Source organism: Streptomyces sp. NPDC088732 (assembly GCF_044751205.1).
Lineage (GTDB): Bacteria > Actinomycetota > Actinomycetes > Streptomycetales > Streptomycetaceae > Actinacidiphila.
Window position 1 is genome coordinate 244641 of the sequence record NZ_JBIVLI010000009.1, and the last position, 55421, is coordinate 300061.

The 55421-nt window shown below is 72.6% G+C and carries 55 protein-coding genes, 1 tRNA gene and 1 pseudogene (2 of these 57 cut by a window edge); 34 read left to right on the forward strand and 23 right to left on the reverse strand.

Annotated features, from left to right (window positions below):
* From ACIP9H_RS17725 to ACIP9H_RS17760, 8 genes are all read left to right on the forward strand, one after another.
* Positions 1-1138 carry the 3' end of a DNA polymerase III subunit gamma and tau gene (locus ACIP9H_RS17725; RefSeq protein WP_401959699.1) on the forward strand. It extends 1148 nt beyond the left edge of the window, so only the last 1138 of its 2286 coding nucleotides appear in the window; its start codon lies beyond the left edge, outside the window; its stop codon occupies positions 1136-1138.
* 229 nt (positions 1139-1367) lie between these two features.
* Positions 1368-1703, forward strand: coding sequence for a YbaB/EbfC family nucleoid-associated protein (locus ACIP9H_RS17730; protein WP_360913155.1), 336 nt, complete (start codon positions 1368-1370; stop codon positions 1701-1703).
* 46 nt (positions 1704-1749) lie between these two features.
* Positions 1750-2349: a recombination mediator RecR gene (gene recR, locus ACIP9H_RS17735; protein ID WP_360913157.1), complete on the forward strand. Its 600-nt coding sequence runs from the start codon at positions 1750-1752 to the stop codon at positions 2347-2349.
* Positions 2342-2986, forward strand: coding sequence for a DUF5063 domain-containing protein (locus ACIP9H_RS17740; protein WP_401591632.1), 645 nt, complete (start codon positions 2342-2344; stop codon positions 2984-2986). The genes recR and ACIP9H_RS17740 overlap by 8 nt, the downstream gene beginning before the upstream one ends.
* A gap of 219 nt (positions 2987-3205) precedes the next feature.
* Positions 3206-4480 (forward strand): aspartate kinase, encoded by a 1275-nt coding sequence (locus ACIP9H_RS17745; protein WP_401591630.1) that lies wholly within the window; start codon positions 3206-3208, stop codon positions 4478-4480.
* Positions 4481-4911: 431 nt separating this feature from the next.
* Positions 4912-5580 (forward strand): SigE family RNA polymerase sigma factor, encoded by a 669-nt coding sequence (locus ACIP9H_RS17750; RefSeq protein ID WP_401591628.1) that lies wholly within the window; start codon positions 4912-4914, stop codon positions 5578-5580.
* Positions 5577-6773, forward strand: a complete 1197-nt coding sequence (locus tag ACIP9H_RS17755; protein WP_401591626.1) for a hypothetical protein — start codon at positions 5577-5579, stop codon at positions 6771-6773. The genes ACIP9H_RS17750 and ACIP9H_RS17755 overlap by 4 nt, the downstream gene beginning before the upstream one ends.
* Before the next feature lie 64 nt (positions 6774-6837).
* Positions 6838-7707, forward strand: a complete 870-nt coding sequence (locus tag ACIP9H_RS17760; RefSeq protein WP_401959702.1) for an SURF1 family protein — start codon at positions 6838-6840, stop codon at positions 7705-7707.
* On the opposite strand, the gene ACIP9H_RS17765 is transcribed toward ACIP9H_RS17760, so the two are convergent.
* The 3 genes from ACIP9H_RS17765 to ACIP9H_RS17775 form a co-directional block, all read right to left on the reverse strand.
* The gene (locus tag ACIP9H_RS17765; protein ID WP_401959704.1) at positions 7663-9453 is read right to left on the reverse strand and encodes a prolyl oligopeptidase family serine peptidase; all 1791 of its coding nucleotides are present in this window, start codon (positions 9451-9453) and stop codon (positions 7663-7665) included. The genes ACIP9H_RS17760 and ACIP9H_RS17765 overlap by 45 nt on opposite strands.
* Positions 9454-9575: 122 nt before the next feature.
* Positions 9576-10127, reverse strand: coding sequence for a DoxX family protein (locus tag ACIP9H_RS17770; RefSeq protein ID WP_401591620.1), 552 nt, complete (start codon positions 10125-10127; stop codon positions 9576-9578).
* 168 nt (positions 10128-10295) lie between these two features.
* On the reverse strand, positions 10296-11054 hold the full coding sequence (locus ACIP9H_RS17775; RefSeq protein ID WP_401591618.1) for a DeoR/GlpR family DNA-binding transcription regulator: 759 nt from the start codon (positions 11052-11054) through the stop codon (positions 10296-10298).
* Positions 11055-11126: 72 nt separating this feature from the next.
* Between ACIP9H_RS17775 and ACIP9H_RS17780 the strand changes: the two genes are divergently transcribed.
* On the forward strand, positions 11127-12323 hold the full coding sequence (locus tag ACIP9H_RS17780) for an MFS transporter (RefSeq protein ID WP_401959706.1): 1197 nt from the start codon (positions 11127-11129) through the stop codon (positions 12321-12323).
* 61 nt (positions 12324-12384) lie between these two features.
* On the opposite strand, the gene ACIP9H_RS17785 is transcribed toward ACIP9H_RS17780, so the two are convergent.
* Together ACIP9H_RS17785 and ACIP9H_RS17790 are read right to left on the reverse strand one after the other, a co-directional pair.
* Entirely contained in the window at positions 12385-12753 is a 369-nt protein-coding gene (locus ACIP9H_RS17785; protein WP_401591614.1) for a YciI family protein, read from the reverse strand.
* A gap of 109 nt (positions 12754-12862) precedes the next feature.
* Complete coding sequence (locus ACIP9H_RS17790) at positions 12863-13333, reverse strand: hypothetical protein (RefSeq protein WP_401959708.1); 471 nt, start codon at positions 13331-13333, stop codon at positions 12863-12865.
* A gap of 271 nt (positions 13334-13604) precedes the next feature.
* On the opposite strand from ACIP9H_RS17790, the gene ACIP9H_RS17795 reads away from it, so the two are divergent.
* Positions 13605-13856 (forward strand): hypothetical protein, encoded by a 252-nt coding sequence (locus ACIP9H_RS17795; protein WP_401959710.1) that lies wholly within the window; start codon positions 13605-13607, stop codon positions 13854-13856.
* Positions 13857-13947: 91 nt separating this feature from the next.
* On the opposite strand, the gene ACIP9H_RS17800 is transcribed toward ACIP9H_RS17795, so the two are convergent.
* The 3 genes from ACIP9H_RS17800 to ACIP9H_RS17810 all read right to left on the reverse strand — a co-directional run bounded on the left by ACIP9H_RS17800 (position 13948) and on the right by ACIP9H_RS17810 (position 15443).
* A complete protein-coding gene (locus ACIP9H_RS17800; RefSeq protein ID WP_401591608.1) occupies positions 13948-14271 on the reverse strand; it encodes a hypothetical protein in 324 nt (107 codons plus the stop codon).
* 76 nt (positions 14272-14347) lie between these two features.
* Positions 14348-14421: transfer RNA gene (locus ACIP9H_RS17805), tRNA-Pro, on the reverse strand.
* Positions 14422-14510: 89 nt separating this feature from the next.
* Positions 14511-15443 (reverse strand): metallophosphoesterase, encoded by a 933-nt coding sequence (locus ACIP9H_RS17810; protein WP_401591606.1) that lies wholly within the window; start codon positions 15441-15443, stop codon positions 14511-14513.
* Positions 15444-15518: 75 nt separating this feature from the next.
* Here ACIP9H_RS17810 and ACIP9H_RS17815 point away from each other — a divergent pair, with 75 nt between their 5' ends.
* Entirely contained in the window at positions 15519-15980 is a 462-nt protein-coding gene (locus tag ACIP9H_RS17815) for a GatB/YqeY domain-containing protein (RefSeq protein WP_401591604.1), read from the forward strand.
* A gap of 115 nt (positions 15981-16095) precedes the next feature.
* On the opposite strand, the gene ACIP9H_RS17820 is transcribed toward ACIP9H_RS17815, so the two are convergent.
* Positions 16096-18426 (reverse strand): transglycosylase domain-containing protein, encoded by a 2331-nt coding sequence (locus tag ACIP9H_RS17820; RefSeq protein ID WP_401591602.1) that lies wholly within the window; start codon positions 18424-18426, stop codon positions 16096-16098.
* A 397-nt stretch (positions 18427-18823) separates the two neighbouring features.
* Between ACIP9H_RS17820 and ACIP9H_RS17825 the strand changes: the two genes are divergently transcribed.
* The gene (locus ACIP9H_RS17825) at positions 18824-19171 is read left to right on the forward strand and encodes a WhiB family transcriptional regulator (protein ID WP_319665424.1); all 348 of its coding nucleotides are present in this window, start codon (positions 18824-18826) and stop codon (positions 19169-19171) included.
* On the opposite strand, the gene ACIP9H_RS17830 is transcribed toward ACIP9H_RS17825, so the two are convergent.
* Together ACIP9H_RS17830 and ACIP9H_RS17835 are read right to left on the reverse strand one after the other, a co-directional pair.
* The gene (locus ACIP9H_RS17830) at positions 19153-20559 is read right to left on the reverse strand and encodes an ArsA family ATPase (RefSeq protein ID WP_401591600.1); all 1407 of its coding nucleotides are present in this window, start codon (positions 20557-20559) and stop codon (positions 19153-19155) included. The two genes, ACIP9H_RS17825 and ACIP9H_RS17830, sit on opposite strands and share 19 nt — an antisense overlap.
* A complete protein-coding gene (locus ACIP9H_RS17835) occupies positions 20556-21536 on the reverse strand; it encodes an ArsA-related P-loop ATPase (RefSeq protein ID WP_401591598.1) in 981 nt (326 codons plus the stop codon). Before ACIP9H_RS17835 ends, ACIP9H_RS17830 begins: the two co-directional genes overlap by 4 nt.
* 71 nt (positions 21537-21607) lie before the next feature.
* Here ACIP9H_RS17835 and ACIP9H_RS17840 point away from each other — a divergent pair, with 71 nt between their 5' ends.
* From ACIP9H_RS17840 to ACIP9H_RS17855, 4 genes are all read left to right on the forward strand, one after another.
* Entirely contained in the window at positions 21608-21769 is a 162-nt protein-coding gene (locus tag ACIP9H_RS17840) for a DUF4177 domain-containing protein (protein WP_106965770.1), read from the forward strand.
* Complete coding sequence (locus ACIP9H_RS17845; RefSeq protein ID WP_360913191.1) at positions 21766-22236, forward strand: RidA family protein; 471 nt, start codon at positions 21766-21768, stop codon at positions 22234-22236. The genes ACIP9H_RS17840 and ACIP9H_RS17845 overlap by 4 nt, the downstream gene beginning before the upstream one ends.
* A gap of 102 nt (positions 22237-22338) precedes the next feature.
* Positions 22339-23211 carry an NUDIX hydrolase gene (locus tag ACIP9H_RS17850; RefSeq protein WP_401591596.1) on the forward strand — a complete coding sequence of 291 codons (873 nt, stop codon included), beginning with the start codon at positions 22339-22341 and terminating at the stop codon, positions 23209-23211.
* A complete protein-coding gene (locus ACIP9H_RS17855; protein WP_360913195.1) occupies positions 23208-24032 on the forward strand; it encodes an MBL fold metallo-hydrolase in 825 nt (274 codons plus the stop codon). The genes ACIP9H_RS17850 and ACIP9H_RS17855 overlap by 4 nt, the downstream gene beginning before the upstream one ends.
* A gap of 73 nt (positions 24033-24105) precedes the next feature.
* On the opposite strand, the gene ACIP9H_RS17860 is transcribed toward ACIP9H_RS17855, so the two are convergent.
* Positions 24106-24780: a Crp/Fnr family transcriptional regulator gene (locus ACIP9H_RS17860; protein ID WP_319665417.1), complete on the reverse strand. Its 675-nt coding sequence runs from the start codon at positions 24778-24780 to the stop codon at positions 24106-24108.
* A 254-nt stretch (positions 24781-25034) separates the two neighbouring features.
* On the opposite strand from ACIP9H_RS17860, the gene nth reads away from it, so the two are divergent.
* From nth to ACIP9H_RS17875, 3 genes are read left to right on the forward strand one after another with little or no spacing between them, the layout of a single operon-like run.
* A complete protein-coding gene (nth, locus tag ACIP9H_RS17865; RefSeq protein WP_401591810.1) occupies positions 25035-25856 on the forward strand; it encodes an endonuclease III in 822 nt (273 codons plus the stop codon).
* A gap of 26 nt (positions 25857-25882) precedes the next feature.
* Positions 25883-26581: an NUDIX hydrolase gene (locus tag ACIP9H_RS17870; RefSeq protein WP_401591808.1), complete on the forward strand. Its 699-nt coding sequence runs from the start codon at positions 25883-25885 to the stop codon at positions 26579-26581.
* 22 nt (positions 26582-26603) lie between these two features.
* Complete coding sequence (locus ACIP9H_RS17875; protein ID WP_401591593.1) at positions 26604-27806, forward strand: MarP family serine protease; 1203 nt, start codon at positions 26604-26606, stop codon at positions 27804-27806.
* 336 nt (positions 27807-28142) lie between these two features.
* Here ACIP9H_RS17875 and ACIP9H_RS17880 read toward each other — a convergent pair whose 3' ends face one another.
* The 6 genes from ACIP9H_RS17880 to ACIP9H_RS17905 all read right to left on the reverse strand — a co-directional run bounded on the left by ACIP9H_RS17880 (position 28143) and on the right by ACIP9H_RS17905 (position 36962).
* A complete protein-coding gene (locus ACIP9H_RS17880) occupies positions 28143-29066 on the reverse strand; it encodes an alpha/beta fold hydrolase (RefSeq protein ID WP_401591591.1) in 924 nt (307 codons plus the stop codon).
* 12 nt (positions 29067-29078) lie between these two features.
* A complete protein-coding gene (locus ACIP9H_RS17885) occupies positions 29079-29552 on the reverse strand; it encodes a phage holin family protein (RefSeq protein ID WP_401591589.1) in 474 nt (157 codons plus the stop codon).
* Positions 29553-29610: 58 nt separating this feature from the next.
* Positions 29611-31020, reverse strand: coding sequence for a Na+/H+ antiporter NhaA (gene nhaA, locus ACIP9H_RS17890; protein WP_401591587.1), 1410 nt, complete (start codon positions 31018-31020; stop codon positions 29611-29613).
* A 227-nt stretch (positions 31021-31247) separates the two neighbouring features.
* Positions 31248-33209: an acetate--CoA ligase gene (acs, locus tag ACIP9H_RS17895; protein ID WP_360913207.1), complete on the reverse strand. Its 1962-nt coding sequence runs from the start codon at positions 33207-33209 to the stop codon at positions 31248-31250.
* Between the two features lie 202 nt (positions 33210-33411).
* On the reverse strand, positions 33412-35763 hold the full coding sequence (locus ACIP9H_RS17900) for a SulP family inorganic anion transporter (protein WP_401591585.1): 2352 nt from the start codon (positions 35761-35763) through the stop codon (positions 33412-33414).
* A 218-nt stretch (positions 35764-35981) separates the two neighbouring features.
* Positions 35982-36962, reverse strand: coding sequence for an ATP-binding protein (locus ACIP9H_RS17905; protein WP_401959715.1), 981 nt, complete (start codon positions 36960-36962; stop codon positions 35982-35984).
* A gap of 260 nt (positions 36963-37222) precedes the next feature.
* Between ACIP9H_RS17905 and ACIP9H_RS17910 the strand changes: the two genes are divergently transcribed.
* Positions 37223-38053 carry an oxidoreductase gene (locus tag ACIP9H_RS17910; RefSeq protein WP_401591581.1) on the forward strand — a complete coding sequence of 277 codons (831 nt, stop codon included), beginning with the start codon at positions 37223-37225 and terminating at the stop codon, positions 38051-38053.
* A 403-nt stretch (positions 38054-38456) separates the two neighbouring features.
* Here ACIP9H_RS17910 and ACIP9H_RS17915 read toward each other — a convergent pair whose 3' ends face one another.
* Positions 38457-39281, reverse strand: a complete 825-nt coding sequence (locus ACIP9H_RS17915) for an HAD family hydrolase (RefSeq protein ID WP_401591579.1) — start codon at positions 39279-39281, stop codon at positions 38457-38459.
* A 579-nt stretch (positions 39282-39860) separates the two neighbouring features.
* Between ACIP9H_RS17915 and ssd the strand changes: the two genes are divergently transcribed.
* From ssd to ACIP9H_RS17950, 7 genes and pseudogenes are all read left to right on the forward strand, one after another.
* The gene (gene ssd / locus ACIP9H_RS17920; RefSeq protein WP_401959717.1) at positions 39861-41054 is read left to right on the forward strand and encodes a septum site-determining protein Ssd; all 1194 of its coding nucleotides are present in this window, start codon (positions 39861-39863) and stop codon (positions 41052-41054) included.
* A complete protein-coding gene (locus ACIP9H_RS17925; protein ID WP_401959718.1) occupies positions 41051-42205 on the forward strand; it encodes a TadA family conjugal transfer-associated ATPase in 1155 nt (384 codons plus the stop codon). The genes ssd and ACIP9H_RS17925 overlap by 4 nt, the downstream gene beginning before the upstream one ends.
* Positions 42202-43107, forward strand: coding sequence for a type II secretion system F family protein (locus ACIP9H_RS17930; RefSeq protein WP_401959719.1), 906 nt, complete (start codon positions 42202-42204; stop codon positions 43105-43107). Before ACIP9H_RS17925 ends, ACIP9H_RS17930 begins: the two co-directional genes overlap by 4 nt.
* A complete protein-coding gene (locus ACIP9H_RS17935) occupies positions 43104-43880 on the forward strand; it encodes a type II secretion system F family protein (RefSeq protein WP_401959721.1) in 777 nt (258 codons plus the stop codon). The genes ACIP9H_RS17930 and ACIP9H_RS17935 overlap by 4 nt, the downstream gene beginning before the upstream one ends.
* Positions 43881-43889: 9 nt before the next feature.
* The gene (locus ACIP9H_RS17940; RefSeq protein ID WP_360913224.1) at positions 43890-44078 is read left to right on the forward strand and encodes a DUF4244 domain-containing protein; all 189 of its coding nucleotides are present in this window, start codon (positions 43890-43892) and stop codon (positions 44076-44078) included.
* Positions 44065-44442 (forward strand): TadE family type IV pilus minor pilin, encoded by a 378-nt coding sequence (locus tag ACIP9H_RS17945; RefSeq protein WP_401591569.1) that lies wholly within the window; start codon positions 44065-44067, stop codon positions 44440-44442. Before ACIP9H_RS17940 ends, ACIP9H_RS17945 begins: the two co-directional genes overlap by 14 nt.
* A pseudogene (locus ACIP9H_RS17950) lies at positions 44439-44690 on the forward strand (Rv3654c family TadE-like protein); the annotation flags it as partial. The gene ACIP9H_RS17945 and the pseudogene ACIP9H_RS17950, both read left to right, overlap by 4 nt.
* A 62-nt stretch (positions 44691-44752) precedes the next feature.
* On the opposite strand, the gene ACIP9H_RS17955 reads toward ACIP9H_RS17950, so the two are convergent.
* On the reverse strand, positions 44753-47158 hold the full coding sequence (locus ACIP9H_RS17955; RefSeq protein ID WP_401959723.1) for a DEAD/DEAH box helicase: 2406 nt from the start codon (positions 47156-47158) through the stop codon (positions 44753-44755).
* Between the two features lie 135 nt (positions 47159-47293).
* Here ACIP9H_RS17955 and bldG point away from each other — a divergent pair, with 135 nt between their 5' ends.
* From bldG to ACIP9H_RS17980, 5 genes are all read left to right on the forward strand, one after another.
* Entirely contained in the window at positions 47294-47635 is a 342-nt protein-coding gene (gene bldG / locus ACIP9H_RS17960) for an anti-sigma factor antagonist BldG (RefSeq protein WP_018562186.1), read from the forward strand.
* A gap of 84 nt (positions 47636-47719) precedes the next feature.
* On the forward strand, positions 47720-48247 hold the full coding sequence (locus ACIP9H_RS17965) for an ATP-binding protein (RefSeq protein WP_401591565.1): 528 nt from the start codon (positions 47720-47722) through the stop codon (positions 48245-48247).
* Positions 48248-48642: 395 nt separating this feature from the next.
* On the forward strand, positions 48643-51063 hold the full coding sequence (locus ACIP9H_RS17970; protein WP_401959726.1) for a sodium-translocating pyrophosphatase: 2421 nt from the start codon (positions 48643-48645) through the stop codon (positions 51061-51063).
* 185 nt (positions 51064-51248) lie between these two features.
* Positions 51249-51815, forward strand: coding sequence for a small secreted protein (locus tag ACIP9H_RS17975; protein ID WP_401959727.1), 567 nt, complete (start codon positions 51249-51251; stop codon positions 51813-51815).
* Positions 51816-51861: 46 nt separating this feature from the next.
* On the forward strand, positions 51862-53388 hold the full coding sequence (locus ACIP9H_RS17980) for a methyltransferase (protein ID WP_401959729.1): 1527 nt from the start codon (positions 51862-51864) through the stop codon (positions 53386-53388).
* A gap of 62 nt (positions 53389-53450) precedes the next feature.
* On the opposite strand, the gene ACIP9H_RS17985 is transcribed toward ACIP9H_RS17980, so the two are convergent.
* The 3 genes from ACIP9H_RS17985 to ACIP9H_RS17995 all read right to left on the reverse strand — a co-directional run bounded on the left by ACIP9H_RS17985 (position 53451) and on the right by ACIP9H_RS17995 (position 54714).
* Entirely contained in the window at positions 53451-53714 is a 264-nt protein-coding gene (locus tag ACIP9H_RS17985; RefSeq protein ID WP_401591557.1) for a TM2 domain-containing protein, read from the reverse strand.
* Between the two features lie 152 nt (positions 53715-53866).
* Positions 53867-54277 (reverse strand): DUF2752 domain-containing protein, encoded by a 411-nt coding sequence (locus ACIP9H_RS17990; RefSeq protein WP_401591555.1) that lies wholly within the window; start codon positions 54275-54277, stop codon positions 53867-53869.
* Positions 54278-54285: 8 nt separating this feature from the next.
* On the reverse strand, positions 54286-54714 hold the full coding sequence (locus ACIP9H_RS17995; RefSeq protein WP_401591553.1) for an NINE protein: 429 nt from the start codon (positions 54712-54714) through the stop codon (positions 54286-54288).
* Between the two features lie 256 nt (positions 54715-54970).
* Here ACIP9H_RS17995 and ACIP9H_RS18000 point away from each other — a divergent pair, with 256 nt between their 5' ends.
* Together ACIP9H_RS18000 and topA are read left to right on the forward strand one after the other, a co-directional pair.
* Positions 54971-55171, forward strand: a complete 201-nt coding sequence (locus ACIP9H_RS18000; protein ID WP_401591551.1) for a hypothetical protein — start codon at positions 54971-54973, stop codon at positions 55169-55171.
* Between the two features lie 161 nt (positions 55172-55332).
* Positions 55333-55421: the start of a type I DNA topoisomerase gene (gene topA / locus ACIP9H_RS18005; protein ID WP_401591549.1), read on the forward strand. It continues 2764 nt past the right edge of the window; only the first 89 of its 2853 coding nucleotides appear in the window; its start codon is at positions 55333-55335; its stop codon lies beyond the right edge, outside the window.

A 55421-nucleotide genomic window follows, 5' to 3' on the forward strand; every position in this document is an offset into this window, starting at 1 on the left:
CGACGACGAACGGTCCGTGCAGGCCCGGCTGGACCGGCTGGAGCGGCGCGCCTCCGCGGGCGGTTTCGCGGCGCCCGCGGGCGGCCCGGCCGGCGGCCCCGCGGCTCCGGTCGTGGAGTTCGGCGAGCCGTTGCCCCCGGGCGGCGGCCGTGCGGCGGCCCGCGCGGCGATGAACGCCCCGGCACGTCCCGCCGACGAGCCCGCCGCCGCGCCACCCGCCCCTCCCGCCCCTGCCCCCGTACAGGCGCCCGCCCCCGCGGAGACCGCCCCCAGTCCGGTCGCAGCCCCCCGCCCCGGTGCCTGGCCGAGCGCCGCCGCCCCCGGGAGCGGCCAGCGCCCCGGTGCCTGGCCGGCCGCGGCCTCACCGGCGGCCCCGCCGCCCCCCGCTCCCGCCGAAGCGGCCCCCGTCGTCCCCGCCGTTCCCGCCGCCCCCGCGTCCGGGGCGCCTGTCGGCGACCCCTCCCGGGTCCGCCAGATGTGGCCGGACATCCTGGAGGCCGTCAAGAACCGTCGCCGGGTCACCTGGATGCTGCTGGAGCAGAACGGCCGCCTCGTCGGGTTCGACGGCTCCACGCTGCAGATCGGCTTCGACAACCCGGGCGCCCGCGACAGCTTCGTCAACCGCGGCCACGAGGACGTCCTCCAGCAGGCGATCACCGACGCCCTGGGCGTCCAGTGGCGCATCGAGGCGATCGTCAGCCCCGGCGGGCCGGGCGGCGGTTCCGGGGGCGGCTTCGGCGGCGGTTCCCGGCCCGGCCCGGGACACCCCCAGGGCCCGGCTCCCGCCGCGCCGCCGCAGCCCCAGCCGTCTCAGCAGCCGCACCAACCGCAGCAGGCTCAACCCCAACAGCCCCATCAGCAGCCCCAGTCGGCCGCTCCCGCCACGCCGGCCCCGCAGGCCGCGCCGCCCGCCACGGGCAGGGCCGCCGCCGCACGCGCCGCGGTGGGGGCGCCCTCCGCGGTGTCCGGTGGCGTGTCCGCCGCCGCGCACGCGCCGGTCGCCGAGGAGCCGCCCCCGGTCGAGTACGACATGCCCGAGGACGACGACCCGGACCTGGTCGAGTCCGCGCTGAGCGGCCACGACCTGATCGTGCGGGAACTGGGCGCCACCGTGATCGAGGAGATCGCCAACGACTGACCGGCGACCGCCGGTGACCGCCGGCCGGCTTCCGGCGGACCTGCGGGCAACCGCCGGGCAAGCGGCCGGCGACCGGCCAACGACCGGCCCTGTCCGGTCCTTCCGGCCGGAACGGGCGGAACGGGCGACGCGTGTCGGTCGTTCCTGGCTACGGGTAGCGCGAGCGGGCGTCCGAGCACGTAGGCTCGCCCTACCCGCACAACCGTCGTCGTGAGGCAGGAGCGAGACCGTGATCCCCGGTGGTGGTCAGCCGAACATGCAGCAGCTGCTCAAGCAGGCCCAGCAGATGCAGGAGAACCTCGCGGCAGCCCAGCAGGAGCTCGCCGAGACCGAGGTCGAGGGCACCGCGGGCGGCGGCCTGGTGAAGGCGACGGTGACCGGTGCCGGCGAGCTCCGGGGTCTGGTCATCGACCCGAAGGCGGTCGATCCTGAGGACACGGAGACGCTGGCCGACCTGGTCGTCGCCGCCGTGCAGAACGCGAACGCGAGCGCGCAGGAGCTGCAGCAGCGCAAGCTCGGCCCGCTCGCCCAGGGGCTCGGGGGCATCCCCGGCCTTCCTTTCTGACGGCCCCGGGTCTTCCGGACCGTCCGAGCGACGAAGAGGGCACAGCGTGTACGAGGGCGTGGTTCAGGACCTGATCGACGAGCTGGGCAGACTGCCCGGCGTGGGTCCGAAGAGCGCGCAGCGGATCGCCTTCCACATCCTTCAGGCCGATCCCGCCGACGTCCGCCGGCTCGCGCACGCCCTGAGCGAGGTCAAGGCGAAGGTGCGGTTCTGCGTGGTCTGCGGCAATGTCGCCGAGGCCGACCAGTGCCGGGTCTGCCGAGACCCGCGCCGCGACACCACGGTCATCTGCGTGGTCGAGGAGCCCAAGGACGTGGTCGCCATCGAGCGCACCCGCGAGTTCCGGGGCCGGTACCACGTGCTGGGCGGCGCGATCAGCCCGATCGAGGGCGTCGGCCCCGACGACCTGCGGATCAGGGAGCTGCTGGCGCGCCTCGCGGACGGCACCGTCACGGAGCTGATCCTCGCGACCGACCCCAACCTCGAGGGCGAGGCCACGGCCACGTATCTCGCGCGCATGGTCAAACCGATGGGACTGAAGGTCACCCGTCTCGCCAGCGGCCTGCCGGTCGGGGGCGACTTGGAATACGCCGACGAGGTCACGCTCGGCCGAGCCTTTGAAGGAAGGCGGCTCCTTGATGTCTGACAACGCCCTCGACCCCGACGACTTTGCGTCCTCGATCGTGGATCAGATCGAGAGCTTCATCCTCTCGGTGCGGGAGGTCGCCAAGGGCGACGACCCGGACAGCGCGGTGCCCTATCTCCTGCTGGAGGTCTCGCAGTTGCTGCTGGCCGGTGGCCGGCTGGGGGCGCACGAGGACATCGTCCCGGAGGAGCGGTACGAGCCGGACCTCGGGCCGGAGCCGGACACCGACGAGCTGCGCGAGCGGCTCGCGGTGCTGCTGGAGCCGATCGACGTCTACTCCGAGGTCTTCGACCCGTACGTGCCGCGCAGCACGCCGGTCGCCTGCCGGATCTCCGACGACCTCGCGGACGTGGTGACCGACCTCACCCACGGTCTGGCGCACTTCCGGTCCGGCCGGATCACCGAGGCGCTGTGGTGGTGGCAGTTCTCGTACCTGTCCAACTGGGGTCCGACGGCCTCGGCGTCGCTGCGCGCCCTGCAGTCGCTGGTGGCGCACGTCCGGCTGGACAGCCCGCTGGACGCGCTGGACGGCCTGGACACGGACGCGGGCGCGGACGACGACCGGCTCGCGGACGAGGCGGGCCGTGTGATGGCCGCCGAGATCGCCAAACCGCTGGGGCTGGGCCCGGCGAAGTGACGTTCCGCCGGCGGGACCGCCCGGCGTCGGCCTCCGTTCACGAGGGCGTACGCCGGGCGCAGTGACATGGAGCACGGCGTGCGGCGCGATTACCGCGGCGGGGCCGTGGGCAGGTGGTCCGCTGAGTGAGCCGGGCGTCTCAGCATGTGGTGGTATGGGGTCGATCCGGGCCTGCTCGATAAACTGAGCCGAACGCAGTACCAGATTTGAGGAGCGCACGTGGGCCTTGTCGTGCAGAAGTACGGCGGCTCCTCCGTTGCGGATGCCGACGGCATCAAGCGCGTCGCCAAGCGGATCGTCGATGCCAAGAAGACCGGCCACCAAGTGGTCGTCGTGGTCTCGGCGATGGGTGACACGACGGACGAGTTGATCGAGCTCGCCGAACGGGTATCTCCGATGCCCGCCGGCCGCGAGTTCGACATGCTGCTGACCGCCGGAGAGCGGATCTCCATGGCGCTGCTGGCGATGGCGATCAAAAACCTCGGGCACGAGGCGCAGTCCTTCACCGGCAGCCAGGCGGGTGTCATCACCGACTCCGTCCACAACAAGGCCCGCATCATCGACGTCACGCCGGGCCGCATCCGCACCGCCCTCGACCAGGGCAACATCGCCATCGTCGCCGGCTTCCAAGGCGTGTCCCAGGACAGCAAGGACATCACGACGCTGGGCCGCGGCGGCTCCGACACCACGGCCGTCGCGCTGGCGGCCGCCCTCTACGCCGAGGTCTGCGAGATCTACACCGACGTGGACGGGGTGTTCACCGCCGATCCGCGCGTGGTGAAGAAGGCCCGGAAGATCGACTGGATCTCCTCCGAGGACATGCTGGAACTCGCCAGTTCCGGCTCCAAGGTGCTGCTCCACCGCTGTGTGGAGTACGCCCGCCGATACAACATCCCGATCCATGTCCGGTCGTCGTTCTCCGGCCTCCAGGGCACCTGGGTCAGCAACGAGCCGCGAGAGGACGCCAAGGGCATGGAGCACGCGATCATCTCCGGTGTCGCGCACGACACTTCCGAGGCCAAGGTGACGGTCGTCGGTGTGCCCGACAAGCCGGGCGAGGCTGCGGTGATCTTCCGTTCGATCGCGGACGCCGAGATCAACATCGACATGGTGGTGCAGAACGTGTCGGCGGCCTCCACCGGCCTGACCGACATCTCCTTCACCTTGCCCAAGAGCGACGGCCCGCGGGCGATCGAGGCGCTGAAGCGCACGCAGGCGGGCATCGGCTTCGAGGCGCTGCGCTACGACGACCAGATCGCCAAGATCTCGCTCGTCGGCGCGGGCATGAAGACCAACCCCGGCGTCACGGCGCAGTTCTTCGAGGCGCTGTCCAACGCGGGGGTCAACATCGAGCTGATCTCGACGTCCGAGATCCGCATCTCGGTGGTCACGCGTGCCGACGACGTCAACGAGGCCGTGCGCGCGGTGCACACCGCTTTCGGCCTGGACACCGAGAGCGACGAGGCGGTCGTCTACGGCGGCACCGGCCGCTGAGGCGCCCGGGGCCGCTTTCCGTCCCCGCACTGTCCGTTCACCCGTACCACCTGCTGTGTTCCACGACCGCCGGTCGGCCCGTTCACGGGTCGGCCGGCGGTCTGGTGTTACCAGCTGTAACCGCCCCGGGTCGCCGCCCCGTTGTACCGGCGAGTATCGATCATGTGATCAAAACGTGGTCCGGATCCCTTGAAGGAAGCCTGTAAGCACCAGACAATTTGAGCTCTCTGTGTTCCGCAACCGGGCGGTGCGCGGGGCGCGTCCTTGTGTCAGCGCACGGGCCTAATGTGCTGCACGCCGGACACGGTGCAACGGCGCCGGGTTAAAAGGGGCATTGAGGAATAGTTGGTACGCATGGGGATATGCGCGGCGCCATCAAAAACGGTGCCCCGACTGCACAACCCTGACGGGGGCACGTGTGTCCAACAGTCGTGGCAGAGGCAATCGGCATCGAAACAGCGCTCCTCGGGCGCGTCGCGGCTCCGGCGCGACCATACGCGCGGCGGCCGTCCGGCGTGGTCGGCGGCATGCCGGTGATCGCGCCCTGGCCTGTCGTGCAGTCCCCCTCGGGCCGTGACCGCAGCGACGCCGACGACGCGACGTCGGCCGGCACCACCGTCGACCACCTCACCGAGACCTACCGGGCGCACTACCGCTCGCTGCTCGGTCTCGCCGCGCTCCTGCTGGACGACACCGCCTCGTGCGAGGACGTCGTCCAGGAGGCCTTCATCCGCGTCCACTCCGCCCGCAAGCGGGTCCGTGAGCCGGAGAAGACCCTCGCCTACCTGCGCCAGACCGTCGTCAACCTCTCGCGCTCCGCGCTGCGCCGCCGCATCCTGGGCCTCCGGCTGCTCTCCAAGCCCATGCCCGACATGGCGAGCGCCGAGGAGGGCGCGTACGCCATCCTGGAGCGCGACGAGCTGAAGGCGGCCCTGCGCACGCTCCAGCGCCGCCAGCGCGAGGTTCTCGTACTACGCTATTTCGCCGATATGACCGAAGCCCAGGTGGCCGAGACCCTCGGTATCTCCATAGGGTCCGTGAAGGCGTACGGCTCGCGCGGCATCGCGGCGCTCCGCGTCGCGATGGAGGCCACGGCATGACCGAACCGACCACCCCAGAGGGCATGGACCCGAAGCATCCCGAGAACGTGAAGAACCGCGAGAACCCCGACGCCCCCGGGAACGCCGTGCGCCCGGAGAAGACCGCGGGTCCGGGGAAGCCGACGGCCGGCACCGCACCCGAGCAACCCGCGGTGCCCGACGTGACCCCCGGGCCGGGCGAGATCCCGCGCGCGGAGGCCTCGTCGGACCTGAGCCCGGACGAACTCGCGCTCCGCAAGCTGCTGCGCGACGCCGTGCAGGACATCCAGCCCGGCCCCGAGACCCTGGCACACCTGCGCAGGGCGGTGCCGGCGCGGCGCGCCCACCGGCGCCAACTCCTCGTCGGCACAGCGGCCGCGGGCCTGCTCGCGGTGGCGGCCGTGCCCGCCGTGCTGCACGCCACGAACACCGCCGGCTGGGACGACCCGAACCCCGTGGCCGCCGCCGGCACCCCCTCGCCCGGTGCCACCGCGGACGACCCCTCCACCGGCGGCACCAAGGGGGGCAAACCGACCGGCCCCGCCACCGGCGTGGTGGTCGACCCCACGGCGGGGGGCGGCGGCAAGCACCAGACCCCGGACACCCCCGGCGGGCACCCGACCACGAAGACCACGTCGTCCTCGGGGGACATGGCCGTCTCGTCGCCGGCGTGCACCGCCGCCGACCTCGGCAACCCCGCGGGCTGGGCCGGGGCGGCCGATGCCGCCGGCCGGATCAGCGGCTACTTCCGGGTGGCCAACGTCTCCGCGAACTCCTGCACCGTCGACGGCGGCGTGGTCAACGCCACCGCCGAGGGCTCCGCCGACCCGTCGCGGATCAGCGTGCTCGACCACGTGGCGGGCGACGGCAGCGGCCTGCCCGACGCCGGGGCGGAACCGATCGTCCTGAAGGCCGGCGCGAGCTACGAGATCCAGTTCGCCTGGGTCCCGGCCGCCGGCGGGGACATCAGCGGCTGCGCCGCCCCGCCGTCCTCGCCGCCACCCACGCCCACCGGCACGGGGGCCCCCACGTCGGGCAGCGACGCGTCGGGCGAGACGGTCACGACCCTGGACTCCGCGCCCTCCGACGGCGCCCCCGCCGCGGACGTGCTGCTCAGCCACACACCCGACGCCGGTTCGCCCACCGTGACCGTGACCGTCGCGGGCGCCTGCGCGGGCACCATTTACCACACCGCGCCGATGCCCCTGTCCTGAAAGGGCCCGGCGCGGGAGCGGGGGCGGGTCCGACCCGCCCGCCCGCGCCCCGTACCTTGGTGGGGTGTACCGGTTCCTGCTGACCCCGCGCTGGCTGGGCGGGCTCCTCTTCGTGGTGTGCGCCGTGGTGTTCTGCACCTTCATGGGCAGCTGGCAGCTGAGCCGCTTCGAGGACCGCGTGCAGACGCACCGCGCCGCGCAGGACGCGCCGGCGCGGGACGCCAGGACCGCCCCCGTGCCGCTCGCGGAACTGCTGCCCACCGCCCGCTCGGCGGTCACCGCGGAGACCTCCGGCCGGACCGTCACCGCCACCGGCCGCTACGACGGCGCCCACCAGTTCCTCGTGCCCGGCCGTGAACTCGACGGCCGCACCGGCTACTACGTGCTGACCCCGCTGCGGGTCACCGGCGGCCAGGCACTGCCCGTCGTCCGCGGCTGGCTGCCCGGGGACGCCTCGAAGGCGTCGCCCGCGGCCGTCCCGGCGGCCCCGTCCGGCGAGGTCACCGTCGCGGGCGCCCTCCAGGCCCCGGAGACCGACAGCACCGACGGTGCCGTCACCCGCGGCGGCCTGCCGGTCGGCCAGCTCGGGATGATCAGCGCCGCGTCGCTGGTCAACCTGGTCCCGTACCCCGTGTACGGGGCGTGGATCACGCAGACCGAGGGTGTCACGGCGCCGCTGACCGCCGTGCCGCCCGCCGCGCCCGCCGGTACCGGCCTGGACCTCAAGGCCTTCCAGAACCTGGGCTACACCGGCGAGTGGTTCGTCTTCGCGGGCTTCGTGCTCTTCATGTACGTACGGCTGCTGCGCCGCGAGGCCGAGACACGGCGGGACGCCGCGCTCGGCCTCGTGGAGCAGTCACCCGAGTCACCCGGGGCGCCTGCCGCGGCCTCAGCCGCCCAGGTGCCGGCGGACGAAGTCCAGCTCCAGCCGTAGCTGCTTGATCCGCTCGTCGACCACGAGCGAGCCGTGCCCGGCGTCGTAGCGGTAGACCTCGTGCACCTTGCCCAGGCCCTCCAGCCGCTCGACGTAGGTGTCGATCTGCCGGATCGGGCAGCGCGGGTCGTTCAGGCCCGCCGAGATGTAGACCGGCGCCTTGACCTGGCCGACGTAGGTGATCGGCGAGGACGCCTCGTAGCGCTCCGGCACCTCCTCGGGGGAGCCGCCGAACAGCGTGCGGTCCAGGGCCTTGAGGGCCTCCATCTCGTCCTCGTACGCGGCCACGTAGTCGGCGACCGGCACGGCCGCCAGCCCCGCCGTCCACAGCCCGGGCTGCGTGCCCATCCCCAGCAGGGTGAGGAAGCCGCCCCAGGAGCCGCCGGAGAGCACGACGCGCGCCGGGTCCGCGAAGCCGGACTCCACGGCCCACTGCCGCACCGCGGCGATGTCCTCCAGCTCGATCAGGCCGACGCGGTGCTTGAGCGCGTCCGTCCACTCCCGGCCGTAGCCGGTCGAGCCGCGGTAGTTGATCCGCACCACCGCGTAGCCGTGGTCCAGCCAGGCCGCGGGACCGGCCGCGAAGGAGTCGGAGTCGTGCCAGGCGGGGCCGCCGTGGATCTCGAAGAGGGTCGGGAACGGGCCCTGCCCGGTCGCCGGACGCTGCACGAGCGCGTGCACCCGCCCGCCGGGACCCTCGACCCACACGTCCTCCACCGGTACCGACCCCGGGGCCCGGAAGCCGGGTGCCTCCAGCACCACCGCGCCGGTCGTCGACCGCACCTCGGAGGGTGACTGAGCGGACGACCACAGGAACTCCACCGTGCCGTCCGGGCGCGCGGTGGCCCCGCTCACCGAGCCCGCCGGGGTCTCCAGCCGGGTCAGCTCCCCGCTCTCCAGCCCGTAGCGGAAGATCTCGCTGCGGGCCTGGTACGAGTGCACCACCAGCAGCGCGGAACCGTCCGGGTACCACTCGGCGGCCACGTCGCCCGGCAGGTCGATCGCCAGCGGGGTCTGCGTGCCCGCCGCCACGTCCCAGAGCATCGGCTCCCAGCGGCCGCGCCGCTGGTGCGCCACCAGCAGCCGGGTGTCGCCCAGCACGGGCGCGAAACCCAGGCACTCCAGGCCGAGTTCGCGGGTGCCGCCCTCGCTGTCGTCCAGCTCCGCCACGGCGGTCCCGTCGGTGCGCACGACGCGCAGCGCGGAGTGCATCGCGTCCCCGTGCTCGGTGTGCTCGACGACCACGAGGGTGCCGTCCTCCGACAGCGCGCCGACCCCGCCCGACTCCTCGTGGCGGTAGATCTCGACCGGCTCCGCGCCGGGGCGCGCCACGTGGATCGTCGTGCCCTCCTCGTCGGTGGAACGGCCCACCACCGCCAGGCCGTCCCGGCCCAGCGCCAGGCCCGCCGGGTACGAGGGCTCCAGCCCCGGCACGGCGGTCTCGTCCGCGCCGCCCTCGAAGGGCTGGCGCATCCACACCCCGAACTCGTCGCCGTCCTTGTCGGCGAACCACCACACCCACGCGCCGTCCGGCGTCAGGGTCCCGTCCGACGTCCCGTTCGGCCGGTCGGTGACCTGCCGCTGCGCACCGGTCGTGCGGTCCCACGCGTACAACTCGTACGTGCCGGTCGCATTCGACACGAAGAGGCTGCGGTGCGGTGCGTCCTCGGCCCACTCCGGCAGTCCGACGCGCGGCGCCCGGAAGCGCTTCTCCCAATCCGGCATACCAGCCATGACGTCGCTCATGACCCCATCCAACCGGATGCGGGCCCGCGGCGGACCGTGGGCGTCGTCACCTCCCGGTCACGGACCGGCTTTCCCCGGGGCACGGGCCGAGCGTCGGGCCGTCCCGGGGAGCGCTCACGGGTCTACAGACTGAGCACGATCGCGGAGCCGACACCGGCCAGCCCCAGGGCGAGGCCGGCCTCCGTCCAGCCGCCCTTCCCCCAGCGGAACGGCCGGTCGAGCGAGAGCCTTCCGGGGCCGACGGCGGCGACGGCGAGAGCGACGACCGCGATGGTCATGTTGTACTCCAGGCCGCCCTGCGTGGCCCACAGGCCGTGCGCTGCCGTGACCGTCACCATGGCGTTGATCATCACGGCGATCAGGGCGGCCGCCGCGAGGGGCGTGAACAGCCCGAGCGCGAGGCCCAGGCCGCCGAGGAGCTCCGAGGCTCCGCCGAGGACGGCGAAGACCTTCCCGGGGTGGTAGCCCAGCGCCTCGAACCCCCTGCCCGTCGCGGTGAGGCCGCCCCCGCCGAAGAGCCCGAAGAGTTTCATGCAGCCGTGCCCCGCCATCACCAGGCCGACGGTGATCCGCAGGAGCAGCAGCCCGCAGTCGGCGGCGGTCACCCGATGCGACACCGGAGCGTGGGCGTCGGGCTCGGGAGCGGCACGCAGTTGTTCGGCGATGTTCTTCATGGGGAGCTCTCCTCCGCACCGGGGTCCGGGCGGTACCGGCCGACCACCCGGAGAACCGGCAGAGCGGGATGTTGTCCTACCGCTCCATCATTACTCCAGACCGCGCGGAAAGCGGGCCGGCCGCCGCGGTCGCACCGGGCGGTGAAGCACCCGCCCCGGGGCGCCCGTTCACACCCGGTGAACGGTCACCCCCACCGCGGCCAGCGCCGCGGTCTCCTCCTCCGGGGCCTCCGAGTCCGTCACCACGGTGTGCAGCGCCGTGGCGGGCGCGACGAACGCCAGCGCCGTGCGGTGGAACTTCGCGCCCTCGGCCACCGCGACCACCCGGCGGGCCGAGGCGATGGCCGCCCGCTTCACCGCCGCGTCGTCCAGGTCGTACGCGGTCAGCCCCTCCTTCGCGCCGAGTCCGCAGCAGCCGATCACGGCCGTGTCGAAGCGCAGGGCCGCCAGCGACGCCTCGGTCAGCGGACCGGTCAGCGCCAGTTCCCCGGCCCGGGGCCGGCCGCCGGGCACCAGCAGGGTCAGCTCGGGCGCCCCGGCCAGCGCGTTCACCGCGTGCAGGGAGAGCGGCACCACCGTCAGCCGCCGGTGCTGGAGCGCGCGGGCCACCTCGAGGCAGGTGGTCCCGCTGTCCAGGACCACGGACTCGCCGTCCGTCAGCAGCCCGGCGACCTCCGCGGCGATCCGCCGCTTGATCTCCAGCCCCTCCTGGGTGCGCAGCGCGAAGGGCGGCTCCTCGCCGCGCAGCAGCAGGCTCCGCGCCCCTCCGCGGTAGCGCTCCAGCACGCCCTGGTCGGCCAGGACCTCCAGGTCGCGGCGGATGGTCATCTCGGAGGCGCCGGTCAGCGCGGCCAGTTCCGCGACGCCGACGCTGCCCGCCTCCCGTACGGCCTCGGTGATCCGCCGGAGCCGGTCTGTACTCACCATGGCAGAAGTGAACACCGTGCGCGCTCAGGAATCAATCTTTCGCACATCAGGATTGTTCGTTATGTTCGAAGCATGGAGAGATCCCTGCGGGCCGGACGGCTGGCCACCTTCGTCTACTTCACCCTGAACGGCTTCCTGCTGGGGATGTGGATCGTCCACATCCCCGGCATCGAGCAGCGCGCGGGCATCGGGCACGCCGTGCTCGGCTGGCTGCTGCTCCTGCTCGGCGCGGGCGCCTTCGCCGGCATGCAGGTCGCCGGCCCGCTCACCGACCGCTTCGGGGCCCGCACCGTCGTCCCGCTCGGCGCCGCCCTGTGCAGCGCGGCCCTCCTGCTGCCCGGGCTCGCCACGGACGCCTGGACCCTGGGCGGGGCCCTGCTCGTGCTCGGCATCGGGAACGGCTGCCTGGACGTCTCCATGAACGCCCACGCCGTCCAGGTCGAACGCGGCTACGCGCGGCCCGTGATGTCCGCCTTCCACGCCGCCTTCTCCGTCGGCGGCGTACTGGCCTCCCTCGCCGGCGCCCGCGCGCTCGACCGGGGCTGGAGCCCGGCCGCCACCCTCGGGACGGTCGCCGTCGCCGGCCTGGTCGTCGCCGCCGCGACCGCCCCCGCCCTGCTGCGACCCGACACGGCCCCGTCCCCCGCACCCCGGGACGGCGCGCCCGCCGCCCCCACCCGGCGCGGGACGCCGCAGCGCATCTGGGTGCTGGCCGCACTCGCGTTCATGGTCATGCTCAGCGAGGGCGTCGCCAACGACTGGAGCGTGCTCCACCTGCGCGACGTGCTCGACGCGCCCGCCTCCACCGCCGCCCTGGCCTACGGTGCCTTCGCCACCGCCATGACCGCCGGCCGCTTCCTCACCGACCGCGTCGCCGCCCGCTTCGGCCCGGCCGCCGTCCTCCGGTACGGCGCCGCCGCGGCCGCACTCGGCCTCACCACGGCGGCACTCTCCCCGTCGATCCCCCTCGCACTGCTCGGCTGGACGGTGTTCGGTGCCGGGCTGTCCGGCTGCGTCCCCCAGCTCTTCAGCGCCGCGGGCCACGCCGACCAGGAGGCCGCCGCCACCAACGTCTCCCGCGTCGCCGGCCTCGGCTACCTCGGCATGCTCGCCGGTCCCGCCGTCATCGGCCCGCTGACCCACCTCGTACCGCTCAACGTGACGCTCTTCCTGCCGGTCGCCTTCTGCGTCACCGCGGCGTGCGCGGCCGGCGTCCTGCGGCCCCGGGCGGCGGCCGCCACCCGCACCCCGGAGGCCGAACCGGTATGACGGCGGCGGGGCGGGCCGGATCCGGCCCGCCCCGCCGAGCCCGCCGGGCCCGGCGGCCGGATCAGGCCGGGGGCTCCAGGTCGTCGAACTCCACGACCTGCCGCACCTCGACCTCCACCTCGTCGAACAGCTCGGCGTACTGCCGGGCGAGCGCCACGGCCTCCGCCCGGTCCTTGGCGTTGATCAGCCCGAAGCCGCCGATGACCTCCTTGGCCTCGGTGAAGGGACCGTCGGTCACATGCGTCGCCCCGCCCCGGGGCTTGCGCACCAACGCACCCCGCTCGGACGGATGGACGCCCTCCGCCGTGATCAGGATGCCCTTCTCGGACCAGTCCTGGATGAACGCGCCCATCTTCTCCATGAACTCCTGGCTGGGGTTCCAGGCCTCCGGGGCGCTCTCGTCCAGCCGGTGCATCATCAGAAAACGCATAACCGCTCCCTAGGTGTGTCGGGCCGGGATCCGGTCGCATCCGGACACGCTGACCAGCCCGTCGTCCGTACGTCGAACGGCAGCGCGCAGAATCGACACCGTTCCCGGATCAATTTTCGGGCTGAATCCGTGAGGTGCTCCAGCCGACCGCGACCGCCCAGGTCACCCCGGGGCCGGCGGTCACCCGGACCCGGCCCGCGGTCGTGGTGATCAACTCGGAGGCGTTGACACTCCCGTCGGGTTCCTCGGAGCAGTGCTCCGTGACGGTGCCGTACTGGCCTGCGTCCACCGTGAGCGTGCCGGTGCCCTGGCACTGCGTGGCGACCCAGACCGTTCCCCCACGGGCCTTGGGCAGGCGGGCCTGCCACCCGTCCGTGCGCCGGCCGCTCGACGCCCACACCTTGGTGTCGGACAGCGACTTCGCGGGATCCTCCCAGGCCCTGTGCGTGGGCTCCGCGGACGCCGAACCGCGCACCACCGGCTCCGCAACCGCGGGCCGCTTCTCCTCCGTACAGCCGCTCAGTGCCAGGACCGCCCAGGCGCACCCGAGCAGCACGCATCGCCGTATGCCACGTGTCACAGTGAATCCCCCGTTTTGCCGGTGCCGCCCCCCGGCACCGGTCCGATCATGCTGGCACGGATCAACGCGCCTTCGCAGGGCCAATCCAGATCGCCGGCCCGTGGATCGCCCAACTCTCCTTGTCCGGAGCCCGTTTGGATGGTCTCGCCCACGCGGGTGCGAGTGGGCGCGAGCCGCCCCGGCCCTCCGAGACGGCTGGACGCGAAGGTTCGCCCCCGCCGACTCGACCGTTCGCGTACGGGACTTCGGCCCCCGGTCCTATGCTGACGCGGTGATCGCAGGGATGGTCTTCTTCCTGGCGCTGGGGACGTGCGTGATCGTCGCCCAATGCGTCAAGCGACGGTGGCGCCAAGCCGCCGCCTCAATGCTGGGCCTGCTCGTTGCGACGCTGGCGTTCGCCGCGAATGTCACCGGGCAGCTCTGGCTCGGCGTCGCCGCGACGATCGCGGCACTCGGCGGCCTCGGTTGGGAACTCCTGCGGCGGCACCGCGATCGTACGGACGGCGCGAGCACGACGAAGTGAGGCGGGCCGTCGGTCGGCCGCCGTCGCGGTAGTTCGGGCAGGATGCGATCACGGACCGCCGAAGGCCCCGCGATCCGGAGCCGCAGCATCGTCAGGCCATGGGCGGGGCAGCCGCGGGGGCGGCACCAGGGCCCTCGTACTCGACGGAGTCAGCCGTCCGGGCAAGGGCGGCCATGGCTGCGTTGTGGAATCGCCGTTCTGCGTCCCTGCACGGGGCACTGAAGAAGGCCCGTTGCGCGTCGCCGAGGTCACACCGCATGAGCTCCTTGGTCACGAGCACGGCGTCGACTCCGTGGCAGTCCAGCTCCATCAGGCGTTCTTGCAGCAGATGCGGATCGCGGCTGGTCTCCCAGAACGGACGGACGTGCTCGGTCGTCGCGGCGATACGCGCCAGGCGCGCGGCGTCCAGTCCCATGCAGCTCTCCCCCGGCTTGCCGCACAACGACTCAGGGCTCCTGGGAGAATTTCCCAGGAGCCCTGAACTCACGAAGTCGGGGTGGCGGGATTTGAACCCACGGCCTCTTCGTCCCGAACGAAGCGCGCTACCAAGCTGCGCCACACCCCGGTGTCGCGTCGTGACCCTTCGGCCCGGCGCGACGAGGATTACTCTAGCGGACCGGCCGCTGGAGACGAAATCCGGTTTTCCGGGGTGGCTCAGCCGGCCGGGACGAGGGTGAGGAGGGTGGCCTCCGGGGGGCAGGCGAAACGGACCGGGGTGTAGCGGTTGGTGCCGCAGCCCGCGGAGACGTGCAGGTGGGAGCGGTGTCCGCCGGCCTCGTGGGCGGACAGGCCCTTCACGCGGTCCGGGTCGATGTCGCAGTTGGTGACCAGGGCCCCGTAGAAGGGGATGCAGAGCTGGCCGCCGTGGGTGTGGCCGGCGAGGATCAGCGGGTAGCGGTCGGCGGTGAAGGCGTCGAGGACCCGCAGGTAGGGGGCGTGGACGACGGCGAGGGAGAGGTCGGCGCCGCTGTCGGGGCCGCCGGCGACCTCGGTGTAGCGGTCGCGCCGGATGTGGGGGTCGTCCAGGCCGGTGAAGGCGATCTCGATGCCGTCGTCGAGCTTGAGGCGGCCGCGGGCGTTGTTGACCCCGACCCAGCCGGCCATGTCGAAGGCGTCGCGGACGTCCTCCCACGGGTTGCGGGTGACGCCGATCGCCGGGTCGTTCTTGCCGTTGAGGCCGTGGACCCCGCGGGACCGCTCCAGCAGGTAGCGGGCGGGGTTGCGCAGCTTGGGGGCGTAGTAGTCGTTGGAGCCGAAGACGTACACGCCGGGCAGGTCCAGCAGCGGGCCCAGGGCGTCGAGGAGCTCGGGGACGCCGTTGGGGTCGGAGAGGTTGTCTCCGGTGTTGACGACGAAGTCGGGCCGCAGTCCGGCGAGGGACTGCAGCCAGCGGCGCTTCTTGTTCTGTCCGCTGACCATGTGGATGTCCGACAGTTGCAGGACGCGGACGGGCCGCATGCCGGGCGGCAGTACGGGCACCTGCACCCTGCGCAGGCGGAAGGAGCGTGCCTCGATGCCGGCCGCGTAGGCCACGCAGGCCGCGCCGACGGCTGTGATGCCCAGGGGTACTGCGTATAGCGCGCGCATGCACCCATGGTGGCAGACGGCTCGTCAGCGATAAATCTCCGGCCCTCCCGGCAGGGACCTGGCAGACTCGACGCCATGACCACCACGCTCAAGCAGCGTCTGCACGACGACCTCACGGCTGCCATGAAGGGACGGGACGAGCTCGTCACGTCCACCCTGCGCCTCACCCTGACCGCGATCACCAAGGAGGAGGTCGCGGGCAAGGAGGCGCGCGAGCTCTCCGACGACGAGGTGCTCCAGGTGATCGGCCGCGAGGCCAAGAAGCGCCGGGAGGCCGCCGAGGCCTTCGAGCAGGGCGGCCGCAAGGAGTCCGCGGAGCGGGAGCTCGCGGAGGGCGAGGTGCTCGCCCGCTACCTGCCCAAGCAGCTGGACGACACCGAGCTGGCCGGGATCGTCTCCGCGGCGATCAAGGAGTCGGGCGCCGAGGGGCCCCGGGCCATGGGCGCGGTCATGAAGATCGTGAACCCGAAGGTGTCCGGCCTCGCCGAGGGCGGCCGGGTCGCCGCCGAGGTGAAGCGGCAGCTCGCGGGCGGCTGAGGGCGGGGGAGCGGGTCCCCGCTCCAGGAGAACGCAGAGGACGACGAAGGGGCGCCCCGGACCGATGCGGTCCGGGGCGCCCCTTCGTCTGCGTGGCCGGGTGCGGCCGGCTGTGTCAGCCGTTGCCGGGGGTGACGCCCCCGCCGTCCGTGGTGCCGACGTCGCTGCCGCCGCCCGCACCGCCGTCGTTCGGGCCGGCCCCGCCGGCCCCGTTCCCGTTGCCGCCGCCGTTGCCGCCGAGGAGACCGCCGAAGAAGCCTCCGTCGCCTCCGTTCCCGTTGCCGCCCTGGTCGCCGCCGTTGTCGCCGCCGCGGATGTCGCCGGGGCCGTGGCCGTGGCCGTCGCCCTCGTCGCCGTGGTCCTGGGGCTTCTCCGGCTCGCGGATCGCGACCGTCGGCAGGCTGTCGGAGGTGGTCCCGGACAGGGCGCCGGCCATGGCGTCCTTCCAGATCGGGCCCGGGGTGTCGGCGCCGAAGACCTTGGCGTGGTAGACGCCGCCGATGGTGATGTTGGTCATCTGCCGCTTGTGGGCCGGGTCACCGACCCACACCGCGCCGGCCAGGTCCGAGGTGTAGCCGACGAACCAGGCCGCGTAGCGGAAGTCGGTCGTACCGGTCTTGCCCGCGCTGTCGCGGTCGGTCAGACCCGCCTGCTGGCCGGTGCCGTCCTCGACCACGCCCTTGAGGAGGGTGTTGAGGGTCGCGGCCGTCTGCTCGGACATGGCCCGCTTGCACTCGCTCTTCGGCACGGGCAGCTTCTTGCCGGCCGCGTCGGTGATCGACTCGATGGCGACCGGCGAGCAGTAGACGCCCTTGTTGGCGAAGGTCGCGTAGGCGTTCGCCATGGTCAGCGGCGAGACCTCCTGGGTGCCCAGGGTGATGGAGGGCACCTGGTCGAGGGCCTTGCCGTTGGCGCGCTGTATCCCCATGGCCTTGGCCATGTCGGTGACCGGGCACACGCCGATGTCGCTGATCAGCTGCACGAAGTAGGTGTTGACCGACTTGGCGGTGGCTTCCTTCATCGAGTACGGGCCCTTCTCGGACTCGTTCTCGTTCTCGACCGTGGCGGGGTTCGTCCGGGAGTTCAGCCAGTTGCCGCGGCAGGTCGTGACCGGGCTCGGGTAGTCCATCTTGTACGGCGCCGGGTACACCTGCGCCGGGTCGGTGCCCTGCTCGATCGCGGCGGCCGCGGTGATGGCCTTGAAGGTGGAGCCCGGCTGGTAGCCGGCGCCGCCGCCCATGGACTGGCCGACGGAGAGGTTGATCTGCGTCTGGTTCTTCTTGAAGCCGTACGGGCGCGACTGCCCCATCGCGACGATCTTGCCCGTGCCGGGCTTGATCAGCGTCACCGCGGTGGCGACGTCGTCGCTCTGGTAGACGTGATCGCTTATCGACGCCTGGACGGACTGCTGGGCCTTCGGGTCCAAGGTGGTGCGGACGATGAGGCCGCCCTGGTTCCAGCGCTTGGCGCGGTCGGTCTTGGTCTTGCCGAAGGTCGGGTCGGTGAGGAAGACGTCGCGCACGTAGTCGCAGAAGAAGCCGGCGCCGCTGACGGCCGTGATGCAGCCGTTCTTGGGCTGGCTGACCTTGAGGCCCAGCGGCTTCTTCTTGGCCGCGTCGGCCTGCGTCTGCGTGATGTCCTTCAGGTCGGCCATGCGCTGCAGCACGATGTTGCGGCGCTGGGTGGCTTCCTGCGGGTCGTTGACGGGGTCGAAGCGGCTGGGCGACTGGACGATGCCCGCCAGCAGCGCGGACTCGGTCAGCGTCAGGTTCTTGGCGGGCTTGCTGAAGTAGCGCCGCGCGGCGGACTCGACTCCGTAGGCCTGCTCGCCGAAGAAGGTGATGTTGAGGTACTTCTCAAGGATCTTCTCCTTGCCCAGCTCCTCCTCGAGCTGGATGGCGTACTTCATCTCCTTGATCTTGCGGCCCACGGTCTGCTGGGTGGCCTGGGCGACCTTGGTCGGGTCGTCGCCGGCCTCCTCGATGAAGACGTTCTTCACGTACTGCTGGGTCAGCGTGGAGGCACCCTCGGAGACGCCGCCGTCCTGGGCGTTCTTGTTCAGGGCGCGCAGGATGCCCTTGACGTCGATGGCGCCGTGCTCGTAGAAGCGGGCGTCCTCGATGGCGACGATGGCCTGCTGCATCGTCTTGTTGATCGCGCTGATGGGGACGACCTTGCGGTCGCGCGAGTAGACGGTCGCGATCAGACCGCCCTTGGAGTCCAGGATCTGGGTGCTCTGGGAGAGCGGCGGACGCTTGAGTTCGCCGGGCAGCGAGTCGAAGCCGGCCGCGGTCCCCTTGGCGCTCAGCCCGAGCGCTCCCGCCGCGGGCAGCGCGATGCCGGCCAGCACGACGCCGGACAGGACACTGACACCCAGGAACTTGGCGGCCTGCTGCGCGGTGCTGATGCCACCGCCGCGCGTGCCGCCTGATCGCTTGTGACCCATGAGGTGCAGCTTACGTTGCGATTCCTAGGACGTGGGCATGCTTGTTCGCCTAGTCTGTAACAGACAGGCGCCAAAGACGCGCACGCGTCTGTCTTCCGACCTCACTCTTGTGGGTGATGAGAACTGCCCGAATTCCTGTCATATGCCAGCCATATGGCGTGAAGCTCGGGGCGCCAAGGGAGTGGCTTGACCGCTTATGCGCGGTTAGTCCGTTTTGCCACCCGCTCACTCCCCAGGGTGATCTACCGCTGACCCATAGTCCGTTCGGGCCATTCAAGATTGGGCCTGAAAGGGCTGTTGCGTCGTGCCCACCTTCCGTAACGTCCTCAACTGGCAACGGTGAATATGCCGCTTGCCGCCGTGGGGGAGCCTCGATTCGGGAGAGGACGGCGCCAGCATGAGCAGCTGGGTTACGGACTGGAGTACGCAGGCCGCGTGCCGCACGACGGATCCGGACGAGCTTTTCGTCCAGGGAGCGGCCCAGAACAGGGCCAAGGCGGTGTGCACGGGGTGCCCGGTACGCACGGAGTGCCTGGCCGACGCCTTGGACAACCGGGTGGAGTTCGGTGTCTGGGGCGGGATGACCGAGCGCGAGCGCAGGGCACTGCTGCGCCGGCGCCCCACGGTCACCTCGTGGCGCAGGCTGCTGGAGACCGCGCGCACGGAGTACGAGCAGAGCACCGGCGTGCACCTGGGCGACGACGACTACGACGGTGAGTACGACGACTACGCGGCCGTCGGCTGACCCTGCGCGAGGCGTTCGCCGATCTCGCGCAGGCCCTCCAGGTCGTGCACGTCGCCCGGCAGGGCGGCGACGTCGACCATGGGCACTTCGGGGTGTACGGAGACGAAGCGGTCGCGGGTGCGTCGTTCACGCGCGACCAGCTGCATCCGCTCGGCGTGCAGGCGCAGCAGTCCGGCGGCGAGGCGGTCGGCGCTCCACGGATCCGCGTCCGGATCGGTGGGGTCGGAAGTGCTGTGGTCCGTGCTGAGGGTCCCTTCGGTGCCGTCGGCCGTACGGAGTCCAGCCTTCCCGCCGGGCTGATCCACAATGCCGCGGTTTTGAAGATTTTCTGTTGATTCGTCAAACTCCCTGGTCAGCTGGGGAGTTGATGGATTCTTTCCGTCGGGGAAATCGGAATCCCACTCGGCGGTCATGGAGTCGCTGTCGGCGGGGTCGGCAGTGTCAGCTGTGTCCTCGGCCAGCGCCTCCGCCGCGGCCAGCGCCCGTTCGGCCGTGAGCTGCGCCGCACCGCTGCTGTGCACCCGGTTCAGCACCAGCCCGGCCAGCGGCATGTCCTCCGCGGCGAGCCGTTCCACGAAGTACGCCGCCTCGCGCAGCGCGTCCCGCTCCGGCGCCGCGACCACCAGGAACGCGGTGCCGCGGGCCTGGAGCAGCTTGTACGTGGCGTCCGCCCGGGAGCGGAAGCCGCCGAACATCGAGTCCATCGCCGCCACGAAGGTCTGCACGTCCTTGAGCAAGTGGGCACCCATGACCTTGCTGAGCACCCCGGTCATCATCGACATCCCGACGTTCAGGAACTTCACCCCGGCCCGCCCGCCGACCTTCGCCGGGGCCATGAGCAGCCGGATGAAGCGGCCGTCCAGGAAGGACCCCAGCCGCTTGGGGGCGTCCAGGAAGTCCAGCGCGGAGCGGCTCGGGGGCGTGTCGACCACGATCAGGTCCCAGGCGTCCAGCGCCCGCAGCTGGCCCAGCTTCTCCATCGCCATGTACTCCTGCGTGCCGGCGAAGCCCGCGGAGAGCGACTGGTAGAAGGGGTTGTCGATGATCGCGCGGGCCCGGTCGGGGTCGCTGTGCTGCACCACGACCTCGTCGAACGTCCGCTTCATGTCCAGCATCATCGCGTGCAGTTCACCGCCCGCGGACTCGTCGATGCCGGCGACCCTGCGGGGGGTGTTGTCCAGCTCCGTGAGCCCCATCGACTGGGCCAGCCGGCGTGCCGGGTCGATGGTCAGCACGACCGCCCTGCGGCCCCGCTCGGCGGCGCGCACGCCCAGGGCGGCGGCCGTGGTGGTCTTGCCGACCCCGCCGGAGCCGCAGCACACGACGATCCGGGTCGCCGGATCGTCCAGCAGCGCGTCGATGTCCAATACCGGACTGTCCAGACTCATGCGACCCCCAGCCCCTGTTTCCGCAGATTTTCGGCCAATCTGTACAACCCGCCGAGATCGACGCCGTCGGCCAGCTGACCCAGCTCGTACGACGGCAGGCCGAGCCCGGCGAGCTCCGCGCGCTGGGCTCGCTCCAGCGCGACCCGCTCGGCGTGCTCGTGCGCCTGCGCCAGCAGGGGGTCGATCAGCCGCTCCGCCAGCCCGCCGCGGCGGGCGCCGCCCAGGCCGGCCTGGGAGAGCGCCTTGGCGAGGGCGGTGCGCCGCTCGCTGCTCGCCGCGGCCACGGCGTCGCCGTCCATCAGCACCGGGCGGACCATGTTGATGATGACGGCACCGGTGGGCAGACCGGCCGCGTGCAGCTCCGCCACACCGTCCAGGGTCTCCTGCACCGGCATCTCCTCCAGCAGGGTGACCAGGTGCACCGCGGTGTCGGGGGACTTCAGCACCCGCATCACGGACTGCGCCTGATTGTGTATCGGACCGAACCGGGCCAGCCCCGCGACCTCGTCGTTGACGTTCAGGAAGCGGGTGATCCGGCCGGTCGGCGGCGCGTCGAGGACAACCGCGTCGTACGTCCGCCAGCCCGCGCGGTCCTTGCGGCGCACGGCCTCGCACACCTTGCCGGTGAGCAGCACGTCCCGTACGCCCGGGGCGACGGTGGTCGCGAAGTCGATGGCGCCGAGCTTCTTCAGCGCCCGGCCGGCGCGGCCGAGCTTGTAGAACATGTCGAGGTAGTCCAGGAGCGCCTGTTCGGCGTCGATGGCCAGCGCGTGCACCTCGCCGCCGCCCGGGGCGACGGCGATCTTCCGCTCCTCGTACGGCAGCGCCTCGGTCTCGAAGAGCTGCGCGATGCCCTGGCGCCCCTCCACCTCGGCCAGCAGGGTGCGCCGTCCCTCGGCGGCCAGTGCCAGCGCCAGCGCGGCGGCGACGGTCGTCTTTCCCGTCCCGCCCTTGCCCGTCACGATGTGGAGCCTCACGTCTTCGAGCCTAACCAGTGGAGGGCGGGGCTACTCGGGGGCTCGGCTGTGCGAGGCATTACAGTCCCCTCATGACCAAGTGGGAATACGCGACCGTGCCGCTGCTGGTACACGCGACGAAGCAGATTCTGGACACCTGGGGCGAGGACGGCTGGGAGCTCGTCCAGGTCGTGCCCGGCCCCAACAACCCCGAGCAGTTGGTGGCGTACCTCAAGCGGGAGAAGGGCGCGTGAGCGCCGTCGAGCAGCGGCTCGTCGACCTCGGGCTGACACTGCCCGAGGTGGCGGCGCCCCTGGCGGCGTACGTGCCCGCGGTGCTCTCCGGGTCGTACGTCTTCACGGCGGGCCAGCTCCCGCTGGTCGACGGCAAGCTGACGACCTGCGGCAAGGTCGGCGCCGAGGTCACCCCCGAGCAGGCCCGGGACCTCGCGCGCATCTGCGCGCTCAACGCTCTGGCGGCCGTCAAGTCCGTGGCCGGCGACCTCGACCGGGTGAAGCGGGTCGTCAAGGTCGTCGGTTTTGTCGCCTCCGCCCCCGACTTCACCGGGCAGCCCGGGGTCGTCAACGGCGCGAGCGAGTTGCTGGGCCAGGTCCTCGGCGACGCCGGTGTCCACGCGCGCAGCGCGGTCGGCGTGGCCGTGCTCCCGCTGGACGCCCCCGTCGAGGTGGAGATCCAGGTCGAGCTGGAGCCCGCGGGCTGACCTCCCGCGGTCCGTGTCCAGGGGGCCCGGCCCCCTGGACGCCCGGCCCCCGGCGGGGGCGCACTGTCGAACATCCCCGCGCCAGCGCATAGCATCCGCCCCATGACCACCACGAACGGCCAGTGGTTCCCGCCCAGCTGGCCCGAGCGGATCAGGGCGCTCACCCAGGGCACGCTGGAGCCCGTCGAGCCCCGCCGGGCGGCCACCGTCCTGCTGCTGCGCGAGACCGGCCGCGGCCCCGCGGTCCACATGCTGCGCCGGCGCGCCTCCATGGCGTTCGCCGCGGGCGTGTACGCCTACCCCGGCGGCGGTGTCGACCGGCGCGACGAGCGCCCGGTCGCGTGGGCCGGCCCGGCGCCGGAGCAGTGGGCGCGGCGCCTGGGCGAGGGCCTGGGACCGGCCGAGGCGCAGGCGATCGTGTGCGCCGCGGTGCGCGAGACGTTCGAGGAGTCCGGTGTGCTGCTGGCCGGCCCGGACGGGGGCTCGGTCGTGGACGACACCACCGGCGAGGACTGGGAGGCGGACCGCCGCGCGCTGGTCTCCCACGACCTGTCCTTCTCGGACTTCCTGGACCGCCGCTCGCTGGTGCTCCGCTCCGATCTGCTCGGCCCCTGGGCGCGGTGGATCACCCCGGAGTTCGAGGAGCGCCGCTACGACACCTGGTTCTTCCTCACCGCGCTGCCGCCCGGTCAGCGGACCCGCGACGTGTCGGGGGAGGCCGACCGCACGGAGTGGCTGCGCCCGCAGGAGGCCGTCGCCGGTTACGACCGCGGCGAGATGGTCATGCTGCCGCCGACGATCGCGACGCTGCGCGGGCTGCTGCCGTACGACTCCGCCGAGGCGGCCCTGGCGGCCGCCGGGGAGGGCAGGGACCTGACACCGGTCCTGGCGAAGGCCGAACTCGTGGGCGAGGAGATCGTGCTGAGCTGGCCCGGCCACGAGGAGTTCACCAAGCGCATGGGAGCCGGCGAATGACCTCGTCCCTGCCTCCGGGCAACCCCCGCGGCGCGGTCGGCGGCCGCGCCACCGAGCGGGCGCTGTGCGTGCTGGCCCCCAACCCCTCGCCGATGACCCTGGACGGCACCAATACCTGGATCGTCGGCGAGCCCGACTCCGACCTCGCCGTCGTCATCGACCCGGGCCCGCTGGACGAGGGGCACCTGAGCACCGTCGTCTCCACGGCGCATTCGCTCGGCAAGCGGATCGGCCTGACCCTGCTCACCCACGGCCACCCCGACCACGCCGAGGGCGCGGCCCGCTTCGCCGAGTTGACCGGTACCGCCGTACGGGCCCTGGACCCGGCGCTGCGCCTGGGCGACGAGGGGCTGGGCGCGGGGGACGTGATCACCACCGGCGGCCTGGAACTGCGTGTCGTCCCCACCCCCGGGCACACCGCGGACTCCCTGTCGTTCCATCTCCCGGCCGACGGGGCGGTGCTGACGGGCGACACCGTCCTCGGCCGCGGCACCACCGTCGTCGCCCACCCCGACGGCCGCCTCGGCGACTACCTCGACTCCCTGCGCCGGCTCCAGGCGCTGGCTGTGGACGGCGGGGTCACGACCGTCCTGCCCGGGCACGGGCCGGTGCTGGCGGACGCGCGCGGCGCGGTCGAGTTCTACCTCGCCCACCGCGCCCACCGCCTCGCCCAGGTGGAGACGGCGGTGGAGGAGGGGCGCACCACCCCGTCCGAGGTCGTCGCGCACGTCTACGCGGACGTGGACCGGGCCCTGTGGCCGGCGGCCGAGCTGTCGGTGCGCGCGCAGCTGGACTACCTGCTGGAGCACGGGCTGATCTGACGCCGTCCCTCCCCCGGCACGGAACGCGTAAGGGGCGCCCACAAGAGTGGGCGCCCCTTACGGATGTAACGGGTCAGCGCGAGCGCTTGGCCAGCCGCTCGACGTCCAGCAGGATGACCGCGCGGGCCTCCAAGCGCAGCCAGCCGCGGCCCGCGAAGTCGGCGAGCGCCTTGTTCACGGTCTCGCGCGAGGCGCCGACCAGCTGGGCCAGCTCCTCCTGCGTCAGGTCGTGGACGACGTGGATGCCCTCCTCGGACTGCACGCCGAAGCGGCGCGACAGGTCCAGCAGCGCCTTGGCCACGCGGCCGGGCACATCGGAGAAGACCAGGTCCGACATCACGTCGTTGGTGCGCCGCAGGCGGCGCGCGACGGCCCGCAGCAGGGCGGTGGAGACCTCGGGCCGGGCGTTGAGCCAGGGCTGGAGGTCGCCGTGGCCGAGGCCGAGCAGCTTGACCTCGGTCAGTGCGGTGGCGGTCGCGGTGCGCGGGCCGGGGTCGAAGAGCGACAGCTCACCGATCAGCTCGCCGGGGCCCACCACGGCCAGCATGTTCTCGCGGCCGTCGGGGGACGTGCGGTGCAGCTTCACCTTGCCCTCGGTGACGACGTACAGCCGGTCCCCGGGTTCACCCTCGTGGAACAGCGAGTCGCCGCGCGCGAGCGTGACCTCCGCCATCGAGGCGCGCAGTTCAGCGGCCTGCTCATCGTCGAGCGCCGCGAAAAGCGGTGCGCGCCGCAGAACGTCGTCCACGTGCTCTCTCCTTGTCGACATCGCTGGGTCGGTCCCCATCATGCCCGACAGTAAAACAGTGCGATCAATCACAAGTCTGTCTTATGTGTTCGCGGGCGAGCGCCCCGGGGGTCCTTTCGGGGGCCGGATCGCGGCACTCCAGGGCGATTGTCGGTGCCGAGGCTTAGGCTGGCCGGGTGTCTGATACGCCGAGCGTGCGCAGGAAACAGCAGGGTGGAGGGGCCGGGCGGGTGACGCCGGAGGCCGATTCAGCCCTGAGCGAACAGGCTCCCGCGAAGCCCGCCGGCGGCCGTGCGCGAGGTGCCCGGAAGCCCGAGTCCCGTCTGGCGATGGTGCGCCGGGCCCGCCGCATCAACCGCGAACTCGCCGAGCTGTACCCGTACGCCCACCCCGAGCTGGACTTCGAGGACCCCTTCCAGCTCCTGGTGGCCACGGTGCTCTCCGCGCAGACCACCGACCTGAGGGTCAACCAGACCACGCCCCGGCTCTTCGCCCGGTACCCGACGCCGGAGGACCTGGCGGCCGCCGACCCGGAGGAGCTGGAGCAGCTGATCCGCCCCACCGGCTTCTTCCGCGCCAAGGCGCGCTCGCTGCTCGGCCTGTCGGCCGCGCTGCGCGACCGCTTCGGCGGCGAGGTCCCCGGCCGGCTGGAGGACCTGGTCACCCTGCCCGGCGTCGGCCGCAAGACCGCCAACGTCGTCCTGGGCAACGCGTTCGGCGTCCCCGGCCTGACCGTCGACACCCATTTCGGGCGGCTCGCCCGCCGCTTCGGCTGGACCGCCTCCGAGGACCCGGAGAAGGTCGAGCAGGACGTCATGGCGATCTTCCCCAAGAGCGAGTGGACGATGGTGTCCCATCGGCTGATCTTCCACGGCCGCCGGATCTGCCACGCCCGCCGCCCCGCCTGCGGGGCCTGCCCGATCGCCCCGCTCTGCCCGTCGTACGGGGAGGGCGAGACCGATCCGGAGAAGGCGAGAAAACTGCTGAAGTACGAGATGGGCGGCGCCCCGGGCCAGCGGCTGAAGCCGCCTCCCGGTTACCCGGGCACGGCGGCGCCCCCGCTGGAGGTGGAGTGACCGGAGCACGTCATGGCGTCGACGGCATCAACAGCGTCAACAACGTCGAAGGCCCGGGGATCAACGGCGTCGAGGTGCGGCGCGAGGGGCTGCCGGAGTGGCTGGAGCCGGTGGCCCGAGCGGCCGACGCGGTGGAGCCGGAGCAGCTGAGCCGCTTCCTGCCGCCGCCCACCGGAGGGCGCCCCTCCGCCGTCCTGGTCCTCTTCGGCGACGGGGGCGGGACGGGACGCCCCGAGCTGCTCCTGATGGAGCGCGCGGCCTCGCTGCGCTCGCACGCCGGGCAGCCGTCCTTCCCCGGCGGTGCGCTCGACCCCGAGGACGGCGACCCGGAGGGCGCCGGACCGCTGCGCGCCGCGCTGCGCGAGGCATGGGAGGAGACCGGCCTCGACCCCACCGGAGTGCAGCTGTTCGGTGTGCTGCCGCGGCTGTACATCCCGGTGAGCGGGTTCGTGGTGACGCCGGTGCTGGGCTGGTGGCACACCCCGAGCCCGGTGGGCGCGGTCGACCTCGCCGAGACCGCGCGGGTGTTCACGGCGCCGGTCGACGAGCTGACCGACCCCGCGAACCGCGTCACGGTCCGGCACCCCAGCGGCTACCGCGGGCCCGCGTTCCAGGTCGGGGGCGCCCTGGTGTGGGGCTTCACGGCGGGCCTGATCGACCGGATTCTCCACTTCGCGGGCTGGGAGCGGCCTTGGGATCGGGCAAAGACGGTCCCACTGGGTTGAGTGGCCATGAGACGGTGTGCAGGTGAATGTGCTGGACATCGTGCTGCTGCTGGCCGCCGTGTGGTTCGCGATCGTGGGCTACCGCCAGGGATTCATCGTCGGCGTGATGTCGGTGATCGGCTTCCTCGGCGGTGGTCTGGTCGCGATCTACGTGCTGCCCGTGATCTGGCACGAGGTCACCGGGAACTCCGCACCGGGCACGGTCGCGGTGGTCGCCGCCGTGGTCCTGGTGATCGTGTGCGCCTCGGTGGGGCAGGCGTTCACCACGCATCTGGGCAACAAGGTCCGCACACACGTCAGCTGGTCCCCCGCCCGCGCCGTGGACGCGATCGGCGGGGCGCTGGTCAACGTCCTGGCCATGCTGCTGGTGGCCTGGCTCATCGGTTCCGCCCTCGCCACGACCACCACGCTGCCGACCCTGGGCCGTGAGGTCCGCTCGTCCAAGGTGCTGCTGGGGGTGGCGCGGATCGTGCCGCCGGCCGCCGACACCTGGTTCGCCGACTTCAGTTCCGCGCTCGCGCAGAACGGACTCCCGCAGGTCTTCTCGCCGTTCGGCACCGAGCCGATCACCGACGTGCCCGCGCCGGACCCCGCGCTCGCCGGCAGCCGGGTCGTCGGCGAGGCCAGGCGCAGCATCGTGAAGGTCGTGGGCACGGCGCCCAGCTGCGGCAAGGTGCTGGAGGGCACCGGCTTCGTCTTCGCGCCGCACCGGGTGATGACCAACGCCCATGTCGTCGGCGGCGTCGACAACCCCACCGTGCAGATCGGCGGCGTGGGCCGGGTGTACGACGGCAAGGTCGTGCTCTACGACTGGCAGCGCGACATCGCCGTCATCGACGTCCCCGCGCTGTCGGCGCCCCCGTTGGCCTTCACCGGCGGCGACGCCAAGTCCCGCGACGGCGCGATCGTGGCCGGTTTCCCGGAGAACGGCGGCTTCGACGTCCGTGCCGCCCGGGTGCGCGGCCGCATCTCGGCGACGGGCCCGGACATCTACCACCGCGGTACGGTCCACCGCGACGTCTACTCCCTGTTCACCCTCGTACGGCAGGGCAACTCCGGGGGCCCGCTGCTGACTCCCGACGGCCGGGTGTACGGCGTCGTGTTCGCCAAGTCGCTGGACGACGCGGACACCGGCTACGCCCTGACGGCGGACGAGGTCCGGGCCGACGTCCAGGCCGGGCGTACGGCGGACCGGCAGGTCGACACGCAGGCGTGTGCCCTGTGAGAGCCCGTGCGGGCGGGGTGCTTCCGCCGGTGGCGGGGGAGTTCGTCAGCCGCTGCGGGTGTGCCGGAGGCGGGCGCCGACCCATCGGGCGCGCCGCCTCAGGATGTGCGGGATGCCGAGCCCCGAGTCGCCCGGCCGGTGGTCCGGGGCCGCGGTCCCGGTGATGTTGCGCGCTCCGTTGGCGCGGCGATCGCGTGACACGTCACGGTAGTCGTGCGTCCAGCCCATACCGAGCTGTCTGCCCGGGGTCCAAGGTCCGTAATCGCCTGTGGGTCCATCAATTGGCCTATGCGTCCGGCATTTGGCTGATGGTCATATGGGATTAACGGCCGACGATCAACGGTCGGGCTCGGGGTCCTTCAGCCAGTTGATCAGCTCGGCCGAGAACGCCGCCGGGTCCTCCTCGTGCGGGAAGTGCCCGAGACCGTCGAACAGCCGCCAGCGGTAGGGCGCCTCGACGTACTCACCGCTGCCCGCGGCGTGCCGCGCGCGCATCGCCGGGTCGAGCGAGCCGTGCAGATGCAGCGTCGGCACCCGTACCGGGCGCTTCATCCGGCGGTTGAACTGGAAGCCGTCCACCCGGGCCAGCGAGCGGACCATCCAGCGGTACGGCTCGATCGAGCAGTGCGCCGTGGACGGGATGCTCATCGCCCGGCGGTAGACCTCGACCACCTCGTCGTCCGGCATCCGCGGTCCCGACCAGTCCCGCAGCAGCTGCCCCACGAGCGCGGCGTCGTCCGCGACCAGCCGGCGCTCGGGGATCCACGGCCGCTGGAAGCCCCACACGTACGCTCCCGCCGCGCTGTGCCGCAGGTCCGAGAGCATCGCCGTGCGCCAGCGCCGCGGATGGGGCATCGAACTGACCGCCAGCCGGCGCACCAGCTTGGGCCGCATCGCGGCCGCCGTCCACGCCAGGTAGCCGCCGAGGTCGTGGCCGACCAGCGCGGCGTCCGGCTCGCCGAGCGAGCGGATCACACCGGTGACGTCGAGCGCCAGGTTCGCCGGGTCGTAGCCGCGCGGCGTGCGGTCGCTGCCGCCCACCCCGCGCAGGTCCATCGCGACCGCGCGGAAGCCCGCGTCGGCCAGGGCGGTCAGCTGGTCCCGCCAGGTCCACCAGAACTGCGGGAAGCCGTGCAGCAGCAGCACCAGCGGCCCGTCACCCGCCTCGGCGATGTGGAAGCGCGCTCCGTTCGCCGCGACATCCCGGTGGGTCCAGGGCCCGTCGATCCGTACCACCGAGGAACTGTCAGCGACCGTCATGCCTTGAGCGTGTCATACCTTCGCCTGGAGCGTGCCCTCCGTTTCCGAAGGGCGGGGGTGCGGCTTGACGCCCTGGAGCACGGCGGCGGTCTCCTTGGCGGAGGCGATGCTGCGCTCCGGCTTCTTGATCTTCTTGAACTTCGCCATCGCCAGCAGGCCCAGCAGACCGGCCAGCACCAGGAACGCGCCGCCGACGATCAGGAACGACCAGGCGAGCCCCAGGCCCAGGTTGTGGATGCCGTAGGCGGCCGCGAAGCTCAGCACGGGCAGCGCGAAGAGCGCGAGGATGCCGGCCGCGCCGATCGCCCCGCCACCGATGCCGGCACGCTTGGCGTCCTGCCGGAGTTCGGCCTTGGCGAGGGCGATCTCCTCGTGGATCAGCTCCGAGAGATCCGCCGTGGCCGCGGCGAAGAGCTGGCCGAGACTGCGGCCGCCGTTCGCGGTCACGGTCACCGCCACGGGCTTGTCCACGTCCGCTGGGCTCATCGCGTCCTCCGTCGTTCGTCGGTTCATCGTGAAGTCATAACGGGCAAGTGGGTTACGGCTACCCCCCGATCATGCCCGACTCATCCTCGTCCGCGCCGCCGGAGCGCGCCACTTCCGCGAGCCTGCGGTGCTCGGCCGCCTTCGCGTCGTGGATCGCGGCCATGCGCAGATGGAACTCCGGGTTGCCCCATTCGTAGACGTCGGGGATGCCGTCCGCGTCGGTGTCCCGCTCCTCGTCCTCGCACATGCCGCGGTACTTGTTGTCGCGCAGCTTCAGCAGGACGGCGGCGCACAGGGCCGCCGTGCACGAGCCCACCAGCACCGCCGCCTTGATCTCCGGCGTCAGCACCTCGTCCCCCGCGAAGGCCAGCTCGCCGATGAGCAGTGACACCGTGAAGCCGATCCCCGCGAGCGAGGCCACGGCCAGCACGTCCGCCCACGCCAGGTCGCGATTGAGCTCCGCCCTGGTGAAGCGGGCCGCGAGCCAGGTGCCGCCGAAGACACCCACCGCCTTGCCGACGACCAGGCCGAGCACCACTCCCAGCGTCTCCGGACGGGTGAACACCTGCCCGAGCGCTCCCCCGGTGACCGGCACCCCGGCCGAGAAGAGCGCGAACAGCGGCACCGCCAGCCCCGCCGACACAGGCCGCACAAGGTGCTCGATCCGCTCGCCCGGCGACTCCTTCTCACCCTCGCGGTGGTGGCAGCGCAGCATCAGGCCCATCGCCACGCCCGCGATGGTCGCGTGCACCCCGCTGGCGTGCATCAGGCCCCAGTTGGCCACGGCCAGCGGCACGTAGACGTACCAGCCGCGGACCTCCTTGCGCAGCAGCAGCCAGAACAGGAAGAGGCCGGCGAAGGCCAGGCCGAGGGCCGCGAAGTCGATGCCGCTGGTGAAGAAGACCGCGATGATCAGGATCGCGAGGAGGTCGTCGACGACGGCGAGCGTGAGCAGGAAGGCGCGCAGCGCGGAGGGCAGCGAGGTGCCGAGCACCGCCAGCACCGCGAGCGCGAAGGCGATGTCGGTCGCCGTCGGCACCGCCCAGCCCTGCAGCGAGCCCCCGCCCGCCGCGTTCACCACCGCGTACACGGCCGCGGGCACCGCCATGCCGCACACGGCGGCGATGACGGGCAGCGCCGCGGCCGACCGGGTGCGAAGTTCGCCGACCACCAGTTCGCGCTTGAGCTCGATGCCGGCGACGAAGAAGAACACCGTCAGCAGGCCGTCCGCGGCCCAGTGCGACACCGACAGGTCCAGATGCAGGACGGCGGGGCCGAAATGATGGCCGACGGTCGCCGTGTACGAGGCGCTCACCGGGCTGTTCGCCCAGACCAGGGCCGCCACCGCCGCCAGGAGCAGCAGCATGCCGCCGACGGTCTCCGCGCGCAGCGCCTCGGCGACGTAGTTCCGCTCCAGGAGCGGGATGCGCCCCAGGAAGACGGAACGGCGGCGGTTGGACGCGTTCACGGGTGGACCTCCGGTCGGGTGCGGCAATGGCTGTACACCTCGCCGACCAGACTTCCCGGCACGCCCTGTTTTCTGTCGCGTTTCTAACGCGCTTCCAGCCTAACGGGCGGGGCCGCCGGGCTGCTCCGGCCCTGCTCACCTTACGGACCTCCCCCAGGCGTCGCAGGACGCGCGCGGACAGACGAAAGGCCCCCGAAGGGGCCCTGCGTCCGCACCGCGGAGTGTGCTCAGTCCTCGCCGGGGGCGGAGGGCAGCTTCGCCTGGATGAGGTCCATGACCGTGGAGTCGGTCAGCGTCGTGACGTCCCCGAGCTGCCGGTTCTCGGCGACGTCCCGCAGCAGACGGCGCATGATCTTGCCGGAGCGGGTCTTCGGCAGTTCCGCCACCGTGAGGATCCGCTTCGGCTTGGCGATCGGGCCGAGCGTCTTGGCCACGTGGTCGCGGAGCTGGGCGATCAGCTCGTCGCCGTCGTCGCCCAGGGCGGCGCCGCGCAGGATCACGAACGCGACGATCGCCTGGCCGGTGGTGTCGTCGGCGGCGCCGACGACGGCGGCCTCGGCGACCTTCGGGTGCGACACGAGCGCCGACTCGACCTCGGTGGTGGAGATGTTGTGGCCGGACACCAGCATCACGTCGTCGACCCGGCCGAGCAGCCAGATGTCGCCGTCGTCGTCCTTCTTGGCGCCGTCGCCCGCGAAGTAGCGGCCCTCGAACCGGGACCAGTACGTGTCCAGGTAGCGCTGGTCGTCGCCCCAGATGGTGCGCAGCATCGACGGCCACGGCTCGGTCAGCACGAGGTAGCCGCCGGCGCCGTTGGGCACCTCGTTCGCCTCGTCGTCCACGACGGTCGCGGAGATGCCGGGCAGGGCGCGCTGCGCGGAGCCGGGCTTGGTCTCCGTCACGCCGGGCAGCGGGGAGATCATCATGGCGCCGGTCTCGGTCTGCCACCAGGTGTCCACGATCGGGCAGCGGCCGCCGCCGATGTGCTCGCGGTACCAGATCCACGCCTCGGGGTTGATCGGCTCGCCGACGCTGCCCAGGACGCGCAGCGAGGACAGGTCGAACTTGGCGGGGATGTCGTCGCCCCACTTCATGAAGGTGCGGATCGCGGTGGGCGCCGTGTAGAGGATCGAGACCCCGTACTTCTGGACGATCTCCCAGAAGCGGCCCTGGTGCGGGGTGTCGGGGGTGCCCTCGTACAGCACCTGGGTCGCGCCGTTGGCCAGCGGCCCGTACACGATGTACGAGTGGCCGGTGACCCAGCCGACGTCGGCCGTGCACCAGTAGACGTCGGTCTCCGGCTTGAGGTCGAACACCGCGTGGTGGGTGTACGCGGCCTGGGTGAGATAGCCGCCGGAGGTGTGCAGGATGCCCTTGGGCTTACCCGTCGTGCCGGAGGTGTAGAGGATGAACAGTGGGTGCTCGGCCTCGAAGGGCTCCGGGGTGTGCTCGGTGCTCTGCGCCTCCAGCGCCTCGTGCCACCACACGTCGCGGCCCTCGGTCCAGGCGACCTCCTGGCCGGTGCGGCGGACGACCAGCACCTTGCTCACGCTCTCGGTGCGGTCCACGGCGTCGTCCACGGCGGGCTTGAGCGCCGAGGGCTTGCCGCGGCGGTAGCCGCCGTCGGCCGTGATGACGAGCTTCGCGTCCGCGTCCTGGATGCGGGCGGCCAGGGCGTCGGCGGAGAAGCCGCCGAAGACCACCGAGTGGGCGGCGCCGATGCGGGCGCAGGCCAGCATCGCCACGACGGTCTCGGGGATCATCGGCATGTAGACCGCGACCCGGTCGCCGGCCTGGACGCCGAGCGCCGTGAGGGCGTTGGCGGCCCGGCTGACCTCGTCCTTCAGCTCGGCATAGGTGACGGCCCGGGTGTCGCCGGGCTCGCCCTCGAAGTGGAGGGCGACGCGGTCGCCGTTGCCGGCCTCCACGTGCCGGTCGACGCAGTTGTACGCCACGTTCAGCGTGCCGTCGGCGAACCACTTGGCGAACGGCGGGTTCGACCAGTCCAGCGTCTCGGTCGGCTCCTTCGCCCAGGCCAGCCGGCGGGCCTGCGCCGCCCAGAAGCCCAGCCGGTCCTCGCCCGCCTGCCGGTAGGCCTCCGCGGTGACATTGGCACCGGCCGCCAGGTCGGCGGGCGGAGCGAACCGGCGCTCCTCCTTCAAAAGGTTGGCCAGGCTCTCGTTGCTCACGCCGTGCTCCTTCGCAGGGGTCCTCGTGTGTCCCAGGCCATAGCTCACCAGCACGGGGGCGGGATGACAAGGGTTCGCGGCGAATATTGGTTTAGACCTGTCATGGTGGCGGCGCGCGCGATCCGCACCCCGCGCGCACCCCGGCCCGCCGGCGGACGGCCGGCGGGCCGGGGGACAGTGGGTGCGGCGGGGGCTCCGCCGGTCAGCGGACCGGGGCGGGCTCCTCCGGGCGCACGGCGGCGAACGTGCCGGTCCCGGCGTCGAGGACGTACGCCTGGGCCTCCGCGACGTGGAAGTACATGCCGTGCAGCTGCAGGGACCCCTCGGCCACCCTGCGGGCGACACAGGCGTGCGCCATCAGGTGGTCGAGCTGCTGCACGACATTGACCAGGCAGAGCCGTTCCAGGTCGTCGGTCACCGGGCGGTCGGCGACCGCGACCTCGCCGCGCCCCAGCCGGCCGATCCGCTCCATCCGGGCCAGGCTCGGACGCCCGTGCCGCAGCCAGCGCGCCAGCGGCGTCTGCGCGCCCGGATCGCGGCCGGCGCCGCCGAGCAGCGCCTGCATCGCGCCGCAGCCGGAATGGCCGCACACGGTGATGCTGCCGACCTTCAGCACCTCCACCGCGTACTCGATGGCCGCGCCGACCGAGTCGCAGGAGGCGTCGGCACCCGGCGGCGGCATCAGATTGCCCACATTGCGCACCGTGAACAGGTCGCCCGGGCCACTGGAGGTGATCATGCTGGTGACCAGGCGCGAGTCGGCGCAGGTGAGGAAGAGCTGGGTGGGCCGCTGACCCTCACGGGCGAGCCGTGCCAGTTCCTCCCTGACCAGCGGGGCCGTGTTGCGCTGGAAGGCGCTGAGCCCGCCGACGAGTTGCCCGGCCCCGCCGGATCCGGCACCCGGCTTGGTGCAGTGGTGGTTGCGCCACGGCGTCCACGGGCGGCACGCGTGCGTGCTGGCCGGGACCGTGATCGGCGTACCGGTGCGGCCGGTGAGCGTCGCCCAGCCGCCGCGCGCCCGGTGCGCCTCGCACCAGTGGTGCAGGCTTTCGTACGCCGCGTGGTCCATGAAGGAGCCGTCCAGCGTGATCACCGCGTTGGCCCCGTCCGGGACCTCCGCCAGTGACCGGGTCAGCCGGGGCACCGCGAGGAACGTCAACTGACCCCGTACGTGCACCCGGTGGACACCGGACTCCTCCAGCACCGTGATCCGGGTGTGCGTCAGCCGCCGCAGCGACAGAAAGACCGCCACCACGATGCCGGTCGTCACGCCCGCGAGGACGCCGAAGGCGACGACCGCGACCAGCGTGGCCGCGTACACCGGGAACTCCCGGTGCCGCTGCACATGCCTGATGTGCGCGAAGCTCACCATCTTCACGCCGACCACCATCACCAGCGCGGCGAGCGCGGCCAGCGGGATCAGCTCCAGCACCCCGGCCAGCAGCCCGGCGCACACCAGCACCCACACGCCGTGCAGCACCGTGGCCCGGCGGGTGCGGGCGCCCGCGGCGACGTTCGCCGAACCGCGGATCGCACCGCCGGCGATCGGCAGCCCGCCGAGCAGTCCGGAGAAGACGTTCGAGGCGCCCTGGCCGAGCAGTTCGCGGTTCAGGTCGGCGCGGCCGCCGGTGCCGTCGCCCGGTTCGGCGCGGCCCGTACGGAGCTTGTCGATCGCCACCGCGGACAGCAGCGATTCCATGCTGGCCACCAGCGTGACCGTCAGGACGGCGGCCGCGATACCCGCGACCGGCCCCTCCGGCAGCCCCGGCAGCGCCACCGCGTGCAGCGCGGGCAGCTCCACCCGGGGCAGGGCGATGGGGACGCCGACCGCCGTCGCCGCCGCGATCGCGGCCAGCGGCGCCGGCAGGGCGGAGCGCAGCGCGTGGCCCGCCCTGCCCGGCAGCCGCGGCCACAGGACGAGGACGGCCACGGTCACCGCCCCGACCAGCAGCGCCCCGGGATGCGGCGCGGCCAACTGGCCCGGCAGCGCGGCCAGATTGGCCAGGGCGGAGCTGTCCGGACTGCCGCCGAGGGCGACATGGAGCTGGGCGATGGCGATGGCGGCGCCGATGCCGGCCAGCATCCCGTGCACGATCGCGGGGCTGACGGCGAGTGCCGCGCGGGCCACCCGTACGGTGCCGAGGGCGAGTTGGCAGATGCCGGCGAGCACGGTGATGGCGCAGGTGGTGCGCCAGCCGTAGCGTTGGACGAGGTCGGCGGTGACCACGACCAGGCTGGTGGCGGCGCCGCTGACCTGGAGCGGGGCGCCGCCGAGCAGTCCGGCGACGATGCCGCCCACCGCCGCGGCGACCAGTCCGGCCTGGAGCGGGGCGCCGGTCGCCAGGGCGATGCCCAGCGACAGCGGTACGGCGATCAGGAAGACGGCGACCGAGGCGGACAGGTCGTGCCGCCACGCGGCGGCGGAATGTCCGCCGCGGGCTCCCGGCGACGGCTGGGGACGGGCCCCGGGGGCCCGCGGTGGTTCTTTCGGGGAGCCCTGCGGGCGGCGGGGACGGCCGGGCGGCTGGGCTTTCGGCTGGTGCGTGGGGTGCATGTTCCCGTCTCCTCCGGGGCGGCGCGGCTGCGTGCGGTGTGCGCGTACGCGGTCGTGGTCACGGCTGTGCGGCGGGTGCTGTGCTGAGCTGCTGCTGCCGAATTCTGGGCAGGGGTGTCGACGGAACGTGACGGTCTCGTCACTGCCAAGAGTCGGTAAATGGAGAGTAATCCACACAAATGGACTTTGGATGAAGATTCGCCCGTCCGGGCGAGCGATTACCTCGCGAGGGTGAGCCGTTCGTCCAGGACGAAGGCCGGGTCGACCTGGGCGGCCAGATCGGCGCCGGTGCGCTCGTTCCCCCAGCTCTCGGCGTTCTTCAGGTGGAAGTGGACCATCTGCCGGGTGTAGCGCTCCCGGTCCCGCGACCCGTACGAGGCGTCCGCGGTCTCGTGCATCACGCGCAGGGCGCGGCGGTTGGGCTCCTCGAGCGAGGCGAAGTGCGGCGGCCGGCCCTTCTCCATGGAGCGCACCCAGTCGGAGTGGCCCACGGTCACCAGCAGGTCGTCCCCGGTCTCCGCCCGCAGGAACTCCAGGTCGTCCGGCCCCTGCACCTTGTTGCCCACCACGCGCAGCGCGACGCCGTAGTCCCGCGCGTACTCCTTGTACTGGCGGTAGACGGCGACGCCCTTGCGGGTCGGTTCGGCGACCAGGAAGGTCATGTCGAAGCGGGTGAACATCCCGGAGGCGAAGGAGTCGCTGCCGGCCGTCATGTCGACGACCACGTACTCGTCACGGCCGTCCACCAGATGGTTGAGGAACAGCTCCACCGCCCCGACCTTGGAGTGGTAGCAGGCCACGCCGAGGTCGGACTCGTTGAAGGGGCCGGTCACCATCAGGCGGGCCTTGCCGCCCTCCAGGGGCAGCGGGCGGGCGCACGCGCCGTAGACCGGGTTGTCCTCGGTGACCCGCAGGAGGCGCGAGCCGTGCCCCGGCGGGGTGGTCTTGATCATGGTCTCGGCGGACGCGATCCGCGGATTGGCGCCGCGCAGGTACTCCTTGATCTCCGGCAGGTGCGCGCCCATCGCGGGGAAGGCGGCGGCTTCCTCCTCGTCGAGCCCGAGCGCCGGGCCGAGGTGCTGGTTGATGTCCGCGTCGACGGCGACCACGGGGACGCCGGCGGCGGAGAGGTGGCGGACGAACAGGGAGGACAGCGTGGTCTTGCCACTGCCGCCCTTTCCGACGAAAGCGATCTTCATGTTCGTTAAGCGTAGTCGTGGCCATGCCGCGTTTCCGCGTGTCACGCCGGGAGTTCACCCGTCGGTGGACGCGACCGTCACGCGGACGGGCCTGTGACCGGGCGGCGGGTTCGCCGCTGGAAGCCGTCCGGTGTCCTGCCCGGGGGCGCTGCCCGCGCCTGTGGCCCGGCGGCTTCCGGTGGCCTTTGGCCGCCGCCGGCCCGGGTGACGAACCCCACTCGCCCGCCGGGGCACCGACCGGGGTGCGTAGGGTCGTACCCATGGGTACGACAGCTGATCCGCTCGCCGTTCTCGGCTCGCTCCCCGGAGTCGCCGATTCCGTGGCCCTCGTCCGCAAGGCCGTGGACCAGGCCTACGGGCACCGGGTGATGCGCCGCCGCTCCGACGAGGTGGCCTCCGAGGCCGCGCTGCGCGGGGCCCGCGCCTCGGCCGCGCTCGCCGGTGCCGACTGGGCGCTGGAGGAGGTACGGCGGCGCAGCGACTTCTCCGTCGACGGCGAGGCGCGCACCGTCGGCGCCGCGCTGCGGCTGACCGCCGAGTCCGGCCAACTGCTCGGCGTCTGGCGGCAGTCGCCGCTCCAGGCACTGGCCCGTTTGCACCTCGTCGCGGCCGGCGGCGCCGCCCCGGACGAGACCGTCGGCCGCCCTCGGCTGGCGGGCGAACCGGTGGACGAACCCCTGCTGCAGGAAGCGGAGTTCCCGCTGCCGGCCGCCTCGGAGGTCGTGGCCCGGCTGGACGGCCTCGCGGACCTGCTGCTCGCGGGCAGCGACGCGCCCGCGCTCGTCGTCGCGGCCGTCGTGCACGGCGAGCTGCTGTGCCTGCGCCCCTTCGGCACGTACAACGGGCCGCTGGCGCGGGCGGCGCAGCGCCTTGTACTGGTCGGCAGCGGTCTCGACCCCAAATCGATCTGCCCGGCCGAGGTCGGCCACGCGGAGCTGGGCCGTGCCGACTACCTCAAGGCACTGCGCGGCTACGTCTCCGGCACACCGGAGGGCATGGCCGCCTGGATAGCGCACTGCGGCCAGGCGGTGGGGCTGGGCGTCCGGGAGAGCGTGGCCGTGTGCGAGGCCCTGCAGCGCGGTGCCGCCTGAGGGGCTGAACAGGGCTGCGAGAGCTCGGGGAGCTCCGGGGGCTCCGGAACGAAGTTGCGGCGGCACCGCGAGGGTGCCGCCGCTGGCATGATCGTCGAGTTACCAAGCGTGCACGATATTTGCCCATCAGGTCGGGGTCTTTGCCCGTACCTGGTGCGGCCGGCCCGGTCAGCGGGTCTGCGTCGCGTGGGTGCCCGGTGGTCATGCTCGGTCCGTGGGGCCTGATACGACGGGGTTCCTCTCGGATGTCCGTGGTCACGCGGGCCTTACGACCTTTTTACTGCACCTGGGGAGGAACCGGAACCCCTCACCGCACTTCTTTGCACATCGGGACGATCCGGGCGCCGCGCACCGGACGGACGGTGGTGGCGGTGGGGCCCAGGGGCGCGGTGGTGCACCGCGGTCAGGCGGTACGGCGGCGCCGGGTCGCGTACCAGACCAGGCCGGCCGTCGCCGCGGCCGCGCCCACCGCGGCGAGCGCCAGGGCGGGGCCCGTGGGGATCGCCAGCGACGGCACCCGCTGGTGCAGCCGCACCGGACGGCTGAAGGTGAGGACCGGCCACTCGCGCGACACCGCCTCGCGGCGCAGCCCGCGGTCGGGGTTGACGGCGTAGGGGTGCCCCACCGCCTCCAGCATGGGGATGTCGGTGACGGAGTCGCTGTAGGCGAAGGACCGCTCGAGGTCGTAGCCCTCGGACTCGGCGAGCCGGGCCACCGCCTCCGCCTTGGCCGGGCCGTAGACGTAGTGGTCGATGCTGCCGGTGTAGCGGCCGTCCTCCACGGTCATCCGGGTGGCGACCACGTGGTCGGCGCCCAGCATCTCGCCGATCGGTTCCACGACCTCGGCGCCCGAGGCGCTGACGATGACGACGTCGCGGCCGGCGAGGTGGTGCTCCTCGATGAGGGAGGCGGCCTCGTCGTAGATGATCGGGTCGATGAGGTCGTGGAGTGTTTCGGCCACGATCTCCCGCACTTGCTGCACATTCCAGCCACGGCAGAGGTCGGAGAGGTACTTTCGCATCCCCTCCATCTGGTCGTGGTCCGCGCCGCCGAGCAGATAGACGAACTGGGCGTACGCGGTCCGCAGCACGGCGCGCCGGTTGATGAGGCCGCCTTGATAGAAGGGCCTGCTGAACGCCAAGGTGCTCGACTTGGCGATCACCGTCTTGTCGAGATCGAAGAACGCGGCGGTGCGCGGCGACAGGTGGTTTTCCACGAGGACGAGCATAGGGACCCACCATTCGGCGTAAGCTCGGGCGCGTGGGTTTGCCTGAGAAGGCCTTCGGGTACACCATGGAAGTCACGGATCGTTCGCGACCGTGCTAACCCGGTCTGGCTCCTCCCCCCCCGAGTCGGACCGTGGGGACGACCCCCGCTCTCCCCCCCGGCGGGGGTCGTCGCATGTCCGGGGACATTTTCAGCGCTGAGGCCCGGGTGGCCCCGCTCCGTTTTCCGCACTCCACCGCGTCGGCGGGTGGGGTCTGTCATGCCCCTTGATCGTCACCGTGTGTGATGTCTTGCATTCGGTGCGAATCCGGTGTGCCGTCCAGCGGAAGTGGCCGAACTCACCCGCACGGGTGGCGGAGATATCCACAACCCCTGAGTTATCCACCGATTCTCATCAAGATCAACAACTTTCGCCAACTCGCGTGACTCTGGCCGTAAATGTTGCGCCGGAGATGTGCTCGGCGCTTATGCCCGGTGCCGCTGGGACGGACCGGAACGAGCGAGGAGGGCGGGGTAGGTCGTGGTCGATTCAATCAAAGCCGGGGCAAAGGGAGCGCGGGGCGATAATCGGGCAAGCGGCATGCTGTCCGGAAGGCCGCGTGGAACGTCGCGTGACCCGGGACCGGGGACGCGCCGGGGAACGGGGGCGGAAGGCGCGCCTCCCGGTGTGCCGGAGCGCGGTGGCACGGGCGGCCCGGGAGGCGGCGCGGGACCGCTGATCGTCACCGGGGACGGTGACCTGCTGGACGACCTGCTGCGGCTGTGCGCCGCGGCGGGTGCCGAGCCCGAGGTGGTCTTCGGCGCGCCGCCGGGGCCGCGGAGCTGGGAGCGCGCCCCGCTCGTGCTGGTCGGCGCGGCCGACACCCGGCGGCTGTCGGGCACGGCCCGGCGCCGCGGTGTGCTCCTGGTGGGACGTGATCTGGACGACCCCGATGTGTGGCGGCGCGCGGTGGACGTCGGCGCCGACCATGTCGCCTTCCTGCCCGACGCCGAGTCCTGGCTGACCGACCGGATCGCCGACGCGGCGGAGGGTGTCGGCGACCCGGCCCTGACGATCGGGGTCGTCGGCGGCAGCGGTGGCGCCGGGGCCAGCACGCTGGCGTGCGCGCTGGCCGTCACGGCCGCACGCACCGGCCGCCGCACGGTACTGGTCGACGCCGACCCGCTCGGCGGCGGACTGGACGTACTGCTCGGCGCGGAAAGAGTGGCCGGGCTGCGCTGGCCCGACCTCGCCGAGTCCCGGGGCCGGGTCAACAGCGGCGCCCTGGAGGAGTCGCTGCCGCGTGCGCACGCCCTCAGCGTGCTGAGCTGGGACCGCGGGGACACCGTGGTCGTCCCGCCGCAGGCGATGCGGTCCGTCATGGGCGCCGCCCGCCGGCGCGGCGGCGTGGTCGTCGTGGACCTGCCGCGGCGGATGGACGAGGCCGTGACCGAGGCCTTGGCCCAGACGGACGTGGGCCTGCTGGTCGTGCCCGCCGAGCTGCGGGCCGTCGCCGCGGCGGGCCGGGTCGCCTCCCGGATGGGCATGGTGCTGCGCGACCTGCGGGCCGTCGTCCGCGGGCCGTTCGCCTCGGGGCTGACCGACGCGGCCGTCGCCGACCTGGTGGGCCTGCCGCTCGCGGGGGAGCTGCCGGCCGAACCGGGGCTGCCCGCGTCGCTGGACGGGGGCGAACCACCCGGAAGCGGCGTGCGCGGACCGCTCGCGCGGTTCTGCACGGCGTTCCTGGCGGCCGCCCTGCCGAGCCTGCCGAGCGGCGGGAGCGTGACCGCATGAGCGCCGACACGATGGCCCCCGGGCTGCTCGACGCCGTGCGGCTGCGGCTCGCCGCCGCCGGTGACGAACCGACACCGGCGGGCGTGGCCGCGGCCCTGCGGGCACAGGGCCGGCTGCTCGGCGACACCGAAGTCCTCGACGTGGTGGCCAGGTTGCGCTCGGAGATGGTCGGGGCCGGTCCGCTGGAATCACTGCTCGCCGAACCGGGCGTCACCGATGTGCTGGTCAACGGGCCCGACGAGGTCTGGGTCGATCGCGGCGCGGGGCTGGAGCGCACCGGCGTGCGGTTCGCGGACCCGCTCGCGGTGCGCCGGCTGGCCCAGCGGCTCGCGACCGCCGCGGGCCGCCGCCTGGACGACGCCCGCCCCTGGGTGGACGCCCGACTCCCGGACGGCACAAGGTTGCACGCCGTACTGCCGCCGGTGGTGGTCGGTGCGCCGTGCCTGTCGCTGCGCGTCGTGCGCACCCGCGCCTTCGCGCTGGAGGAACTGGTGGCGGCGGGCAGCATGGACCGCGGCACGGCGGCACTGCTGCGGGCGGTGCTCGACGCCCGCCTGTCCTTCCTCGTCTCCGGCGGCACGGGATCGGGCAAGACGACCCTGCTGAGCTGCCTGCTCGGCCTGGTCGACCCGGGTGAACGCATCGTCCTCGCCGAGGACTCGGCCGAGTTGCGGCCCCGGCACCCGCACGTCGTACGCCTGGAGACCAGGCCCCCCAACCAGGAGGGCGCCGGGCTCGTCACGCTGCGGGACCTCGTACGGCAGGCCCTGCGGATGCGGCCCGACCGGCTCGTCGTGGGCGAGGTGCGAGGGCCGGAAGTACTGGATCTTCTGAGTGCGTTGAACACCGGGCACGAAGGCGGCTGCGGCACTGTGCACGCGAACGCGGCCTGCGACGTACCGGCGCGGCTGGAGGCGCTGGGAGCGGTGGCCGGGCTGGACCGGGCCGCGCTGCACAGCCAGCTGGCCGCCGCCCTGTCGGTGGTCGTGCACCTGGTCCGCGACCGTTCGGGACGGCGCCGCGTCGCCGAGGTCCATGTGCTGGAGCGTGGCGCGGACGGCATCGTCGGCACCGTTCCCGCCCTGCGCGACGGTGAACGGGGCCCGGGATGGCCGCGGTTGGCCGCGCTGTGCGAGCGGGGTGCGGCATGAGCGCCCCGGCTCTCGTCGCCGCACTGTGCGCGGGCGTCGCGGCCTGGGTGCTGTGCGGACGGGACGAGGCGGTGCGCCGCGCGCGAACGCTCCTGGCGGGCCCCTGGCAGCCGCCGGGGCCCTCGGGCGGGGTCCCGGGGCCGCGGAGGCTGGAGATGCGCGCCCAGGCCGTTCTGGAGCCGTTCCGGGCCCGTTTCGGATGGCGGCTCGGACGTGAACTTCTGTGTCTGCCACCCGGGTTGGCCATCGCGGGGCTCACGCACTCGGTGGTGCCCGCGGTGCTGGCGGCCGGCGCGGTGCCGCTCGCGGGGCGGTGGCTGCGCGGCCGGGAGTCGCGGGCGGTGGCCGAGGAACGGGCGGCTGCCGTGGGGGCGTTGTGCGCCGCCGTCGCGGGTGATCTGCGGGCCGGACTGGCCCCGCAGGGTGCGCTGGCCGGAGTGCTGCTGCGGGAGGGCTGGCCCGGCAGGCCCGCCCTCGCCGACGCGGCGCTGCCCCTGCTGGCCGCCGCGCGCTTCGGCGGCGACGTGCCGGGGGCACTGCGGACGGCCGCCCGGATCGACGGGGCCCAGGGGCTCGCCGGGGTGGCCGCGTGCTGGCAGGTCGCGGTGGACGGGGGCGCCGGCCTCGCGGTCGGCCTGGACCGGATCGCCGCCGCCCTGCGGTCCGAGCGCGATCAACGGGAGGATCTGCGGGCCCAGTTGGCCGCACCTCGTTCCACGGTGCTGATGCTGGCGCTCCTGCCGCTGTTCGGGCTGGTGCTGGGCACCGGGCTGGGCGCGGACCCGGTGGGGACGCTGCTGCGCACCCCGTTCGGGCTGGGCTGCCTGGCCGCCGGCGGAGTACTGGAGTGGGCCGGGCTGGCCTGGACCGCGCGAATCGTGCGGACAGCAGAGGCGTCATGAACGGCGAGTTCGTCCACAGGCTGGGGATCGTCGTGGCGGTCGCGGCCGCCGCCCTGTGCACGGCGGGGGCAATGGCCGCGGCCCGCCGTGAGAGGGCGGCCCGGCGCCGGGGCCGGCGACTCCTGGGAGCCCCGGCCCACCACGCCCGCACCCGGGCACGGCCGCGGCGGGACGCCCTGCGGGTGTGGGCGCCGGTCGCCGGCGTCGCCCTGGGCGCCTTCGCCCTGGTCGGCGGCGTGCCCGGATGCCTTGCCGGGGTGGCCGCGGCGTACGGGATGCGGCGGTGGCAGCGCCGGCGGCCCACCGACGGGGACACGGACCCGATCCGGGCGGAGCGTCAGCTTCCGCTCGCCGCCGATCTGCTGGCCGCGTGCGTGGCGGCCGGGGCGGGGCCGCGGGAGGCCGCGGAGGCGGTGGGGCCTTCGCTCGGCGGACCTCTCGGCGAGGCCCTGACCCGGGCCGCCGCGGAACTCCGGCTGGGCGGCGACCCGGCCGAGTGCTGGGCCCGGCTGGACCGGCTCGGCTGCCGGGAACTGGCCCGCTGCATGGAGCGCGCGGCGACGACGGGCGTGCCGCCGGTCGAGGAGATCTCGCGGCTCGCCGCCGGATGCCGGGCCGCGCACGCCCGCTCGGGGCTCGCCCGGGCACGCCGTGCCGGAGTACTGATCACGGCCCCGCTGGGGCTGTGCTTCCTGCCGGCCTTCCTCCTCGTGGGGGTCGCGCCGGTGGTCATGGGGCTGGCGGGGACGATCCTCGCCGGCGGAACGATCTGAGGGGGAGTCATGCGATTTCTGAGGAAGCTCGCGCGCCGCTGCAGGACCGGCGAGAGCGGGATGACGACGGCCGAGTACGCCGTCGGCACCCTGGCCGCCTGCGGGTTCGCCGCCGTGCTCTACAAGGTGGTCACCTCCGGCGTGGTGAGCGAGGCGCTCGGCGGGCTGATCAAGCGGGCCCTCGATGTGGCGTTCTAGGCGGGCCCGGGACGGCGGCTACGTCACCGCCGAGGCCGCCGTCGTCATCCCGTCGCTGGTGCTCCTGACCGCGATGCTGCTGTGGGGACTCGCGGCCGCCGCCGCGCAGATCCGGTGCGTCGACGCCGCGCGGGCCGGGGCCCGCGCGGCGGCCCGGGACGAGCCGGAGGGTGCCGTACTGGCGGCCGCGCGGTCGGCGGCACCCGCCGGTGCCGGCGTCGCGGTCCGGCGGGGCGACGGCCTGGTCCGGGTGACCGTCGAGGCCCGTTCGCTCTCCTTGACGCTCCACGGCGAGGCGGTCGCCGCCGTCGAGGGGCAGGAAGGGCGGCAGGCACCCGCCGGGCAGCCGGGGGAGACGCCATGAGGCCCGGCAGGGACCGGGGCTCGGCCACGGTGTGGGCGACGCTGCTGGGCGCCGTCCTGGTCCTCGCGGCCTGCGCGGTGCTCGCCCTGGCAGCCGCGATCACCGCCCGGCATCGCGCGGGGGCCGCCGCGGACCTCGCCGCCCTCGCCGCGGCCGACCACGCCCTGCGCGGTGGTGAGGCGGCCTGCGCCCTCGCCGCGAGGGTCGCCGCGGCGCAGCACGCCCGTCTGGTGCGCTGCGCGGTGACCGGTGAGATCGCCGACGTCACGGCCGCCGTGGGGCCCGCGGAGGTCCGGTCCCGGGCCGGGCCTCAGGACTCCGCGGGCGGCTCGCCGCCGTCGTCGGCGCCCGTGCCGGGCTCGTCACCAGTGGTGGCCAGGAGCACGTCCAGGACGCGCACCGCGGCCGCCTTGTCCAAGGGGTCGTTGCCGTTGCCGCACTTGGGGGACTGCACGCACGAGGGGCAGCCGAACTCGCACTCGCAGGACGCGATCGCCTCACGGGTCGCGGTCAGCCAGGTCCTGGCAGTGCGGAAGGCGCGTTCGGCGAAGCCCGCGCCACCCGGATGGCCGTCGTACACGAAAACGGTCGGCAGCCCGGTGTCCGGGTGCAGCGGCACGGAGACACCGCCGATGTCCCAGCGGTCGCAGGTGGCGAAGAGCGGCAGCAGGCCGATGGAGGCGTGCTCGGCGGCGTGGAGGGCGCCGGGCAGCTCCTCGGGGTGGACGGCCGCCGCGTCCAGCTGATCGTCGGTGAGCGTCCACCACACGGCGCGGGTGCGCAGCGTACGGGGCGGGAGGTCGAGCTTGCTCTCGCCCAGGACCTCGCCGGTGATCAGCCGGCGGCGGAGGAAGGAGACGACCTGATGGGTGACCTCGACGGAGCCGAAGTGGAGGCGGGCCTCGCCCCACTCCTCCACCAGGTCCTCGTCGAGCACGGCGATCGAGGTGGTGTCGCGGGCCATCGTCGAATACGGCGGATCGGCCTCCTGGACCAGCGCGACCGACTCCTCCAGGTCCAGTTCGCGGACCAGGTAGGTGCGGCCCTGGTGCAGGTGCACCGCGCCCTGGTGGACGGTGGTGTGCGCGGCGCCCGCGTCGACCGTGCCCAGCAGGCGGCCCGTGCCGGCCTCGACGACCTGGACGGGCTTGCCGCCCTCGCCCCGGATGTCCGTGAGGTCGGCGGCCCGCTCCCGGCGCGTCCAGTACCAGCCGCCGGCCCGGCGGCGCAGCAGCCCGCGGCGCTCCAGCTGGGGCAGCAGGACGGCCGCCTCGGGGCCGAAGAGTTCCAGGTCGGCCTCGGTCAGCGGGAGCTCCGCGGCGGCCGCGCACAGGTGCGGGGCCAGCACGTACGGGTTGTCCGGGTCCAGCACGGTCGACTCCACCGGACGGCGGAAGAGGGCGTCCGGGTGGTGGACCAGATACGTGTCCAGGGGGTCGTCACGGGCGATCAGCACGGCCAGGGCCCCCTGCCCGGCGCGCCCCGCCCGGCCCGCCTGCTGCCACAGGGACGCCCGCGTACCCGGGTACCCGGCCAGGAGCACGGCGTCGAGCCCGGAGACGTCCACACCCAGCTCCAGGGCCGTTGTGGACGCCAGTCCGAGCAGCCGCCCGGAGTGCAGCTCGCGCTCCAGGGCGCGCCGCTCGTGCGGGAGGTAGCCGCCGCGGTAGGCCGCGACACGCCGGGGCAGGGAGCGGTCGATCTCGGCGAGCCGTTCCTTGGCGATCACGGAGATCAGCTCGGCGGCGCGCCGGGAGCGGACGAAGGCCACCGTGCGCGTGCCGTCCAGGACGAGGTCGGTCAGCAGGTCGGCGGCCTCGGCGGTCGCCGTGCGCCGCACCGGCGCGCCGTGCTCGCCGCTCAGTTCGGTGAGCGGCGGCTCCCACAGCGCGAAGGCCAGTTCGCCGCGCGGGGACGCGTCCTCGGTGACCTCGGCCACCGGGACGCCGGTCAGGCGGGTGGCCGTCGCACCGGGGTCGGCGGCGGTCGCCGACGCCAGGAGGAAGACCGGATCCGCCCCGTACCGGGCGCAGACACGCCGGAGCCGGCGTATGACCTGGGCGACGTGCGAACCGAAGACACCGCGGTAGGTGTGGCACTCGTCGATCACCACGTAGCGCAGCTGCTTGAGGAAGGAGGCCCAGCGCGAATGGCCCGGGAGGATCCCCAGATGGAGCATGTCGGGGTTGGTGAGCACATAGGTCGCGTACTGGCGGACCCACTCGCGCTCCTCGAACGGCGTGTCGCCGTCGTAGACCGCCGCGCGGACGGCCTTGCCGAGCGGGGCCGCGAGATCGGCCACGGCGCGCCGCTGATCGGCCGCCAGGGCCTTCGTGGGGGCCAGGTAGAGCGCGGTGGCCCCGCGGCCGTTCGGGGCCTCGGAGCCGTCCATGAGGGCGCTCAGGACCGGCACGAGGTACGCCAGGGACTTCCCGGAGGCCGTCCCCGTGGAGACCACGGCCGACCTGCCCGCGAGCGCGTGCGCGGCGACCTGGGCCTGGTGCTCCCAGGGCCGGTCGATGCCGGCCAGCCGGACGGCGTCGATCACTTCCCCGCGGATCTGATCAGGCCAATCGGCATGGCGACCCACCCTCGGGGGCAAGTGCTCCGTATGGGTGATGCGCGCGGCCCTGCCCACCCCCGACGCCAACCGCTCCAGGAGAGCGCGGGGGGAGGTGCGGCCGTGCGCCGACTGCGGAAGATGATCCTGAGCCATCGGCACTCAGTGTGTCACTGGCATGACGGACAATCGCCGTAAGGCGTCGTGCATGCCCGCTGGTAAGTGATTGAATGCCATCGCGGCTGCCGATCCATGGGGGGCGACCGCTCGATGCAAGGTGCTGGAGGATCCGTGGACCTGTCCCTGTCGACTCGAACCGTCGGCGACCGTACGGTCGTCGAGGTCGGCGGCGAGATTGATGTGTACACCGCACCCAAGCTGCGTGAGCAGCTGGTTGAACTCGTGAACGACGGCAGCTACCACCTGGTCGTGGACATGGAAGGCGTGGACTTCCTGGACTCGACCGGGCTCGGTGTGCTCGTCGGCGGGCTCAAGCGGGTTCGCGCGCATGAAGGCTCGCTGCGCCTGGTGTGCAACCAGGAGCGCATTCTCAAGATTTTCCGTATCACCGGCCTGACCAAGGTGTTTCCCATTCACACCTCGGTCGACGAGGCCGTCGCGGCGACCGATTGACGGCCGACGCCGGACCGCGGGGCACCGGGCGACGCCGACGCCCGGGCCCCAGTGTTGCTTGCCCACAGGCACGAGGGGGAGGCCATGCCCACCGTTGAACTGCTCTTCAGCGCACTGCCGGAGCACGTCCGCACCGCACGACTGGTGGCGGCTGCGGTAGCCCGCAGGGCAGGGGTGGACGAGGCCGTCCTCGACGAGGTCCGGCTCGCCGTCGGTGAGGCGTGCAGCCGGGCCGTCAGCCTGCACCGCGGAAGCGGTGAGGACCGGCCCGTGCACGTGCGGCTCACCGAGGAGGAGAAGAAGTTCACCATCGAGGTCGGTGACAACGGCCCCGATCCCTCGGACGCCTCGGATCGCTCGGCCATCGGTTCCTCCGTCACCGGTTCGGACGCTTCCGGCGCCTCCGTTCCCGCGGCGCGCACCGACGGGCCCGCCGAACACCCGGTGCCGCATCCGGACGGCGTGGATTCCTCCGAGACCTCGGAGGCCGAGGACGAGAGCCAGATGGGTCTCGCCGTCATCAGCGGTCTCGTCGACGACGTCGAGGTCGTCTCCGGCGAGTACGGCGACGTCATTCGGATGAGCTGGCCGCTCAATCCGGTCGCGCTCTAGCGTTCCCGCCGCGGGCCGCCCTGTCACGGGCCCCGCGGCATTCCGGCGCCGCCGCGCGCATGTGTCGAACGGGCGTTCCGTGTCGCATCCGGAAACGCCCCGCGACGGCTGCCCGAACGCCTCCGCCGCAGGTCAGTGCGGCGGTCTCGCCGGCGTCCCGGTTCACTCTTCCTGTTGATCCACTTACCCGCGGACTGTTCACCTTTTCCGGTGATATCTGCGGGTGAGGGGCTTTGCTATTCCCTGGTGGCGGCGAAATTCGGTTCCTGCGCCCTGTTTTGATCTAGTTGGGCTCCCTACAATCCGTCCATCTTTGCTCAGCTCACAAGCCTGAGTGTCGCGGCTGCGAAGTCGCCGAAGCCGCGCGCCCATGTGCCAAACGTCAAGGAGGACGAATGGCGGGGCCACTTACCCCTCACCTGCAGGACATCGCTCAACCACTGGCCGCATCGCCCGTACTGACCGACGGAAACCGCAATCTGGTGATCGTCATCGCGGTGGTCGCCCTGGCCGCACTGGGCCTCGCCGTGGTGCTGGTCCGTCAAGTGCTCAGTGCCGACGAGGGCACCGACAGCATGAAGAAGATCGCCGCTGCCGTGCAGGAGGGGGCCAACGCCTATCTCGCACGGCAGTTCCGCACCCTGGGCGTCTTCGCGGTCGCCGCGTTCTTCCTGCTGATGCTGCTGCCCGCGGACAACCTGTCGCAGCGCATCGGCCGCAGTGTGTTCTTCCTGGTGGGCGCCGTGTTCTCGGCGATCACCGGCTACATCGGCATGTGGCTCGCGGTGCGCAGCAACGTCCGTGTGGCGGCAGCCGCCCGGGCCGCCACCCCGTCGGAGGGTGAGCCCGCGGCGGATCTCACGACCGTCTCGCACCGCGCCATGAAGATCGCCTTCCGTACCGGTGGCGTGGTCGGCATGTTCACGGTGGGTCTCGGCCTGCTGGGTGCCTCCGCCGTCGTCCTGCTCTACAAGGCCGACGCGCCCAAGGTGCTGGAGGGCTTCGGCTTCGGCGCCGCGCTGCTCGCGATGTTCATGCGTGTCGGCGGCGGCATCTTCACCAAGGCCGCCGACGTCGGTGCCGACCTGGTCGGCAAGGTGGAGCAGGGCATCCCCGAGGACGACCCGCGCAACGCCGCGACCATCGCGGACAACGTGGGCGACAACGTCGGCGACTGCGCGGGCATGGCCGCCGACCTGTTCGAGTCGTACGCCGTCACCCTGGTGGCCGCGCTGATCCTCGGCAAGGTCGCCTTCGGTGACTCGGGACTGGCCTTCCCGCTGCTGATCCCGGCGATCGGTGTGCTGACCGCCATGATCGGCATCTTCGCGGTGGCCCCCCGGCGCAAGGACCGCAGCGGCATGACCGCGATCAACCGCGGTTTCTTCGTGTCCGCCGTCATCTCGCTGGTGATGGTGGCCGTGGCGGCGTTCGCGTACCTGCCCTCGACGTACGCGGACCTGAAGAACGTGCCCGGCGACATCGCCTCGCACTCCGGTGACCCGCGCGTCCTCGCGCTGGTCGCGGTCGCCATCGGCATCGTGCTGGCCGCGCTCATCCAGCAGCTGACCGGCTACTTCACCGAGACCAGCCGCCGGCCCGTGCGCGACATCGTCAAGACCTCGCTCACCGGACCGGCCACCGTCATCCTGTCCGGCATCTCGATCGGCCTGGAGTCGGCGGTCTACTCGGCCGTGCTCATCGGCCTGTCGGTGTACGGCGCCTTCCTGCTGGGCGGCGCCTCGGTGTGGCTGGCGCTCTTCGCGGTCGCGCTGGCCGGTACCGGCCTGCTGACCACCGTCGGCGTGATCGTGGCGATGGACACCTTCGGCCCGGTCTCGGACAACGCGCAGGGCATCGCCGAGATGTCCGGGGACGTCCATGGCGAGGGCGCGCAGGTCCTCACCGACCTCGACGCGGTGGGCAACACCACCAAGGCCATCACCAAGGGCATCGCGATCGCGACCGCCGTCCTCGCGGCGACCGCGCTCTTCGGTTCCTTCAAGGAGGCCGTGGACACCGCCGTCCGGGACGCCAATGTCTCGGCGGGCGATCTGCGGTGGCTGGACCTGGACATCTCGCAGCCGAACAACCTGGTCGGGCTGCTGCTCGGCGCGGCTGTCGTCTTCCTCTTCTCCGGACTGGCCATCAACGCCGTGTCCCGGTCGGCCGGTTCGGTCGTCTTCGAGGTGCGCCGGCAGTTCCGCGAGCGGCCCGGGATCATGGACTACACCGAGCAGCCCGAGTACGGGCGCGTGGTCGACATCTGCACGAAGGACGCGCTGCGCGAGCTGGCCACGCCGGGTCTGCTCGCGGTGCTCGCCCCGATCGCGGTCGGCTTCTGCTTCGGCGTGGGCTCGCTCGGCTCGTACCTGGCCGGTGCCATCGCCGCGGGCACCTTGATGGCGGTGTTCCTCGCCAACTCCGGCGGCGCCTGGGACAACGCCAAGAAGATGGTCGAGGACGGCCACTACGGCGGCAAGGGCAGTGAGGCCCATGCCGCCACCGTCATCGGCGACACCGTCGGCGACCCGTTCAAGGACACCGCGGGCCCCGCGATCAACCCGCTGCTCAAGGTCATGAACCTGGTGGCGCTGCTGATCGCCCCGGCCGTCGTCAAGTTCTCCTACGGCGACGACGCCAGCGTCGGCGTGCGCGTCGGCGTCGCGGTGGTCTCGCTGGCGGTCATCGTCGGCGCCGTCTACATGTCCAAGCGCCGCGGTATCGCGGTCGGGGACGACGACGTCGACGACAAAGGCGGGGACTCCGGGTCCGCCAAGCGATCAGCCGACCCGTCCGCGACGGCGGCCGTCTGACGCGCAGTGAGCTGAATCCGGCACGAACCGTGCGGGCGCGGCGGGCGTCATCCACAAGGATGGCGCCCGCCGCCCGCATTCGCGTCAGATCCCTCACCCTCTTTCTGGTTCATATGGGTCATTGATCGACATATCGTGCGGAGCGGATATGGTCCGTGGGCACGGGCCGTGTAGGTTCCCGGGCCGTGAAGAAGAAACTCGCGGCCGCACTGCCCGCTACGGTTCTGATCCTGGCGACGGGGACGCTGGCGGGATGCGGTGACAACGGCAACGAAGAGCTCGACACCTGGGCGAAGACGGTCTGCACCCAGGCAGCCACCCAGGTGAAGCAGATCAACGACGCCAACACGAAGATCAGCAACACTCCGAGCAACGGCAAGCCGATCGAGGTCAGGCGGGCCGACTCCAGCGCGTTCCAGCAGATCTCGGACGCCTACCGGCAGCTGGCGCAGATCGTGAACAAGGCTGGGGACCCGCCTGTCGACAACGGCGCCCAGCTCAGGAAGGACGCGGTCGGCGACCTCGACTCGCTGTCCACCTCGTACGCAAACCTGCGCCGGCAGATGGACAAGATCCCGGTCAACGACCAGGCGAAGTTCGCCGACGGCCTCAAGGGCGTCTCCGACAACCTCGCCAAGGTCAGCAAGAGCGGTGAGCAGGCACTCGACACACTCCGCAAGGGCGAGGTCGGCCAGGCCATGGCGAAGCAGCCCGGCTGCCAGGAGTCCGGCTCCGCCCCGGCGAGTTCCTGAGCGCGCGAGGGCGGGTGAGCGACCCGCCGGGGGTGACAATGGCTGCGTGAGTACGCAGCCGCCCCCGCCGCCCCTGCCCGCCCCCGACAGCGCCCCTCTCCTCAGGGACGCCCTGCGTGCCGCCGCCTTCACGGCGGACGGCTGCCTGGACCTGCTCGGCGCGACGGCCTACGCGGCCCTGTCGCGCGCCGAGACCGTGCCCGCCCTGCGCGCCACGCGCGGCGGCAGCCCGCTGGAGAGCCTGGTGCGGCTCTTCCTGCTCCAGCAGCCCGTCCCGTACGGCCGGCTGCGCGACGTGCTCCCGCTCGACGCCGCCGTCGCCGGCGGCTGGCTGGTGCGGGACGGCGACGAGGTGCGGGCCACGGTCGACGTACGCCCGTACGGGGGTGACGACGGCGAGGACTGGTGGATCGTCTCCGACCTCGGCTGCGCCGTGGGCGGGTCGCGGGGCGTGCGCGGCATCGGCACGGCGCCCGGCGTGGACCGGGCGGACCTGGTGCTCGGCGTGGGCGGTGCGTCCACCACGCTGGCCGGGATCACCGTGCGCAGGTCCGTGGCGAACGCGCTCGACCTGGGCACCGGCTCCGGCATCCAGGCGCTGCACGCCTCACGCCACGCCACCCGGGTCACCGCGACGGACCTCAACCCGCGCGCCCTGCACTTCACCCGGCTCACCCTCGCGCTGTCCGGTGCCCCGGAGCCCGATGTGCGGCAGGGCAGCCTGTTCGAGCCGGTCGGCGACGAGCGCTTCGACCTGATCGTGTCCAACCCGCCGTTCGTCATCTCGCCCGGCGGCCGCTTCACCTACCGCGACGGCGGCATGGCCGGTGACGACCTGTGCCGCACCCTCGTCCAGCAGGCCGGCGACCACCTCACCGAGGGCGGCCACCTCCAGTTGCTCGCCAACTGGGAGCACACCGAGGGCGAGGACTGGCGGGACCGCGTCGCCTCCTGGGTGCCGCGCGGCTGCGACGCGTGGATCGTGCAGCGCGAGGTGCAGGACCCCGCGCAGTACGCCGAGTTGTGGCTGCGCGACGGCGGCGACCACCTGGCGGGCGCGGAGGAGTACGCGGCCCGCTACGACGCCTGGCTCGACGCTTTCGAGCAGCGCAAGACCAAGGGCGTCGGCTTCGGCTGGATCACGGTGCGCAAGTCCGGCTCGGACCGGCCCGTGGTGGTCGCGGAGGAGTGGCCGCACCCCGTGGAGCAGCCGCTCGGCCCGCACATCGAGGCGTGGTTCGGCCGCCAGGACTTCCTGCGGGGCCATGACGACGCGGCTCTGCTGGACGCCCGTTTCCGGCTGGCGGACGAGGTGGTGCAGGAGCAGGTGGGCATGCCCGGTGCCGAGGACCCCGAGCACGTCGTGCTGCGTTCGCAGCGCGGCATGCGGCGCGCGACCCGGGTCGACACGGTGGGCGCGGGCTTCGCGGGCGTCTGCGACGGCACGCTGTCGGCCGGCCGGATCCTGGACGCCATCGCCCAGTTGCTCGGTGAGGACCCGGTGGTGCTGCGGGACCGTACGCCGGAGGCGATCCGGCTGCTGGTGGAGCAGGGCTTCATCAAGCCGGTGTGATCTGTGCGAACGGCCCGCGTCCGCAGGCGGACGCGGACGCGGGCCGTACGGCGGCGGAGTGATCAGCCGCGCAGGACGCGGCCCTTGGCGTCGGTGCGGTCGTTGCTGGTGAAGAAGAGGATCGCGTCGATCAGCGACCAGATGCCGCAGCCGCCGAGGGTGACGAGCTGGCCGATGGCCATGCCGGTGTGGCCGGTGTAGAAGCGGCCGATGCCCAGACCGCCCAGGAACAGCTGCAGCAGGCCGGCGGTCACCTTGGACTTGTCGGACAGCGGGCGGCCGGCCTGGTCGAAGCCGAACGGGGCGTCAGGGGTGGGCGTAGCCATGGGACGTGCTCCTTGCGCATGGGGACGTACTGGCAGGAGCGCACGCATCATCGGATCCGGCCCCCCGCCGCGGATGAGCCACATCCAAGCATCGAATTCGCACATCTGCCCCAGTGGTCAACAGACGTCACGAAAACGTGATCACCGCGTTGTCATACCGCGTTACGTACGACGCCCCAGGCCAGGGCCACGGCGAGCACCGCGATCTGGCCGCGGGGGTGGAGTTCGGGGTGGTACGAGCGCCCCCGCAGGCCCTCGACCACCCACCGGACGTAGAGATAGAGGCCGACCGGGCTCGCGATCAGGAGCAGGCGGTTGTCGTGGAAGGCCGCGGTGAGGTCGCCGTGCATCAGGTCGTAGACCATGCGCGTCGCCCCGCAGGCCGGGCAGAGCAGCCCCGTCGCCCAGTTGAGGGGGCATCGGGGCAGCCAGTGGCCGTGTTCGTGGGGGTCGGTGCCCCACAGGTACGCGGCGCCGGCGATGCCGGCGGCCAGCGACGCCAGCGGGGCCGCGGCCGGTCGTCCGGCCACGGCCTTGAGGCGGTGCAACGTCATGGAGGTCATCGTCGTCCTCAGCTGCGCAGCAGGCGGCCCTGCGAGTCGGTGCGGTCGTTGCTGGTCAGGTAGAGGATGCCGTCGATCAGCGACCAGATGCCGAACCCGCCGCAGGTGAGGAGCTGGGCTATGCCGATGCCGACGTCGCCCACGTAGAAGCGGCCGATGCCGAGGCCGCCGAGCAGCAACTGCAGCACCCCCGCGACGACCTTGGACTTGTCCGACAGCGGGCGGCCGTACGGGTCGTACCCGTAGGGCGCGTTGGGGTCGCCGGTGTAACCGCCCTGCTGCGGGTAGCCGTAGGCGGGCTGCTGGTAGCCGCCCTGCTGCGGGTAGCCGTACCCGGGTTGCTGGCCGTAGGGGCCGGGGCCGGCTGCCGGCGGCTGCTGCGGATAGCCGTAACCGTCCTGCTTGGGCTGGCCGTACGGGTTGTTCGGGTCGGACATCTTCGGGCTCCCCCTACGAGAAGACGGTCTGTGTTTCCGCCATCTTGTCAGCCACGTCAAGAACGTCAGGGCGGGTGCGGCGGGTGCGGGGGAGCGTGCGGGGAGCGCGGAGCGGCGGACGGGAGCGAAAGGATCCGGCCAGTTCGCCGGGCCGTGAGTTCACCGCGGATTGGCCCGGTGGACCCCGGGGCGTGCGATTCTCCGGGTCGGGGCGGGTGTCCGCCCGACCGGGTGGACACAGGAGGTGCGGGAAGTCATGGACATGGAAACCGTGCCGGGAGCCTTCGCCGGAGCGGTGTTCGCGCTCTTCGGCGCGGCCCTGCTGGTCTGGACGGTCACCCGCGCCGTGCGCGACGAGCCGGTGACGCCGGGAGCCGGCACGCTGGGCACGGCCGTGGCCGGTTTTTTCGCGATCGGTTCGCTGTTCGTCGGGGTCTGGCTGTTCCTGACCCTCTGAGCTGGACAAAACGGGCATGGCTGGCAGTCCGTGCGGCAGACAGGACGCTTGTCGGGTTACCGTTCGAGTGGCGTTGCGGACTTTTCCCGTTTGACACGGGACCGGGATGTACGGTCACACTCCGCAGCGAGACCACCTTCGACCCGGAGAGAAGAGCGAAGTTGTCCCCGACCCGCGACACCGCAGAGGGCGGCGGCCGCCGACTCGTCATCGTCGAGTCGCCGGCCAAGGCGAAGACGATCAAGGGCTA

Excerpts from the sequence above, each read along its gene's own strand:
- ACIP9H_RS17740 (WP_401591632.1), top strand. The coding sequence starts at position 2,342 with ATGTCTGACAACGCCCTCGACCCCGACGACTTTGCGTCCTCGATCGTG.
- ACIP9H_RS17755 (WP_401591626.1), top strand. The coding sequence starts at position 5,577 with ATGACCGAACCGACCACCCCAGAGGGCATGGACCCGAAGCATCCCGAG.
- ACIP9H_RS17765 (WP_401959704.1), bottom strand. The coding sequence starts at position 9,453 with ATGAGCGACGTCATGGCTGGTATGCCGGATTGGGAGAAGCGCTTCCGG.
- ACIP9H_RS17770 (WP_401591620.1), bottom strand. The coding sequence starts at position 10,127 with ATGAAGAACATCGCCGAACAACTGCGTGCCGCTCCCGAGCCCGACGCC.
- ACIP9H_RS17775 (WP_401591618.1), bottom strand. The coding sequence starts at position 11,054 with ATGGTGAGTACAGACCGGCTCCGGCGGATCACCGAGGCCGTACGGGAG.
- ACIP9H_RS17780 (WP_401959706.1), top strand. The coding sequence starts at position 11,127 with ATGGAGAGATCCCTGCGGGCCGGACGGCTGGCCACCTTCGTCTACTTC.
- ACIP9H_RS17785 (WP_401591614.1), bottom strand. The coding sequence starts at position 12,753 with ATGCGTTTTCTGATGATGCACCGGCTGGACGAGAGCGCCCCGGAGGCC.
- ACIP9H_RS17800 (WP_401591608.1), bottom strand. The coding sequence starts at position 14,271 with ATGGGACTGGACGCCGCGCGCCTGGCGCGTATCGCCGCGACGACCGAG.
- ACIP9H_RS17810 (WP_401591606.1), bottom strand. The coding sequence starts at position 15,443 with ATGCGCGCGCTATACGCAGTACCCCTGGGCATCACAGCCGTCGGCGCG.
- ACIP9H_RS17815 (WP_401591604.1), top strand. The coding sequence starts at position 15,519 with ATGACCACCACGCTCAAGCAGCGTCTGCACGACGACCTCACGGCTGCC.
- ACIP9H_RS17820 (WP_401591602.1), bottom strand. The coding sequence starts at position 18,426 with ATGGGTCACAAGCGATCAGGCGGCACGCGCGGCGGTGGCATCAGCACC.
- ACIP9H_RS17825 (WP_319665424.1), top strand. The coding sequence starts at position 18,824 with ATGAGCAGCTGGGTTACGGACTGGAGTACGCAGGCCGCGTGCCGCACG.
- ACIP9H_RS17830 (WP_401591600.1), bottom strand. The coding sequence starts at position 20,559 with ATGAGTCTGGACAGTCCGGTATTGGACATCGACGCGCTGCTGGACGAT.
- ACIP9H_RS17840 (WP_106965770.1), top strand. The coding sequence starts at position 21,608 with ATGACCAAGTGGGAATACGCGACCGTGCCGCTGCTGGTACACGCGACG.
- ACIP9H_RS17850 (WP_401591596.1), top strand. The coding sequence starts at position 22,339 with ATGACCACCACGAACGGCCAGTGGTTCCCGCCCAGCTGGCCCGAGCGG.
- ACIP9H_RS17855 (WP_360913195.1), top strand. The coding sequence starts at position 23,208 with ATGACCTCGTCCCTGCCTCCGGGCAACCCCCGCGGCGCGGTCGGCGGC.
- ACIP9H_RS17880 (WP_401591591.1), bottom strand. The coding sequence starts at position 29,066 with ATGACGGTCGCTGACAGTTCCTCGGTGGTACGGATCGACGGGCCCTGG.
- ACIP9H_RS17885 (WP_401591589.1), bottom strand. The coding sequence starts at position 29,552 with ATGAGCCCAGCGGACGTGGACAAGCCCGTGGCGGTGACCGTGACCGCG.
- ACIP9H_RS17900 (WP_401591585.1), bottom strand. The coding sequence starts at position 35,763 with ATGCACCCCACGCACCAGCCGAAAGCCCAGCCGCCCGGCCGTCCCCGC.
- ACIP9H_RS17905 (WP_401959715.1), bottom strand. The coding sequence starts at position 36,962 with ATGAAGATCGCTTTCGTCGGAAAGGGCGGCAGTGGCAAGACCACGCTG.
- ACIP9H_RS17910 (WP_401591581.1), top strand. The coding sequence starts at position 37,223 with ATGGGTACGACAGCTGATCCGCTCGCCGTTCTCGGCTCGCTCCCCGGA.
- ACIP9H_RS17915 (WP_401591579.1), bottom strand. The coding sequence starts at position 39,281 with ATGCTCGTCCTCGTGGAAAACCACCTGTCGCCGCGCACCGCCGCGTTC.
- ssd (WP_401959717.1), top strand. The coding sequence starts at position 39,861 with ATGCTGTCCGGAAGGCCGCGTGGAACGTCGCGTGACCCGGGACCGGGG.
- ACIP9H_RS17925 (WP_401959718.1), top strand. The coding sequence starts at position 41,051 with ATGAGCGCCGACACGATGGCCCCCGGGCTGCTCGACGCCGTGCGGCTG.
- ACIP9H_RS17930 (WP_401959719.1), top strand. The coding sequence starts at position 42,202 with ATGAGCGCCCCGGCTCTCGTCGCCGCACTGTGCGCGGGCGTCGCGGCC.
- ACIP9H_RS17935 (WP_401959721.1), top strand. The coding sequence starts at position 43,104 with ATGAACGGCGAGTTCGTCCACAGGCTGGGGATCGTCGTGGCGGTCGCG.
- ACIP9H_RS17940 (WP_360913224.1), top strand. The coding sequence starts at position 43,890 with ATGCGATTTCTGAGGAAGCTCGCGCGCCGCTGCAGGACCGGCGAGAGC.
- ACIP9H_RS17945 (WP_401591569.1), top strand. The coding sequence starts at position 44,065 with ATGTGGCGTTCTAGGCGGGCCCGGGACGGCGGCTACGTCACCGCCGAG.
- ACIP9H_RS17955 (WP_401959723.1), bottom strand. The coding sequence starts at position 47,158 with ATGGCTCAGGATCATCTTCCGCAGTCGGCGCACGGCCGCACCTCCCCC.
- ACIP9H_RS17965 (WP_401591565.1), top strand. The coding sequence starts at position 47,720 with ATGCCCACCGTTGAACTGCTCTTCAGCGCACTGCCGGAGCACGTCCGC.
- ACIP9H_RS17970 (WP_401959726.1), top strand. The coding sequence starts at position 48,643 with ATGGCGGGGCCACTTACCCCTCACCTGCAGGACATCGCTCAACCACTG.
- ACIP9H_RS17985 (WP_401591557.1), bottom strand. The coding sequence starts at position 53,714 with ATGGCTACGCCCACCCCTGACGCCCCGTTCGGCTTCGACCAGGCCGGC.
- ACIP9H_RS17990 (WP_401591555.1), bottom strand. The coding sequence starts at position 54,277 with ATGACCTCCATGACGTTGCACCGCCTCAAGGCCGTGGCCGGACGACCG.
- ACIP9H_RS17995 (WP_401591553.1), bottom strand. The coding sequence starts at position 54,714 with ATGTCCGACCCGAACAACCCGTACGGCCAGCCCAAGCAGGACGGTTAC.
- ACIP9H_RS18000 (WP_401591551.1), top strand. The coding sequence starts at position 54,971 with ATGGACATGGAAACCGTGCCGGGAGCCTTCGCCGGAGCGGTGTTCGCG.